This is a genomic window from Luteimonas endophytica (genome assembly GCF_029887875.1).
Classification (GTDB): domain Bacteria; phylum Pseudomonadota; class Gammaproteobacteria; order Xanthomonadales; family Xanthomonadaceae; genus Luteimonas; species Luteimonas endophytica.
Window position 1 is genome coordinate 145,224 of record NZ_JARXRM010000008.1, and the last position, 55,904, is coordinate 201,127.

Genomic DNA, 55,904 nt, shown 5'->3' on the forward strand with positions numbered 1-55,904 from the left:
CAGTTCTCCACCGCACAATTTCAGGCGTATGCGCACACGGTCGCCTGCGTTCAGAGCATGCACGCGGTTGCCGATAGCATGGCTCACTTCGCTTACCACGTTCTGGGGGCCAACCTGGACCCGGCCACTCACATCAAGAAGGAGCGCGACATCACCTGGTCAAAGGTGAGTAAGAAGCTCGCGCAGGGCCCATCAAGGATGGGATGAGCGCATTGCTGGACGATCCGGGCTTTACCTACTTGGCGGCGCTGAGCAACCACACCAAGCACCGCTCCATCATCGAGGTGTCCTACTCGGTTAACTTCGAGTCGGACGCGGTCGAACACGGTCTTCGATTCAACCCCTTCACCTACGACGGGGTGGCCTACCCCGCCAAGTGGGTTCGCCCCACGCTGATCGACGAATACCAGCGGCAGGAAAGGTGGCTCCTGACCATCGGCAATGCAGTGAGCGGCAAGTTCAGGGCCCGACCCTGAGCCAGAGGCTCAGCATGCACGTCCGGGAACCACTGCATGCACTTCGCACCTGCAAGCGCGACCAAACTCCCCGCGGTTCAATCGTGCGGCTGTAACTTCAGGGGCACCGCGCCGAGGGGGCTTCCGACGAACAGGTATCGCCCTTCCCGCTCGCGCAGGAACACGACATAGGATTTCCCGGCCTCGCAACAGTCATTGCGGTGTTCCGAAATCGTGCCATCGACGACTACCTCAATGCGGTCGCTGACCTTGGCGTCGCCTTTCAACACGCCGGCCACGCGGGCGCTGACGCGATAGAACTTGTCGAATTCCTTGCCGTCGTACGGGATTGGCTCGATGGCGTCCACGACAGCGACCAACTCCGCCGCCGCCACCCGTTCCTCCAATGAGAGATTGGGCCGGTCTACGGCGCAGACGTTGCCCGCGAGGGCGACCAGCGCAAGTATCCAGATGGGCGCCGCTGCATAGCCGGCCAAGGCCAGGATCAGGGTGATGGTGAAGCGGGCCATACTTCGCCCGATGGCAACGACACGGTATCCACGAATACACCGATGCCGTGGTCGCACACCCCCAAAGGCACCTGGCGCCCTTGCTCGGCATACCACAGCACCACTTCACCTGCGACCTCAAAACTCGGCTGCACGAACGCACGGCCTTGCACGGAGACCGTCTGCCCGTTCCATGTGCGCAACGCATCCTTGAAACCATCGGGCAACGCCAGCTTCGCGCATGTGCCGTCGACGTCCAGAACCGCAGCGGTGGCCGGCTCGCCCTCATGCAATGCTAGGCGTCCGGTCAAGGCGCAAGATTGCCCTGCTTCGCACAATGACGCTGAACCAGTGCTGCCGGAATGGGCGCAACCGGCCAACATGACCAAGGCAACACCCATGCTGCGGATCAGCACTGGATGGTTGTGCATGAAGACACTCCCGACCCGCCTTGGTTTTGGTTCCAACTGTCGATGGTGCTACGGATTGCGTTGCGCTCGCCGGGCGTGAGGCGTGTCCCATCCAACCCCCGCACGCGAAAGCCCACTTCGGTCCTTTCGATGCCGTAGGCGCCGCGAGGGGAAATGACGTAGGCGGTTCTGTCAGTTGCATCTGCCATGCGCCCATCCTCGGGACCGGGAAGGCCAGATGTGCGGACTGTGTGCGTGTGGCCGCCGCTCTCCTCGGGCCCAAGCGCCCGTAGATTGTAAGAACCCACTTCGCGCACCGACCCATCGCTGCACGACTGGCAGCTTGTCGTCATGGGATTGGACGCGGTGCCATCAGCAGATGCCTTGAAGCCTTGCTCCTGCCCTCTGAAATCCAGTTTTGTGCCATCGGACAGCGAGCCCGACCGCGATGCGGAGCGCACCTGACCATCGACGGTCATCTGCTGGCTCGATGGGCCTGGCTGCGGCGTAGTGCCGGTTTCCGTGCGCGGAGAATCGATGCAGCCGCCCACCCCCTTCGGGCATGCGGCGCGCCCGTCGGGATCAATGAAGCGATATGGATTGTTGTTGCCATACCAATAGCGATTGAAGTTCTGACCATTGTTGGGATTTGCCTGGACGGGGTCAGCCGATACAAAACGTGCCGATGCGATCGGCGCCGCTGCACACAACATCAAGGCCAAAGCGATATGAAAAGTCGTGCGCATCACTGCCCCCTCTGGGTCTTTTCCCGCTCGATGGATCGAAGATACGCCGCTTCCTGCTCCGGTGTCCACGGCGCCCAGCCTAGCCGCTCGGCTTGGTCATACATCGCCAGGTTCGCCTGGCTCAAACGCTGGTAGTCCGCGACCTTGTCGGCCGGAATGTCGGCCGGGTTCGGGTAGCGATTGGCATAGTGCTCTTGGAGCTGCAGGTAGTAGGCGTTACCCTTCCAAATCAGGGCGATGGTGTCCTTGGAATTGGCCGCCAGCACCAGTTCGGCGACCTCCAACAGCGCATCGGCGCTCTTCTGGCGCCCGTAGTGCTCCATCAGCGTAGAAGCGATGACGCCTACCCCTTCGCGAGGCAGCAGCGGGCGCAGGTAGATGTCGTTTTGCAGCGCCAGCGAAGTGATGTGCGTGTCGCGCTCATAGCTGCTATCGAACTTGAAGCCGCCCTGCGTAGCTTCCACATTGACCCAGGCCTGCTGCGTGTCGTCGGCGAACTTCACCATGACGTGGCTGGGCGCCGTCGCCAGCGCGACCGGCAGCCCAAGCCGCTGGCCCAGGATCACCAACAGGATGGGCATGGACACGCAGTTGCCCTTGCGCGTACGCAGGTAAGTTGCAAGGTGCTTGTTCGCCGGCTGACTGCCCAAGGGATCGCTTAGGTCGTAGGAGAACGGCCGGTTGTCGTTCCATGGACCGGGGGTGTAGAGGGTTTTCAGCAAGGCATCGAGGATCCCGCGATCACTGGCGCCAATGGGAAAGTTGTCGCGCACGGCCCGCTCCCATCGATCGATGTCACGACGTACGGCAATCTCGTCCGTCGACGGGTCGATGACACGGTCCACGGCCAGCTTGGCGTCGAGGTAGCTGACGCGCTGGTCGGGAAGTGCGAACTGTGTGCGCAGCGGGGCGAGATTGGCGGCTGCCCAAGACGTGGGTGCGACGACCAGCAGACATAGCCCAATGGCCCGGGTCATCCAGAAATGGCGGATCTTGATCCCCATGCGCTCCTTGCGCCCCTGCCTGCTATGGCAACGATAGCTCAGCCAAATCCCGGGCGCCAGAGGGCGGGAAAATCCATGCTATCCGGTACAGTTTTAGGGAGAAAGCTTGGCACGGCGGCGCCCCACCCCATCAACGCCGCTATGATCTCGGCACCGATCTGGGGCGCGGCGCACATCCATCCCGATGGCGACGATGCCGTGGGCCGGGCCGGACCCGGCTACTTCATCATCCTGTCGATGATCATGCGGCCGCTGCTGATGCTGTTCGGGCTGATCTGCTCTATCGCCGTAGCCAACCCCATCGCGAAACAGCCGGCCCCGGGGCGGGTTTTTCTTGTCCGGCCGGGGCGCCCTTCCCCACCGGCCGGTACTACACCAGCACCAGGTCGTCGCGGTGCACCACGCTGCCGCCGTAGTTGTAGCCGAGGACCGCCTCGATCTCGCGCGAGTGCCTGCGGGCGATGCGGCGGATGTCGGCGGCCGAGTACTGGCTGACCCCGCGCGCGACCGGCTCCTCGCCGTCGTCGTCGCGGCGGCGGATCTCGACCATGTCGCCGCGACGGAAATCGCCCAGCACCGCCAGTACCCCTCCGGGCAGCAGCGAGGCGCCCTTCTGGATCATGGCGTCGGCGGCGCCGGCGTCGACCACGATCGCGCCGGGCTCGGTCGGGGCGTTCTGCAGCCAGTGCTTGCGCGCCGCCATCCGGCTGCGGGCCGGGTGCACGCGGGTGCCTCGCAGGCGGTCCTGGGCCAGCCCTTCGAGCACGTCGGCGCGGGTACCGTTGAACAGCACCGTGACGATGCCGGCACCGGCGGCGCGTTGCGCGGCGTCGAGCTTGGTGCGCATGCCGCCGGTGCCGGCGGCGCTGCCGGCGCCGCCGGCCGCCGCCAGCAGCCCGGCGCTGAAGCGCGCCACCACCTCGACCGGGCACGCCCCGGGGTTGAGCCGTGGATCTGCGTCGTACAGACCGTCGATGTCGGTGGCGATGAACAGCACCTCGGCGTCGACCAGCGCGGCGACGATCGCCGCCAGGGTGTCGTTGTCGCCGAGCTTGAGCTCGTCGACCGAGACCGTGTCGTTCTCGTTGACGATCGGCAGCGCGCGCTGGCGCAGCAGCGCCGCAAGAGTGGCGCGGGCATTGAGATAGCGGCGGCGATTGCGCAGGTCGTCGTGGGTCAGCAGCACCTGCGCGACCGGGCGCTCGAAGAAGCCCTGCCAGAAGCCCATCAATTTTGCCTGCCCCAGCGCCGCCAGCGCCTGACGCTCGGCGATCGGCGCGTCGACGGCGGTGTCGGCGCGAACGATCGCGCGACCGGCCGCGACCGCGCCGGAAGAGACCAGGACCACCTCGCGACCGGCCGCGACGCAGGCCGAGACGAACCCGGCCAGCGCGCGGGCATTGCGCGGCGACAGGCCACCGCCGTCGGCGGCCAGCAGGCTGCTGCCGACCTTGAGCACCGCGCGCCGCCAGGGCGGCAGCAGCTGTTCGCCAAATCCACCGGTCATCGTCTCTGCATCCCGGTTCCATAGAGCGGAGCTTGCTCCGCTGCTGCGCCGGCCCGGGACGGAAAGCAGCCGAGCAAGCTCGGCTCTACGCGGGGTCGCGGTTGCCCGTGGAATCGTGGTTCCCCGTAGAGCGGAGCTTGCTCCGCTGCTGCGCCGGCCCGGGACGGAAAGCGGCCGAGCAAGCCCGGCTCTACGGCGGGTCGTGGTTGCCCGTGGAGCCGTGGTTGTCCGTAGAGCGGAGCTTGCTCCGCTGCGCCCGTCACGCCGGCAGCGCCGCCAGTCGCGCATGCAATGCGTCCAGCCCCAGGTCGGCGCAGGCGCCGGGCGAGACCCGCGCCTGCAGGCTGCCTTCCGGGGTCCTGCCCTCGCCGGCCTGCGCCACGGCTTCCGCGGCGGCGCGGTAGGCGTCGCGGAACGGCACCCCGGCCGCGGCCTGCTCCACCGCCACGTCGGTGGCGTACATGCCGTCGTCGATCGCAGCGCGCATCCGCCGCGGCCGCCATTCGAGATTGGCCAGCAGCGCCGGCAGCAGCTCCAGCGCCGCCAGGCCGCGGCCGAAGCCGTGGAAGATCGCGCCCTTGCTCGCCTGCAGGTCGCGGTGGTAGCCCGACGGCAGCGACAGCAGCTGCTCGATCTCGATCCGTGCCGCGGCCACGCTGGCGTGGGTCGCGCGCATCAGCTCGATCACGTCGGGGTTGCGCTTGTTGGGCATGATCGAGCTGCCGGTGGTGTACTGCGCCGGCAGGTCCACGAAGCCGAACTCTGCGCTGGAGAACAACGACACGTCCCAGGCAAGGCGGCGCAGGTCGAGGGTCGCCGACCCCAGCGCCTCCAGCGCCGCCAGCTCGAACTTGCCGCGCGAGAGCTGCGCATAGACCGGGTTGATCTGCTGCCGGGCGAAGCCGAGCGCGGCGGTGGTGTGGGCGCGGTCGAGCGGCAGGTTGACCCCGTAGCCGGCGGCGGTGCCGAGCGGGTTGGCGTCGAGCAGGGCGCGGGTATCGAGCGCGCGGCGGGCGTCGTCGATGAAGGCCTCGGCCCAGCCGGCCCACCACAGCCCCGCGGAGGACACCACCGCGCGCTGCAGGTGGGTGTATCCGGGCAGCGGCAGCTCCGCCTCGGCGTGGGCGCGCTCGAGGGCGACCCCGGCGATCTCGCGCGCCAGCGCGGCGGTACGCCCCAGCTTCTCCTTCAGCCACAGCCGGGTGGCGACCAGCACCTGGTCGTTGCGGCTGCGCCCGGTGTGGATCTTCTTGCCGGCGTTGCCCAGGCGCTCGACCAGCCAGGCCTCGATCGCGGAGTGGCCGTCCTCGTAGCGCGCGTCGAGCACGAAGCGGCCCGAGGAGAACTCCTCGCCCAGGATCGCCAGTTCGCGCTCCATCGCCCCGAGCTCGTCCTGCGACAGGATGCCGATGCGCGCAAGGCCCTGCGCGTGGGCCCGGCTGGCGGCGATGTCGTGGAGGAAGAACTCGCGGTCGAGCACCACGTCGTCGCCGGCCAGGAACGCCTGGATCTGCGCGTCGACGGCGACGCCGGGCTTCTGCCAGAGGAGGTCGGACATGTCGGGCTCCTGGTTGGATCAAGCGTTCACAGCGGGATGCCGTCGAACTCGCCGAAGCCGAGCGCGAGGTTGAGGTTCTGCATGGCCTGGGTCGCAGCGCCCTTGAGCAGGTTGTCGAGAGTCGCCACCACCACCGCCCTGCGGCCGTCGCCGGACACCGCAACGCCGCCGATCTGGACGCCATGGCGGCCGGCGATGCGGCTGACCCACGGCGGCGCGTCGACCAGCTCGACCAGCGGCTCTCCGGCATAGCGCTCGCGGTAGCGCGCGGCGACCGCGCCGGCTCCGGCCGGCTCGCGCAGGTGCAGGTTGACGGTCATGGTGATGCCGCGGAAGTGCGGCGCCACGTGCGGCATGAACTCGACGTCCGCGCCGAGCTGGCGCGCCGCCTCGCGCTCGTGGATGTGGCCGGCGAGCGCGTAGGGCATCAGGTTGTCGCGCAGCTGCTCCGGGTCGTTGCGGTCCGAGGGGGTGGTGCCGGCGCCGGAATACCCCGAGACCCCGAAGCACTGCACCGGGCCGGCGATGTCCTCCAGCAGCGGCGCGATCGCCAGCTGCATCGCGGTGGCGTAGCAGCCCGGATTGGCGATCCGGCGCTGGCCGGCATAGCGCCCCCGGGTGAGTTCGGGCAGCCCGTAGTACCAGGCGTCGTCGAAGCGATGGTCGGCGGACAGGTCGACGATCACGGGGCTCGCGCCGGCGCGGTCGATCTCCGCCACGAACGGAGCGCCCTTGTCGTTGGGCAGCGCCAGCACCACCGCGTCGACCCCGCGCCCGGCCAAGGCGGAGGGATCCAGCGTCTCGTAGCGCAGCGCCCCGGAGAACCCCGCGACGTGCGCGTCGACGCGCTGGCCGGCCAGCTCGCGCGACGAAACGAACGCGAGTTCGAGTCCCGGGTGCGCCGCCACCAGGCGGATCAGCTCCGCACCGGTATGCCCGCGGGCGCCGACCAGGCCGAGGGTCGCGCGGCCGTTCATGCCGCCCGCCCCGGCTCGAGCAGGGTCGGCGCACGCTGCGCGCAGTGGTTCACGCAGGCCTCGATCCCGGCGAATTCGACGATGCCGTACCAGAACACCTTCCAGCGCTCCTGCCGGTAGCTGCCGTCGGATTCGGAATAGTAGAACTGGTTGACGGCGTTGTGGTGGCGCGAGCGCCAGAACAGGCGCGGGGTCCGCTCGCGCATCACCTGCCACACCGCGCGCCCCAGGCCTTCGCCCTGGGCGTCGTCGAGCACGGCGAACTTGTCCAGATACACGCCGCAGTCCTCGTCGGTCAGCACGATCGCCGCACGGTAGTTTTCGCTGACGTAGGCGCGCAGCAGCCGGGTGCGCTCGAAGTAGTCCGGCGCCAGCGCCCGGCCGAAGCTGGATTCGATCAGGCCGCGCAGCCGCGGCAGGTCGAGCTCGCTCCACGCCGCCGCCTGGAGGACCCGCTCGCCGCGGCGCACCAGGGTGCCCGAGCCGCGATGGGTGAACAGCTCCTTGGCCAGGTCCGCCGGCCGGGTGATGGAGACCGACGACGCCAGCGGCAGGTCGTCGAGCAGGCGCTTGATCTGCTCGATCTTCAGGCGCATGCCGCCGTTGAGCCAGGGCTGCGCCATCAGGTGCTCGTACTCGGTCGACAGGTTGATCGAGTCGATGACCCGGCCGGCGTCGTCGAGCAGGCCGCCGGTACCGGTGAGGAAGATGATCTTGTACGGCTGCAGCATCCGTACCAGCTCGTTGGCGGAGACGTCGGCGTTGACGTTGAGGATCTGCCCGGACGGGGTCTCGCCGAGGCTGGCGATGACCGGGATCGAGCCGGCCTGCAGGCTGGCCTCGATCGGCGCGAGGTTGACCGCCTTCACCTCGCCGACAAGGCCGTAGGTCTCGCGGTCGAGGTACTCGGCCTCGAACACGCCGCCGGTGATCGAGGTCGCGCGCGCATCGGCCTGCTGCAGCGCCTCCACCAGCGCGAGATTGGAGGCCTGGAACACCCGGCGCACGATCGCCAGCGCCTCCGGCGTGGTGACGCGCAGGCCGTCGAGCGTGCGTTTTTCGATGCCCGCCGCGGCCAGCTCCGCGTCCAGCTGCGGGCCGGCGCCGTGCACCACGATCGGGGTCAGTCCGACCTGCTGCAAAAAAGACAGCGAAGAAGTCAGCGCCTCGAGATCGTCGCGCAGCACCGCACCGCCGACCTTGACCACGGCGAAGCGCTTGGCGTCCAGCTGCGAGAAACGCTTGAGGTACTGGCTGATCTCCTTGGCGCTGGCCATGCTGGAGAGCAGCCGGATGATGGTCTGGCGGGTCTGGGTGTGGGCTTGCATCGCCGCGTCTGCCTGGTCCGGGAACGGGTGTGGGGGGGAATGTCGGGAGATGGCGTTTCGCGCGCCGCAAGCGGCGCGCGGCGATCACGCCGGCGCCGGCCGGTCGATGACCCTGGCGACGATGTCGGTGTAGGCCAGCAGCTGGTCCAGGGCCACCCACTCGTCGGCGGTGTGGGCCTGGGCGATGTCGCCGGGGCCGAACACCAGCGCGGTCAGCCCGGCCTGGGAGAACAGCGAGGCCTCGGTCCAGAAGTCCACAGCGTTGCCGACCGGCAGCCCGAGCGCGTCGGCCAGGTCGCGCGCCTGCAGCCTCCGCTCCTCGGCCGCGGCCACCGCGCCGGCCGGCAGCGGTGGGCCGCGGAAGGTTTCCTCGTAGCGCTCCAGCGCGCCGGCCTCGACGAAGCCGCCGAAACGGGTGTGCAGGGCATCGATGTCCTGCGAGGGCAGCGGCCGGAACCCGAATCGCACCTCCGCTTCCGGCGCGATCACGTTGGCCTTGATGCCGCCTTCCACCTTGCCGACGTTGAAGCGCAGCCCGGTCAGCCCGCCGAAGCGCTCGTGCTCCTGCGACTGCACGAAATCCAGCGCCCGTGCGCCCCAGCGCATCGCCTGGTGCAGCGCATTGGCCTGCATCGCGCCGGCGCCGGAGGCGTGCCCGGCGGCGCCGCGGAAACGCAGCAGCGCGGAGGAGATCCCGCGATGAGCCAGCACCGCCTCGCAGCCGGTCGGTTCGGCGACGATCGCCTCGCTGAAGCGGTAGCCGCCCTTGAGGAAGGCCAGCACGCAGCGCGCGTCGTTGGCTTCCTCGTCGCTGGTGAACAGGAACGCCGCGTCGCCCCGGGTCGCCTGGGCGGCCGCCAGCAGGCCGGCTGCGGCGCCCTTGATGTCGCAGGCGCCCAGGCCCACCGCGCGCACGCCGTCGACGCGCAGCTTGAACGGGTCCGCGCTCCAGTGCGGCGAGTCCGGCACCGTGTCCAGGTGCACGTTGAACAGCCGCTGCGGGGTGCCGCGCACCGCCAGCAGCGAGACCGCGCCGGCGCCGTGGTCGCTCAGCTCGACGCGGAAGCCGGGCAGCTGCGCGCGGAGGTACGCGAAGATGCCGCCGCCGTCGATCGCCCGCGGTGGATTGCGCGTATCGAACGCGACCAGGGCTTCGAGGTGTCTGAGGATGGCGTCGAGCATCTTGGGATTCCCGATTCCTACGCCCGATTCCCGGCACCGTTCACCTGCGCCCACAGCGTCGAGCTCATTCCGAACAGCCGGATGAAGCCCTCCGCCTCCTCCACGCCCCAGTCCGCCGACTGCGCATACGTGGCACCCTGCGCGTGCAGCAGGTGCGGCGACGACACCGCCACGGCATCGACGCGGCCGCCGTTGGTTTCCAGCACCACCTCGCCATTGACCATGCGCTGGGTCGAGGCCAGGAAGGCCTCCAGATCGGTCTTGAGCGGGTCGTGATAGAAGCCCTCGTACACCAGCTCGACCCACTGTCGGGCCACCGCCGGCTTGAAGCGGTTCTGCTGCTTGGTCAGCACCGCTTCCTCGAGCGCGCGGTGCGCCGCCAGCAGCGCCGCCAGGCCCGGCGCCTCGTACACGATCCGCCCCTTCAACCCGATGGTGGTGTCGCCGGTGTAGAGGCCGCGGCCGACGCCGTAGCGCGCGAACATGGCGTTGAGCCGCGCCAGCAGCGCGGCACCGTCGAGCGCTTCGCCGTCCAGTTCCACCGCCTCGCCGGCGGCGAAACGCAACCGCGCCCGCAGCGGCTCGGCCGGCCACTCCGCGCGCGGCGCGCACCAGCCGCGCGCTTGCGCGCCGGGCGCCTCCCAGCGGTCGATTTCGCCGCCCGACAGGGTCACCCCGAGCAGGTTCTCGTTGATGGTGTAGGCCTTCTGCTTGGCGCGCACGCCGAAACCGCGCGCCTCCAGGTACTCCTGTTCGTAGGCGCGGGTCTGGGTATGTTCCTTCTGGATCTCCCGGATCGGGGCGACGATGCGGTAGCTTCCGCTGGCCTTCACCGCCAGGTCGAAGCGCACCTGGTCGTTGCCCATGCCGGTGCAGCCGTGGGCCACCGCGTCGGTGCCGAGTTCGCGCGCCCGTGCGAGGGTGGCGTCGACGATCAGGTAGCGGTCCGAGACCAGCAGCGGGTACTGCCCCTGGTAGCCCTCGCCGGCCCAGACGAAGGGCTTGACGAAACCGTCCCAGATCGCCGGCCCGCCGTCGACGGTGGCGTGGCTGGCCACCCCGAGCTCGGCGGCGCGCTGCTCGATGAAGGCGCGCTCCTGCGCATCCACGCCGCCGGTATCGGCGAACACGGTATGCACCCGCCAGCCCTGCTCCTGCAGGTAGGGCACGCAGAAGCTGGTGTCGAGCCCCCCGGAGAACGCAAGGACGATGTCCTGGCCTCCTCCGGGGGCGTGATTGGTGACTGGTGATTGGTGGTTGGTTGAAGCAGGCTGCTGCGGCATCTGGGGGCCTCTCGGAAAGGGGGGCAATACGTCTGCTGAAGGGGTTCGCTCTTGCGAATCACGAATCGCCAATCACGACTGCGCCACCAGCGCAGCCATCACCGCCTTCTGCACGTGCAGCCGGTTCTCGGCCTCGTCGACGGCGATGCAGGCGGGGGAATCCATCACCGCGTCGGTGGCCTTGACGTTGCGCCGCAGCGGCAGACAGTGGCTGAAGACGGCCCCGTCGGTCAGCGCCATCTTGGCCTCGTCGACGATGAAATGGCGATAGCGGTCGCGCATCGGCTTCTCGCGCTCCCAGGCGCCGAAATAGGGCAGCGCGCCCCAGCTCTTGGCGTAGACCGCGTGGGCGCCGGCGTAGGCGCTGTCTATGTCGTGGCTGACCGCGAACGAGCCGCCGCTCTCGGCGACGTTGTCGCGGGCCCAGCCGAGATAGCGCTCGTCGAGCAGGTAGTCCTCGTTCGGGCACAGCAGGGTCACGTCCATGCCCATCCGGGTGGCGATGGTCAGCGCCGAATTGGCCACCGCGGTGTTGAGCGCCTTGGGATGGTAGGTCCAGGTGAGCACGTATTTCCTGCCGCGCAGGTCGTCGCTGCCGAAGTGCTCGCGCAGCGCCAGCGCGTGCGCGAGTTCCTGGCAGGGGTGGGTGATCGTTTCCATGTTGATCACCGGCACCGTCGCGTAGCGGGCGAAGGAGCGCAGCACCCGATCCTCGCGGTCCACCGACCAGTCGGCGAACTTCGGGAACGCGCGCACCCCGATCAGGTCGACGTAGCGCGCCAGCACCCGCGCCACCTCGGCGATGTGCTCCTCGGTCTCGCCCTCCATCACCGTGCCCAGGTCGAACTCGATCGGCCACGCATCCTTGCCCGGCTGCAGCACGATGGCGTGCCCACCGAGCTGGAACGCGCCGAGTTCGAAACTGGTGCGGGTGCGCATCGAGGCGTTGAAGAACACCAGCGCGATGGAACGGCCCTTGAGCTCGTCGCCCAGGCGCCGGCGCTTGAAGCGCGCGGCCTCGGCCAGTACCGCATCGAGTTCCGCGCGGCTCCAGTCCTGGGTGTTGAGGAAGTGCTTCATCGATGGTTCCTGTCGGTCGGCGGGCGCCGGCGGGCGAAAAACCCGGCGCGAAAACGAAAAAACCCAGCGCGAGGCTGGGTCGGTCCTGTGAAACCCGATGCCGCGGGTCCCGGCTACCCAGCTGGCTGGCAGGCTTCCGGTCGGCGCGCGCGCGAGGTCATTCCCGCCGCCATCCGGGCGGAGGTGAGGATCTGGGCGTTGGCGCGGATCTGGGTCATCGCGCGGCATCCTCGCACGAGCGGCGGGCCGCCGCAAGCGCCGGCGCGGCGCTACTCGCCGCTTGCGCTGACCACCGGGGTCACCGAAATCCTCACCCGGACCCGGTTGCCCGGGTCGTAGGGCAGGCGCGAGCGATACTTGACGCCCTTGTGCACGTAGTCGACGTCGTAGCCGATCGGGCGCCGGAACTCGCGCTCGACCGGCACCATCCGGCAATCGCCGCCAGCCGAACGGGCCACTTCCTCGACCTCGTCGGACGGGGTGAGCACGTCGCGCACAGCACCGACCACCCGCGACAGGCCGCGTCGCTCGCGATCCGGCACCGGGCTCTCGGCCGCTTCGGGTTCGCAGCGCTCGACCATGCTGGTCGCGCGCAGCGTCTGGTACACCGGCTCGGCGCTGAGCACCCGGGCGTAGTCGATGCGCACGTTCTCGGGCGGTGGCGGGGGCGGCGCCCGGTCCTGCGGCTCGTCCTGGGCCACGACCGGCGCCGCCACGACGGCGGCGAGCAGCAGGGTGGTCAGGGCGAGGAAGGTGCGCAGCATCGGGATCCCGGCGGCCGAGTTCCCCGAGTGTAGGCCGCGCCCGCGGCGAACGGCTGAATCGCCGCTGTCGTGACCTTCACGCGACCGGTAGAATCCAGGGCCGGCCGGCGACTCTCGACACTCACGGGTCGCCGGCGTCCGCTTCCCTGCCCGCCGATGAGCCTGCGCCTCTTCAACAGCCTGACCCGCCGGGTCGAACCGTTCGCGCCGCTGGACCCGTCCTGTCCGACGATGTACCTGTGCGGGCCCACGGTCTACAACTACGTGCATATCGGCAACGCCCGCGGGCCGGTGGTGTTCGGGGTGCTCGCGGCGCTGCTGCGCCGCCGCTTCGGCGGGCTGCGCTACGCCCGCAACGTCACCGACGTCGACGACAAGATCAACGCCGCGGCCAGGGAGCTGGGGGTGCCGATCTCGGCGATCACCTCCCGCTACGCGGCCGCCTACCGCGACGACATGGCCGCCCTGGGCGTCGAGCCGCCGGACCTCGAGCCCGAGGCGACCGCGCACATCGCCGAGATCGTGGCGATGATCGAACGCCTGGTGGCCGGCGGCCACGCCTACTCGGCCGACGGCCACGTGCTGTTCGCGGTCGCCAGCTTCGAGGGCTACGGGAAGCTGTCGCGGCGCGACACCGAAGAAATGCTGGCCGGCGCGCGGATCGAGATCGCCCCCTACAAGCGCGACCCGGGCGATTTCGTGCTGTGGAAGCCATCCAGCGACGACCTGCCGGGATGGGACTCGCCGTGGGGTCGGGGCCGCCCGGGCTGGCACATCGAATGCTCGGCGATGGCCGCGGCGCACCTGGGGGAAACCATCGACATCCACGCCGGCGGCGTCGACCTGCAGTTTCCGCACCACGAGAACGAGATCGCGCAGAGCGAGTGCGCGCACGGTGGCCGCACCTTCGCCCGGTTCTGGCTGCACAACGGCATGCTGACGCTGTCCGGCGCCAAGATGTCCAAATCGGTGGGCAACATCGAGAAAGTCAACGACCTGTTGCGGAAGCACCCGCCGGAGGCGTTGCGCTACGCCCTGCTGTCGGCGCACTACCGGCAGCCGCTGGACTGGTCGGACGAACTGATCGAATCCAGCACCCGCACCCTGGACAGGCTCTACGGCACGCTGCGCGACAGCGGGCGGTTCGGCGGCCCGGTGGCGGACGCGCGCGCCGGCGGCGTGCGCGCGGGCCATTCGCCCGCGGTGCCGGCGCCGATCGAGGACGCCCTCGACGACGACCTCAATACCCCGAAGGCGCTGGCCGAGCTGGCCGCGATCGCAAGCCGGACCCGCCAGCTGCGCAACGAACTCGCCCATGACCCCCGGGCATCCAGCGAGAGGAGCGATGCACTGACGCGGCTGGCCAGCGAACTGCGCGGCGCCGGTGCCGCGCTGGGCCTGCTGCAGCAGGATCCGGCGGATTGGTTCGGGCGCGGCGCCAGCGATGCCGACGACGCGCGCATCCAGGCACTGATCGACGAACGCGCCGCAGCCAAGCAGAACCGCGACTTCACCCGCGCCGATGCGATCCGCGACGGCCTCGCGGCCGAGGGCGTACTGCTCGAGGACACCCCGGAGGGCGTGCGCTGGAAGCGGGCCTGAGCGTCGCGCGCGCCGCCCCGGATAGCACCGGCGAGACAATGGCCGCGCCCCGCCGCTCGCCGGCTTGAATCGCGACCGGCGCAGACCCACTTCCTGATCGGGCTTCCTTTCTTCCGCGTTGCGGCCGCCCGGCCGCCACCGCGACACCCAGGCGTATCGTGACCCATATCTTCCCGCTCGAACCGACTCCCGAAGCCGCCCAGGCCGCGATCCGCGACGAGTTCGCGTTCTTCGGCGACTGGTCGGAGCGCTACCAGTACCTGATCGACCTCGGCCGCAAGCTGCCGGAGTTCCCGGACGCGTGGAAAGTCGAGGAGAACCGGCTGCTCGGCTGCCAGTCGATGGTCTGGATCGTGCCTTCGGGCGATGCCGACAGGCTCGATTTCGCAGCGGTCAGCGATTCGGCGATCGTGTCCGGGCTCATCTATCTCGCCCTGCGCGTCTACTCCGGGCGCAGCGCCCGCCAGATCCTGGATACGGACGCCGACTACATCGCCGCGATCGGCCTGGCCAAGCACCTCTCGCCGACCCGCAGCAACGGCCTGGCCGCGCTGCTGGCCTACATCCGCGAGCGGGCGCAGCGCGCCCTGCAGTAGCCTGGCGTCTTCCGGGCATCCCCGCACGGCGTCGCGCGTCCCGGGCCCAGCAGGCCCTTCCGGAAACGAAGAACCCGGCCTGAGCCGGGTTCTCGATGCGACCTGCAGGCGCGCGATCAGTCGCCGATCTGCTTCTGCAGGTGCTCCCAGCGCTCCTGCTCGTCGATGGTGCGCTCGGCGGTCAGGCGCGCTTCCAGACGCTCCAGGCCGATCTCCTCGCCCGAATCGACGCTGTAACCGTACTCGCCGGAGTCGACCCGCTTGAGGGTGCTGTCGATCTTGCCGATCAGCTTGCGGTAGCGGTCGCGGGTGCGCAGCTCGAGCGAGTTCTCGGTCTCGCGGGTGGCGCGCTCGGCCTCGTCGCCGACGTCGCGCACCTCTTCCTTGAGATTCTCGATGGTCTGCTTGGATTCCTCCACCAGGTCCGCGCGCCACTTCAGCAGGCGCTGGCGGAAATACTCGAGCTGCAGCGGCCCCATGTACTCCTCGTCCGGCGCCGGGCGGTAGCCTTCGGGCAGGATCGGGCGGCCAGTTTCCGCATCGGTCTTGTATTCGATGCTGCGGTACTGGGTCCTCGGCGCGGGCCTGGCCGGCCGGGCGGTCACCGCCACCGCCACCTTGCCGGCCGGGCGGCTGCGCGCGGGGCTGGCGGGCTGGGCCTTGGCGGACGCGGCGGCTGGCCTGGCCGGCGCGGTCTTCTGCGCCACGCTGGCGGTCTTGGCGACCGGCTTCCTGCGCGCGGATTCGGCGGCGGCCTTGGCCGGCGCCGGAGGCGCGGCCTTGCCGGCGGCCTTCTTCGGTGCGGCGCCGGCGGGCGCCGCCTTCCTGGCCTTGGCCGGGGCCGCCTTCTTCGCCGGCGCCTTCTTTGCCGGGGCTTTCTTCGCAGGCGCCTTCTTCGCAGGCGCCTTCTTCGCCGCGGACGTGGCCTTCTTCGCAGCCGCCGGCGACTTGGCCGCCGTCTTCCGGGCCGGCGCCGGCTTCGGCGCGGTCTTCTTCACCGCCGCCTTCTTCGGCGCGGCCTTCTTCGAGGCTTTCTTTGCGGGTTTCTTCACTGCCACGTCGTAATGTCCTTGCGGTTCCCGTGGAATGGGGAAGCGCGCTGTTATACCCTGCCCTGGCGGCAGCGGCAACCGCGATCGCCGCCTCCCAGCCGTGCACGCCACGTGATCGAACGCCTGCTCATCGCCCTGCTGCGCCTGTACAAGCGATTGCTGAGCCCGCTGCTCGGGCCGCGCTGCCGGTTCGTGCCGACCTGCTCGGAGTACGCCCTGACCGCGATCGCCCGCTACGGCGCCCTGCGCGGCGGCTGGCTGGCGCTGCGCCGGATCGGCCGCTGCCATCCGCTGAACCCCGGCGGCTACGATCCCGTCCCCCCTCCTCCCACGGATACGATCCCATGAACGACACCCTCATCGTCAACGCCCGCCTGGTGAACGAAGGCCGCGAATGGGAAGGAGACCTGCGCATTGCGCAGGGGCGCATCGCCGAGATCGGCGGCGGCCTCGCCGCCGGGGCGCGCGAAACCGTGATCGATGCCGCCGGCCGCCGGCTGCTGCCCGGGATGATCGACGACCAGGTCCACTTCCGCGAGCCGGGACTCGAGTACAAGGCCGACATCGCCAGCGAGTCGGGCGCCGCCGTGGCCGGTGGCCTGACCAGCTTCATGGACATGCCCAACACCAGCCCCCCGACGCTCGACCGCGACGCGCTCGAGAACAAGTACGCGCGCGCCGCCGGTCGCGCGCGCGGCAACTACGGGTTCTACTTCGGCGCGAGCAACGACAATCTGGACAACGTCCGCGCGCTCGATCCGCGCGCGGCACCCGGGGTGAAGGTCTTCATGGGCGCCTCCACCGGCAACATGCTGGTCGACGATCCGGAAGTGCTGGACGGCATCTTCGCCGGCACCCCGGTGCCGATCATCACCCACTGCGAGGACACCCCGATGATCGACGCCGAGTTGGCGCGATACCGGGAACGCTACGGCGACGACATTCCCGCGCGCTGCCATCCGGACATCCGCTCGCGCGAGGCCTGCATCAAGTCGACGCGCCTGGCGTTGTCGCTGGCGCACCGGCACGACACCCGGCTGCACGTGCTGCACATCTCCACCGCCGACGAACTGGCGCTGTTCGAGCGCGGCCCGCTGGTGGCGGCGGACGGCACCCGCAAGCGCATCACCGCCGAGACCTGCATCCATTTCCTGCGTTTCGAGCGCGAGGACTACGAGCGCCTGGGCCATCTGATCAAGTGCAACCCGGCGATCAAGGACGCATCCGACCGCGCCGCGCTGCTGCGGGCGATCGCCGAGGACACCATCGATGTGCTCGCCACCGACCACGCGCCGCACACGCTCGAGGAGAAGCACAACCCCTACGTGCGCGCACCCAGCGGCCTCCCGCTGGTGCAGTACGCGCTGACGGCGGCGCTGGAATGCGTGCACGAGGGGCATTTCGACACCGCCCGGGTGGTGCAGAAGTTCGCCCACGCCCCGGCGCAGCTGTTCGACGTGAAGGAGCGCGGCTTCCTGCGCGAGGGCTACTGGGCGGACCTGGTGCTGGTCGAGGACCGTCCGTTCACCGTCGCCCGCGCCCAGGTGCTGTCGAAATGCGGCTGGTCGCCGTTCGAGGGCACCACCTTCCGCAGTCGCATCGCCTCGACCTGGGTCAATGGCGAACTCGCCTGGGACGGCGACGCGCTGGTCGGCGCACCGCAGGGGCGCCGGTTGGAGTTCGACCGTTGAGACGCCTGGCGGTCCTCGCCTGCGCCGCGATGCTGGGCATCGCCCCGGCGCTCCTGCTGGCGCGGCCCCCTGCGCCGGCGGCGGACCCGCCCGGCGCCGACGAGGATCGGGTCGTGTTCCCGGCCAGCGTGCAGCAGGGCGCGATGGTGATCGGCAAGGTCCCGCCCGGCAGCCGCGTCGACTACGCCGGCCGCAGCCTCCGGGTGACCGGCTACGGCAGCGTGGTGCTGGGCATCGGCCGCGACGCGGCCGGCCCGGTCGAGGTGGCGGTGACGCGGCCGGGCGGCAGCCGGGAGACCGCGCGCATCGCGGTGACCCGGCGCGACTGGCCGGTCGAACCGGTCACGGGGGTGCCGCCGAAGACCGTCGATCCCCCGCCGGCGATCGCCGAGCGGATCCGCCGCGAGCAGGCGCGCGTCGTCCAGGCGCGTACCCGCGACGATGCCCGCGCCGATTTCGCGCAGCGCTTCGCCTGGCCGGTCCAGGGCCGTATCAGCGGGCGCTTCGGCAACCAGCGCGTCTACAACGGCACGCCCGGCTCGGCGCACTCGGGCATGGACATCGCGGCGCCTTCCGGCACCCCGGTCGCGGCGCCGGCGGCAGGCGTGGTCACTTTCGCCGATGCCGACCTGTACCTCACCGGCGGCACGGTGCTGCTCGACCACGGGCACGGGGTCAGCTCCAATTTCCTGCACCTGTCCAGGCTCGACGTCCAGGCCGGCGACCGGGTCGAACAGGGCCAGGTGATCGGCGCGGTCGGCGCGACCGGCCGGGCCACGGGCCCGCACCTGCACTGGGGCATGAACTGGTTCGACGTGCGGATCGACCCGCTGCTGGTGCTGGAGCGGAGCCGGTAGCCTGTCGGACTACCGGACCGGTGGCGCGCCGGCCCCGCCCCACTTTTTCTTCGAAAGCTGCCGACAGGTGCGTGGGCTTCGGAGCCGGCGGCGCCCGGGTCGGGGGAGGCTCGCCGGCGGAGTCGGGCCAGCCATGGCCCGATCCGCTGCCGCAGGCCGGGCCGCGCGGCAGTGCCGCGCAAGCGGCCCGTGCCCCCCTGGCCTGCTGTCCGCCTCCCCCCGCCCGGGCGCCGCGTCGGTGATTCGCTGTCGGATGCCCGGCCTCCCATTCCTCCGAAGCCCATCGACGCGAAAGCGGGAGACGTGCCGGGGGGTGTTGCGCAGAGCAGGCCATGGATGGCCTGCGGCCCTGACTCCGGCCATGGATGGCCGGACGGAAGGGCGGAGCAATAGGCTCACGCCCCGCACAGCAGGCCGAAGGGCTCTACCCCAGGAGCGGCTATTCGCTGTCGCTGCCCCGTGGCGACGGTGACCGATCCCCGCGACGGACGGCCGCTGCCTGTGCGCGGTCAGCCGGAGACCCGGGCCACCGCGTCGTGCGCGTGCAGGCTTTCGAAGTGGGCGACGCGGACATCGAAGCGGGCGATGCGCTCGTCGGCGGCCAGGACCGCGGCGATGCGGCGCGCCGCGTCCTCGCAGAACATCAGGTTCTCGGCGTTGAGCCGGGCGAAGGCCTGCTCGTCCTCGCGCTTGACCGCGGTCTGCACCGGGGTGCCGAGCGCCGCCTCGATGGCGTCTACCAGCCCGGCCAGCGGGAACTCGTCGAAACTGGGCGCGAGCTCGACCCGGACACTGGCGCGACTGCGCTGGGCGTGCGGGGTCCCGGCCAGGCCGCGCTCCGAGGCGAGCCATTCCCCGACCACCGCGGTCGACAGCGGCCGCGCATTGGCGAAATCGGCGACGAAGCGCTCCGCGTTGAGCTGCCGCGACAGCGCCGCCGAGGCCGGGCAGGTGCTGGAGTAGTGGACCGAGAACCCGAACTCCAGACGGAAGTGTCCGTCCGCAAGCGTCGCCTCCAGCTCCACCGGATAGGTCTTCCAGCCGACATGGCCGCTGGCCAGCGCCGGCCTGGGCAGCAGCTGTTGGTAGCGGATGGCCAGGCGCGCCGCGCCCGACAGCCCCCGCTGCGACTCCACCAGGTCCTGGAGCACCCGGCGCAGGCCCGCCGGGGTCAGCGCCTCGCCCGAAAACGCGTCCTGCAGCCGCAGGTACAGGCGCGACATGTGGATGCCGCGGGCGGCCGCGGCGCGCAGGTCCACCGCCACGTCGACCGAGGCCGGCACCTGCAGCACCGCCCCGCCCTCGCCGGGCAGGCGCAGCGGCAGCGAGATGCCCTCCATCCCCACCCAGTCGAGCGGGCGGGCGGCGAACGCGGCGTCATCGGCGACATCGGGCAGCGATGGCGTGGGGCGGGTGCTCAAGGATGGCGACTCGGTGTGGGGAGGACGCCCCTGGCGGGGCCCGCATAGTGTAACGAGCGCGGCGCGGACACCCCCGGAACGCTGCGTCGCGCAACCGCGCGCTCGTTCAGGCGCCGCCGCGCGCCGAACGCCACGCCAGCGGCAACACCCGCCACGCCGGCAGCGGCCGGGGCGCGCGACCGGACGACAGGTCGCGCAGGCGGGCGCGCAGCAGCGCGGCGTGGATGCGGCGCGCGCGCGGTCCGCCGGCCGGATGCGGCCACTGCTGCAGCAGCCACAGCGCTTCGCTGCGCTGTCCCGCGAGCAGGACCCGCTCGCCGGTGAGGCAGCGCGCCAGGGTGGCCGCGGTGGTCTCGCCGTCGGCCGCGTCCTCGCCGTGCGGCAGCCACAGCTCGCATTCGGCGGCGGCGCGGCCCAGCGCCTGCAGCGCCTGCAGGGTGGCGGAGGCGCCGAGTTCGCGGGTGGCCGGCAGCGCGCTCAGGGCACGACCCAGCTCCAGCCACGGTGCCGGGTGCCGCTGCAGGCGCTCGCCGAGCGGGTGGCGGCGCGCACCGCGCGACCAGCCCTGCAGCTCTTCCTGCCACCATGCCAGCTTGGCGAGCCCCGGGGTCGGATCCGGCGCGCCCCAGGCGGCATCGGTCAGCTCCTGGAGGAGCGCGAACCAGGCGGCGACCGGTGCGCGCGCCGGCTCCGGCAGGAACGCCGCGGCGATCTGCCACTCGGGCCAGCGGGAGCGCCACTTGGCAACGAATCCCTCGGCTTGCGATGGGTCCATCTGCGCGACCTGGGACACGGCGGCCGGTCAGGCCGGCCCTGCCGTCGCGGCGGGCGGGTGCGCCTGTCCGGCCGGCCGGGGCCAGCGGCCCGGCCCCACCAGATCCTGCGGCGTCTCGACCATCACGTCGCCCAGCCAGGCCACCGGATCGTCGTCGTGCAGGCGATAGCCCCACAGCGCGACCACTGAAGGCATGCCCGCCGCGCGCGCCGCGGCGATGTCGCGCGCGTCGTCGCCGACGTAGACGCAGCTCGCCGCCGCCACCCCGGCCTGGCGCGCGGCATGCAGCAGCGGCAGCGGGTGCGGCTTGCGCTCGGCCAGGGTGTCGCCGCCGACCAGCACCGCGCAGCGCCGCTCCCAGCCGAGCTGCGGCAGGATGTCGCGGGCCAGGTACTCGGGCTTGTTGGTGACGATGCCCCAGACCGAACCGGCCGACTCCAGCGCCGCCAGCATTCGCTCGACGCCGGGGAACGGCGCACCGTGGCGGCCGAGTTCCCCGCGATAGACATCGAGGAACTCGGGCACCAGCGCGACGATCTCGTCCTCGGCCAGGTCCGGAAACGCCGCCGCCGCCATCGCCCGGGCGCCGCGCGAGACCCGTGGCCGCAGTGCCGCCAGCGGCATCGGCGCGATCCCGCGCGCGGCGCGCATCCGGTTCACCGTGGCCAGCATGTCCGGGGCGCTGTCGAGCAGGGTCCCGTCGAGGTCGAACAGCACCCCCGGCGGATACCCTTCGCGAGCGGTCGCGGCGCTAGCCGCCATGTCCGGCACCCGGCTTGAGCGCGCACGCCAGGTAGTTGACGTCGGTGCGCCGGCTCAGCCGGGCGGCGTTGCGCCAGGGCGCGTAGGCCATGCCGCTGACGTCCTCCAGCGCCAGCCCGGCATCCCGCAGCCAGCGCCGCAGTTCGGACGGTCTGATGAAGTCTCGGTACTGATGGGTGCCCTTCGGCAGCAGCCCGGCGATGTACTCGGCGCCGACGATCGCCAATGCGAACGCGGCCGGGGTGCGGTTGAGGGTCGAGACGAACAGCCGCCCGCCCGGCCGCAGCAGGCGCGCGCAGGCGGCGAGGATCGCGCCGGGATCGGGCACGTGTTCCAGCATCTCCATGCAGGTGACCACGTCGTAGCTTTCCGGCCGCGCCTCCGCCAGCGCCTCGACGGCGGTCTGCTGGTAATCGACTTCGACCCCGGACTCCAGCCGGTGCAGCCTGGCGATGCGGATCAGTTCCGCGGACAGATCGATCCCGGTGACCCGGGCACCGGCCGCCGCCATCGCCTCGCTGAGCAGGCCGCCGCCGCAGCCGACGTCCAGCACCTCGGCGCCGGTCAGCGGCGCCCGCGCGGCCACGTAGGCCAGCCGCACCGGGTTGAGCGCGTGGAGAGGCTTCTGGGGACCGTCGGGGTCCCACCAGCGGCCGGCCAGCGCCCCGAACTTGTCGAGCTCGGCCTGGCGGAAGTTCGGCGCCGGGCCGGGGTGGGATCCATTGCTGGTCATGTCTGATCCTGTGCTCGGGTATGGTTCAGCGGCGGATCGCCGCGATCCGCTCCCGCCACTGCCGCGCGTTCGCGACCACGGCGGCCGCATCCAGATCCACCAGCTCGCGCGCCACCAGCTTCTCACGCCCGGCGATCCAGACATCGCCGACCTGGTGGCGCCCGGTGGCGTAGACCAGCTGCGAAAACACGTGGTGCAGCGGCTGGGTTTCCAGCGGCGAGAGATCGATGCAGGCCAGGTCGGCCTGCTTGCCCGGCTCGATCGAGCCGATCAGGTGGTCGAAGCCGATCGCCCTGGCCCCGCCCAGGGTGGCCGCGCGCAGTGCCGTGGCCGCATCGAACGCGGCGGCGTCGCCCGCCACCGCCTTGGCCAGGATCGCCGCGGTGCGGGTTTCGCCGATCATGTCGAGATCGTTGTTGCTGGCGCAGCCGTCCGTGCCGATCGCCAGGTTCACCCCTGCGCGCTCGAGCGCGCAGGCCGGGCAGAAGCCGGACGCCAGCTTGAGGTTGGACTCCGGGCAGTGCACCACCGACACCCCGCGCTCGGCGCACAGGTGCATCTCGGCGTCAGTCACCTGGGTCATGTGCACCGCGATCAGGCGGTCGTTGACCAGTCCCAGCCGGTCCAGCCGCGCCAGCGGACGCTGGCCGTGCTCGGCCAGGGACTGCTCGACCTCCTGCGCGGTCTCGTGCAGGTGCAGGTGCACCGGCACGTCGAGCTGGTCGGCGAGCATGCGGATGCGCTCGAAGCTGGCGTCGCTGACCGTGTACGGGGCGTGCGGCGCGAATGCGGTATCGATCAGGGCATCGCCCCGCCATTGGTCGTGGACCTCGCCGGCACGGTCGAAGTACTCGTCGTCGGTCTTCGCCCAGGCGGTCGGGAAATCGATCACCGGCAGGCCGATGCGGGCACGGAAGCCGTGGCGCCGGTAGGTCGCGGCCTGGACGTCCGGGAAGAAGTAGTTCTCGTTGACGCAGGTGGTGCCGCCGCGCAGCATCTCGGCGATCGCCAACGTGACGCCGTCGGCGACGAACTCCGGGCCGATCACCGCCGCTTCCACCGGCCAGATGTGCTGCTGCAGCCAGACCTTGAGCGGCAGGTCGTCGGCGACCCCGCGCAACAGCGTCATCGGATTATGGGTATGCGCGTTGACCAGGCCGGGGATCAGCGCGCCGTCCGGCCGCGAGACCACCCGCTGCGGGGCGAACCGCGCGCGCGCCTCGGCGGCCGGCAGCAGCGCGAGGATCACACCATCGCGGATCGCCACGGCGTGGTCCTCCAGCACCGCCCCGTGCGGCTCGACCGGCACCACCCAGCCGGCTTCGATCAACAGGTCGCAGGGCTGGGGGATCGACTCGGTCATTCGCTCTCCTGCTTCGCTTCGGCGCCGTGCCTGGCGCCTGGATCCGGATCCCGGCTGGCGCCGGACGAGGCAACGGCCAGCGCGCATGCTCGCGCATGCGCCCTCGCGTCATTTCACCCGGCTGACGTACTCGCCGGAGCGGGTGTCGACCTTGATCGTCTCTTCCTGGCCGACGAACAGCGGTACCCGGACCACCGCCCCGGTCTCCAGCGTCGCGGGCTTGCCGCCGCCGCCCGAAGTGTCGCCGCGCACGCCGGGGTCGGTCTCGGTGATCTGCAGCTCGACGAAGTTGGGCGGGGTGACCTGGATCGGGGTGCCGTTCCACAGCGTGACCACGCAGGCTTCCTCGCCCTTGAGCCATTTTTCCGCACCGCCCATGCCGGCCTTGTCGGCCTGGACCTGTTCGAAGCTCTCCGGGTTCATGAAGTGCCAGTACTCGCCGTCGCTGTAGAGGTACTGCATGTCGGTATCGACCACGTCCGCAGCCTCCACCGAGTCGGTGGACTTCATGGTGACTTCCTGGACCCGGCCGGAGCGGATCAGGCGGTACTTCACCCGGGTGAAGGCCTGGCCCTTGCCCGGCTTGACGTACTCGGTGTCGGTGATGATCGCGGGCTCCCCATTCACCAGGATCTTCATCCCGTTCTTCACGTCGTTCATGCCGTAGCTGGCCATCGCTGCTCCTGCTGTGCCGCCGCGCGGGCGGATAGAATGTCGGATTCGCGGCCGGCCGGCGCCGGGCGCACTGCAAAACAAGCCCGACATGATACCCGCAGCCCCCATCCCGATGCAGCCGCGGCGCTGGCAGTTGGCCTGGCGCGAAGCGGTGCGCGACCCACGCGAACTGCTGGCGCTGCTCGGGCTGGAGCACGCCGCCCCGGCGATCTCGGACGCCGCCGCCGCGCAGTTCCCGCTGCGGGTACCGCGCGGGTTCGTGGCGCGGATGCGCCGCGGCGACCCGCACGACCCGCTGCTGCGCCAGGTGCTGCCGCTGGACGACGAGCTGCGCCCGGCCCCGGGCTTCGAGCTCGACGCGGTCGGCGACGGCGCCGCCCGGGCCGGCCGCGGGGTGATCCGCAAGTACCGCGGCCGTGCCCTGCTGGTCGCCACCGGCAGCTGCGCGGTGCACTGCCGGTACTGCTTCCGCCGCCACTTCCCGTATGCCGAGCAAACCGCCGCCGCCGCAGGCTGGGACGAGGCGCTGGCAGAGATCCGCGGCGACCGCTCGATCGAGGAGGTGATCCTTTCCGGCGGCGATCCGCTTTCGCTGGCCACCGCCAAGCTGGCCGAACTCACCGATGCCCTGGCGGCGGTGCCGCACGTCCGCCGCCTGCGCCTGCACACCCGCCTGCCGGTGGTACTGCCCGAGCGGGTCGACCAGGACCTCTGCGCCTGGCTGGCCGCCCTGCCCTGGCCGGTGGCGGTGGTGATCCACGCCAACCACGCCAACGAGTTCGACCCGGCGGTCGACGCCGCCCTCGCCGCCCTGCGCGCCGCCGGGGCGGCCCTGCTCAACCAGGCGGTGCTGCTGCGGGGAGTCAACGACTCGGTCGAGGCGCTGGCGCAGCTGGGAGCGCGCGGCTTCGCCGCCGGGGTGCTGCCCTACTACCTGCACCAGCTGGACCGGGTCGCCGGCGCCGCGCATTTCGAGGTGCCCGACGCGCGCGCGCTGGCGCTGCACGCCGCGCTGCGCGAGCGCCTGTCGGGATTCCTGGTGCCCCGGCTGGTCCGGGAGGTGGCCGGGGATGCGTCCAAACGCCCACTTTGACCGGGCCGGCATGGACGCGGCCCGCGCCGCCGTGGCATAACCGTCGCCCACTGGGGAGGACCGCATGTCGAAGAATCCGGACAACGCACTGCGGCTGATGGTGGTCGACGACAGCATGGAGGAGGCCGAGACCATCGTCAGCGGGCTGCGCAATGCCGGCGTGGCGGTCCGGCCGTTGCGCCCGGCCACGCTGGAGGAACTGGGCACCATGCTCGGCGGCCAGACCATCGACCTGGTGCTGGCCGCCGACAAGTCCAGCGTGATTCCGCTGGCCGAGGTGGCTCAGCGGGTCCAGGGCAGCGGCAAGGACATCCCGCTGATCGCCGTCGCCGATACCATCGACGATGCAGCGTTCGCCGCCGCCTACGGCCTGGGCGTGCGCCGGATCGCGCTGCGCAGCAAGCCGCAGCTGCTGCTCAACCTGGTCCGGGACGAGTGGGCCGATCTGGACGCGCGGAGGATGCTGCGGCGGCTCGAGTCGCGGGTCCGCGAGACCGAGCGCCGCTGCGACGCCCTGATCGAATCCTCGCGCGAGCCGATCGCCTACATCCACGAGGGCATGCACATCCGCGCCAACGCGGCCTACCTGGAGATGTTCGGCTACGAATCCTTCGAGGACATCGAGGGGATGTCGCTGCTGGACATGGTGGCGCCGCAGCACCTGGAGGACTTCAAGGCCCTGCTCAAGCGCCTGGGCAAGGGCGAGGCGCCGCCCCCGCGCTACGAACTGCAGGCGCGCGACGTCGAGGGCAACGCGTTTCCGGCGTCGATGGAGTTCACCCCGGCCCAGTACGAGGGCGAGGCCTGCCTGCAGGTGGTGTTCCGCCGCGAGGAAGTGGATCCGGAGCTGGCGCGCCAGGTCGAGGAACTGCGCCAGCGCGACCAGGTGACCGGGCTGCTCAACCGCCCGACCTTCCTGCGCGCGCTGGAGGACGCCGTGACCGAGGCCGCGCAGGGCGACGGCAAGCACGGCCTGCTGCTGCTCGAGCCCGACCACTACCAGCGGTTGCTCAACGAGATCGGCCTCGACTCGGCCGACGACATGCTCGCCGCCATGGCCGAGCGCCTGCGCGGGGTGCTGGAGCCGGGCGTGCTGGCCGCCCGCTACTCCGAACACCGGCTGGCGGTACTGCTGCGCGGCGCCGATCATGCCGCCACCAGCGCGCTGGCCGAGCGCATCCTCGAGGCGTTCTCCTCGCACGTGTTCGCGATCGGCAACCATTCCAGCACCATCACGGTCAGCCTGGGCGGGGTGCAGATCGGCGAGAAGATCGCCAGCGTGGGCCAGGTCCTGGCCAAGGCGGTGGAGGGGGTGCAGTCGTCGCTGGGCACCGGCGGCGCCCGCTACGAGATCTTCGACCCGGCCGCGTCCGACCGCGCCGAGGAGGAGCACGTCAAGGCGTGGGTGGCACGGCTGCGCGACGCGCTCGACAATGACGGTTTCGTGCTGCATTACCACCCGGTGATCAGCCTGCAGGGCGATACCGGCGCGGTCTACGAGGCGCTGCTGCGGCTGGACGCCGGCGAGGGCGAGCTGGTCAAGCCGCTGTCGTTCCTGCAGATCGCCGAGGAGCACGGCCTGCTGTGGGAGATCGACCACCACGTGATCGGCCAGGCCATCGCCCGCATCGGCGAACGCATGCGCGCCGGCAACCCCACCACGCTGCTGGTCAAGGTCAGCCAGGCCTCGCTGCACGACGACAGCCTGGTGCGCTATATCGGCGAACAGCTGGGCCAGCACGGGGTGCCGGGCGAGTACCTGGTGCTGCAGCTGCCCGAAGCCAAGGTGTTCACGCATCTGAAGGCCACCCAGGACTTCGCGGTCGCGCTCGGCAAGTACGACTGCCGGCTGGCGCTGGAACAGTTCGGGGTCGGGCTGGACTCGTTCCAGCTCCTCGCCCACCTGCAGCCGCACCTGCTCAAGCTCGACCGCAGCTTCACCGACGAGCTGGTGCAGAGCCCCGACAACCAGAAGCGCATCCAGGAGATCGCCGGCAAGGCGCGCGAACTGGGCATCCGCACCATCGCCGAACACGTGCAGGACGCGGCCAGCATGTCGATCCTGTTCTCGGCCGGCGTCGATTACGTGCAGGGCAGCTTCCTGGCCGAACCCGGCCCGGAAATGAACTACGACTTCGAATAGAGCCGGGAATCGGAAATCGGGAATCGCTCGGCAGCGTGCCGCCGGCCGCAGCCGGCCGGCGCCACCCAGGCCTGGCCGGATGATGCGCAGGGTTGGCGTATCGCCCGCTCCGGGCAACCGGGCGCCGGCTCGCCTCGGCGTCAGACCGCCACGCCGCGCCGCGTGGCAGCCGCCGGCGGCACATCGCGCAGCGCCGCGATCCGCTCCTCCAGCGGCGGGTGGCTCATCAGCAGCCGGCGCAGGCCGCTGCCGACCCCGCCGCTGATGCCGAAGGCTGCGATCTGCTTGGGCAGGGTGCTGTGCCCATAGGTCTGGGCCAGCCGCTCGAGCGCCGCGATCATCTTGTCGCGCCCGGCCAGCTGCGCGCCCCCGGCATCGGCCCGGAACTCGCGGCGGCGCGAGAACCACATCGCGATCATGCTGGCGAACAGCCCGAAGATCATGTCGAGCGCGAACACCACCGCGTAGTAGCCCAGCCCTGTCGAACTGCGCCCGCCGCTGAGATAGCCGTCGATCACCCGCCCGACCACGCGCGCCAGGAAGATCACGAAGGTGTTGAGCACGCCCTGCAGCAGCGCCATGGTGACCATGTCGCCATTGGCGACGTGCGCCACCTCGTGCGCCAGCACCGCCTCGGCCTCGTCGCGGCTCATCGAGCGCAGCAGGCCGGTGGAGACGGCGACCAGGGCGGCGTTGCGGCGTGCTCCGGTGGCGAATGCATTGATCTCGGGAGCGTCGTACACCGCGACCTCGGGCACCCCGATCCCGGCGTCGCGCGCCTGCCGCTGCACGGTCTCGAGCAGCCAGCGCTCCGCCTCGCCGCGCGGCTGGGTGATGACCTGGGCGCCGGTGAAGCGCTTGGCGGTCCATTTCGACAGCGCCAGCGACACGAACGCGCCGCCGAAACCGAACACCGCCGCGAACACCAGCAGCCCGGCATTGGTGGCCGGGTCGATGCCGAACACCGCCATGACGACGCTGACCAGCGCCAGCACCGCCAGGTTGGTGGCCAGGAACAGTGCGATCCGCTTGAACATGGGGCCTCGATCCTCTCTCGGGGGCGCTTGACGCGCCGCTTCACGGGTGATCGAGTGTGGTCATGCGGCGATGAATTCAAGATCATGACGGCGCCCCACCGCCCCGCCAGCCAGGCGCCGTTCGCATGCCGACCCCCCCTCCTCCCCGACCCGAGCGCGGCCGCTTCGCGCCCTCCCCGACCGGGCCGCTGCATTTCGGCTCGCTGCTGGCGGCGCTGGGCAGTTGGCTGTACGCGCGCCGCGCCGGCGGGCAGTGGCTGGTGCGGATCGAGGACCTCGACCCCCCGCGCGAGGTGCCCGGCGCCGCGGCCGCCCAGCTGCGCACCCTGCACGCCTTCGGGCTGGTGCCGGACGGCGAGGTGCTGTACCAGAGCAGCCGGGGCGAGGCCTACCGGGCGGCGCTCGAGCGGCTGCTGGCGAATGGCGATGCCTTCGTCTGCCACTGCAGCCGCGCCGCGCTGGCCGCGACCGGCGGGATCCACCGGCGCTGCGTGGCGGAGACGCCCCGGCCCGATCCGGCGGTGCGGCTGCGGGTGCGCCCGGCGACCCGGGTCGCCTACCGCGACCTGATCCAGGGCGCGGTCAGCCAGGACCTGGCGGAAGAGGTCGGCGATTTCGTACTGCGGCGTGCCGATGGTTGCTGGGCCTACCAGCTGGCGGTGGTGGTCGACGATGCCGCCCAGGGCATCACCGAGGTGGTCCGCGGCGCCGACCTGCTCGCTTCCACGCCGCGCCAGATCCATCTGCAGCAGCGCCTCGGCCTTTCCTCGCCGCGCTATGCGCATCTCCCGCTGGCGCTCGACGACCACGGCCGCAAGCTCTCCAAGTCGCTCTCGTCACTTCCGGTCGACGAAGCCGATCCACTGCCGGCCCTGCGCGCCGCCTGGGCGATGCTCGGCCAGCCGGCGGCGCCGATCGCCTCCGCCGGATCTCCGTCCGCCCTGCTTTCGGCGGCGCAGCGCGCATTCGATCCGGCGCTCGTTCCGCGCGGCCGGGAGGCATCGCTCGCCGCAACGCACAACGGGAATGTCACCGCCCCCTCATAGAATGCATCGATGGGTCCAGCGACCCGCACGCCAATGATTCCTGGAGGGAAACGGATATGACCGCAACACGTGTGGCATTGGTCACGGGCGGCACCGGCGGCATCGGCACGGCCATCTGCAAGCGCCTGTGCGACGCCGGGCACAAGGTCGCCACCAACTACCGCAACGAGGACAAGGCCAGGCGCTGGCAGGCGGAAATGAAGGCCTCCGGCTACGAGGTGGCGCTGGCCAGAGGCGACGTCTCCTCGCCCGAAGAGGCCGCCGCGATGGTCGAGGAGGTGGTGCGCCGGGCCGGGCCGGTGGACATCCTGGTCAACAACGCCGGCATCACCCGCGACGGCACCTTCCACAAGATGACCGCCGAGCAGTGGCACGCGGTCATCAACACCAACCTCAACTCGGTGTTCAACGTCACCCGCCCGGTGATCGAGGGCATGCGCGAGCGCAAGTGGGGGCGGATCATCCAGATCAGCTCGATCAACGGCCAGAAGGGCCAGTACGGCCAAGCCAACTACGCCGCCTCGAAGGCCGGGATGCACGGCTTCACGATCTCGCTGGCGCAGGAGAACGCCCGCTTCGGCATCACCGTCAACACCATCTCGCCGGGCTACATCGGCACCGAAATGGTGATGGCGGTACCGGAGCCGGTGCGCGAGAAGATCGTCGCGCAGATCCCCACCGGCCGCCTCGGCGCTCCCGAGGAGATCGCCTACGCGGTGGCGTTCTTCCTCCCGGACGACGCCGCCTGGATCACCGGCGCCAATCTTTCGGTCAACGGCGGGCAGTACATGGGCTGGTGAGCCGCCACCCCGGGCACGCCGGTCCTGGCGAGCCGGAACCCGCGCTCCCAGGCGCGGAATATGGCCGCGAAGACCGCGCGACGCCCCGGCGGGCGCGGCGGCGCGGCGCGTCCGCGGAGCGCACGCCGGGGCGGCCGGGCCACCGAGCGAGCATCGGGGGCGACCGACCTGCGTGCCCGGCAGGCGCTCCTCCGAACGCCTCCCCGCAACGCCCTCCGGCAGCGCTCCCCGCAAGCGCTCCCATGCACGCGCGCACCCCGTGAATACGCACCGCACCGCTGTTGCAAGCGCTGCCGGGCTGGGCCATGCTGCGCGGCAACACGGCTAGAGCCACTGCTCCATGAGCGCAACCCGGATCATCAAGAAGTATCCCAACCGGCGTCTCTACGACACCGAGATCTCCAGCTACATCACCATCGAGGACGTTCGCCAGCTGATCGTCGACGGCGAAACCTTCGAGGTCCGCGACGCCAAGAGCGGCGACGACCTGACCCGCCAGGTGCTGCTGCAGATCATCGCCGAGCACGAACAGGATGGGCAGCCGATGCTCTCCACCCAGCTGCTCAGCCAGATCATCCGCTTCTACGGCGATTCCCTGCAGGGCTTCATGGGCACCTACCTGGAGCGCTCCATGCAGACCTTCCTCGAGCAGCAACAGCAGTTCCGCCAGCAGATGGGCGGCCTGCTCGACCAGACCCCCTGGTCGATGATGAACAAGCTGACCGAACGCAATCTCGAGCTCTGGCAGGAGTTCCAGCGCAATCTCACCGGCAGCGTCGGCCAGAAACCCTCCGGCGAGCGCGGCCCGCCCGGCGACAAGCGCGGGCGCTGAGGGGCATGCCTGCAGGAAAGCGCACCGCCGTCGTCACCGGCGGCATCGGCGGTCTCGGCACCGCGATCTGCATCTCCCTGGCCCGGGCCGGGCGCCGCGTCGTCGCCGCCGATCTGGGCGGCCATCCCGAACGTCTGGAGCGCTTCGAGCAGGAAGTCGACGGTCTCGACGTCGGCTTCGCCGCCCTGGACGTCACCGACCTCGATGCCTGCGGCGCGCTGGTCCGCGATGTCGAGGCGAACCACGGTTCGCTCGACATCCTGGTCAACGCCGCCGGCATCACCCGCGACGTCACCCTGCGCAAGATGGACCGCCTGCAGTGGGACGCGGTGCTGGACATCAACCTGGGCGGCGTCTTCAACATGTGCCGGCATGCCGTCGACGGCATGGCCGCGCGCGGGTTCGGCCGGGTGGTCAACATCAGTTCGGTCAACGGCCAGACCGGACAGTTCGGCCAGACCAATTATTCGGCCGCCAAGGCCGGCATGCACGGCTTCACCATGGCGCTGGCACGCGAAGTGGCGCGCAAGGGCGTCACCGTCAACTCGGTCTCCCCGGGCTACTGCGAGACCGCCCTGGTCACGGCGATGCCGCAGCAGATCCGCGACGGCATCGTCGCCCAGGTCCCGGTGGGCCGGCTCGGCCGCCCCGAGGAGATCGCCCGCGCCGTCGAGTTCCTGGCCGCCGACGAGGCCGGCTTCGTCACCGGCGCCAACCTGCCCGTCAACGGCGGGCTGTTCATGAGCTTCTAGAGACCGTCCTCGGGGCAGAAGCGCTCGCGATACTCCAGCGCCTTCGGCATCAGCGCCTGCAGGTTCTGGATGCGGGTGCCGGGATTGGGATGGGTGGAGGCGAATTCCGGCTGCCCCTGGCCGCCCGCGGCCGCGCCCATCCGCTCCCACAGCGGCACCGCCTGGTTCGGATCGAAGCAGGCCGCCGCGGCCAGCATCAGCCCAACCTCGTCGGCCTCGGTCTCGTGCTTGCGCGCATACGGCAGCAGATAGCCGTAGCCCATCGCCGCCATCACCATCTGCTGCTGCTGCGCGTCCATCCCGCTGAGCGCGCCCGCCATCTGCCCCATCTGCCCCAGCTTCTGCTGGGCCATCCGCTGCGCGCCATGGCGCAGCAGCGCGTGGGCGATCTCGTGCCCCATCACCACCGCCATGGCATCGGCGGTCTGCGCCACCGGCACCAGCCCGGTGTAGACCGCCATCTTCCCGCCCGGCAGGCAGAACGCGTTGGCCTGGTCGGAATCGATCACGTTCACTTCCCACTCGAAGCCTTCCGAGAAGCGGGTCGGCGCCAGCCCGTGCTCGGCGGCGAGCGCGGCCTCGACCTCGTCGACCCGGTCGATCAGCCGCGCCGCGATCGCCTGCACCTGTCGCGACACCTCGGCATCGCGCGGGAGCGGCCGTTCCTGCGAGAGGATCTCCTGGTAGGCCTGCACGCCCAGCGCCATTTCGTCCTCGGCCGAGAGGCTGCGGTCGATCAGCACGCTCTCGCCGGTCACCGGGTCGACGCTCTGGTTGGAAAACCAGTACCAGGCGCCGTAGCCCGCGAACAGCAGCAGCACCCAGAGCCGCAGGCCGCCACCGCGTCGCCGCCGTCCGGCCGGCCGGCCCCGCGGGTGCTGTCTGCTCATGTCGGTCTCCTGGAGAGGCGGCCGGAGCATCGCCCCGCCCGCGCGATGGTCGCGTCAAGGCTGTTCAAAGCTCGCGCATCACCCGAAAGCCGATCCGCGCGTTGGTGGTGTCGCGCGCCGCCGGCGCCCGCCACGCAGAGCGGATCTGCTCCGGCGCACTGGCCCACGAGCCGCCGCGGATCACGTGGGTCCTGCATCCCGGGTTGATCCAGGGCGACGCGTCGCGCGGCGCGCGGCGGTAGCTGGCGTGCCAGCAGTCGGCGACCCATTCGCTGACGTTGCCCGCCAGGTCGTGCACGCCCCAGCGGTTGGCGGCGAAGCTGCCCACCGGGGCGGGCCCCCAGTGGCCGTCGCCATAGCCTTCGAACGCGTTGCTCCAGCTGCGCCCACCGGCCGAGCGGTCCAGCCCGCCCGTGAAGTTTCCGGCGCCCGCCGGCGGCACGCCCTCGCCCCAGGGATAGGGGGTCGTGGTCCCCGTCCGCAGCGCGTACTCGAACTCGGCCTCGCTCGGCAGGCGATAGCGGCGGCCGCTCTCCTTGGCCAGCCACTGCGCGTACGCCTCCGCGTCGAGCGCGCTGACGTGCAGCACCGGCATGTCGTCGCTGGCCGGGGCGCCGAGGAAGTCGGAGCGCCAGTCCACCCCGCTGCGGCGAACGAAATTGCCGCTGCGCTCGTCGTACACCATCGAAAAGCCGCGCCGCACCGCCCGCGTCTGGTAGCCGGTGGCGTTGACGAAGCGGCGGAACTCCCCGACCGTGACCTCGTGCACCGAGATCGCGAAGCCGCGATCGAAGCGGATGTTGCGCTGGGGCCGTTCGCTGTCCCCCGAGCCCCGCTCTCCCTCCGGCGCCCCCATGGTGAACGCGCCGTGCGGCATCACCGCCATGCGCGGGCCGCGCGCGCCGCTCTCGAGCGCGTCGGTGAACTGCTGCCCGGGGCGGAACAGGCCGTAGTGCACCGCCAGGCTGATGCGCTCGCGCAGCTCCGCTGCGGCCGGATCCCCGGGGTGGGCGATCAGCAGCAGCTCGGCAAGGATCGCGCGGGCCTTGGCGATGCCGTCGAACTCGCCCAGCGCGGCGATCCCCCGGTCGCGCAGCCGCGCCACCCGCACGGCCCGCAGCCGGGCGATGCGCTCGCGCGCATCGGGCACGGTCGCGCTCTCGGGCCGGAGTTCGCCGGCATGCGCCAGCCACTGCGCGGCGGCGTCGAACTCGCCGGCCTCCGCCACCCGTTCGGCACGGCGGATCAGGCCGCTTTCCACCGCCGCCAGGTTCTGCATCGCCCGCGGCTGCCCGGGTTCGAGTTCGAGCGCCTCGCGCAGCGGCTGCAGCGCGCCGCCGCCGGATTCGCCGTAGCGCTCCTCGTCGATCGCGGCCTCGGCCGCACGGTTGAGCTCCCACAACCGGTCGGCGCGGTCGACCCGCTGCAGGTACTCCTGCACCGGCGCGCTTTCCGGCCAGACGGCACGCGCCACGGCGGCGACCCGGCGCGCCTCGCGCAGCGCCACGAAGTCCTGGTCGCTGTGCTCCAGCGCCGCGGCGCCATCGGCGAGCAGCCGCTCGCGCGCGCGCTCCAGCCCCTTGGCCGCGGCGCCGTCGTCGGGGTCGCGCTCGAGCAGCGCCAGGTAGATCGGGATGGCGGCCTCGGCGTCGTCGTACAGATGGCCCTGTTCGAGGGCCTCGGCCGCCTGCCCGCGCACCTCCTCCAGGTCGTCGCCCTCTTCCAGCGGCACCTCGGGCCGCCGCCAGGTCAGGGTGGAGGCGATGCTGTCGTCGCCGCTGACCGTCACGCTGCCGCTGCGCTGGCGTTCGGCCGGCGCCGCCGCCTCTTCCGCGGCCTCGCCGCCTTCCCGCGCGCAACCGGCCGCCAGCGTCAACAGCAACAGGGCGGCTAGGGGAAGCGAACGCAAGCGGGAATCCTTCATTGCGGGGGAGGAGCGACAGGGTAGCGCGACGGTAGGCCCGGGGGCCGCAGTGCGTCAATCGCGCCCACCGCCGCGATCGCCTGCCGGCGACCTGCTAGGCTGCTGCGCCATGCACAGCCAAGAACCGCAGTGGATCGCCGACCCCGAACGCCTCGCCGAGCGCCTGTCCACGCGCCCGGAGCGGGTCGGCCTGGACACGGAATTCATCCGCGAACGCACCTACTGGCCGCAGCTGGCGCTGGTGCAGGTGGCGATCGACGATGCGATCCTGCTGGTCGATCCGCTGGCCCCCGGCATCGCCGAGGTGCTGCGCTCGCTGCTCACAGATTCGGCGACCCTCAAGGTGATGCACAGCGCCGGCGAGGACCTGATCGCCTTCGGTCGCGCCTGTGGCGCGGTCCCTGCTCCGCTGTTCGACACCCAGGTGGCGAACGCGCTGAGCGGGGGCGCCGCCGGCATCGGCTACCAGCGGCTGGTGCAGGAGCTGACCGGGGTGGAGCTGGCGAAGGGCGAGACCCGCTCCGACTGGCTGCGCCGGCCGCTGTCCGAGGCGCAGCTAGACTACGCCGCCGACGACGTGCGCCACCTGTTCGCCCTGCACGATACGCTGGCGCAGCGGCTCGACGCGCTCGGCCGCCGCGCCTGGTTCGAGGAGGACTGCGCGCGCCTGCTGACCGTGGCCGCAGACGAGCCGGAACCCTGGCCGCACCTCGCCGTGCGCGCCAGTCTGTACCTGGACGAACCCGGCCGCCACCGCCTGCTGCGCCTGCTGCGCTGGCGCGACCGCTGGGCACGCGAGCGCGACCGCCCGCGCAGCTGGGTGCTGGACAACGAACTGGCGGCGCTGATCGCGCGCGATCCGCCGGCCGACCAGGCCGGCCTGCAGCGCGTCCTGGATGGCCACCCGAAGGCCTCCCGCAAGCTGGCCGAACCGATGTGGCAGGCACTGGAGACCCCGCTGCCGGACGAGGGGCTGGCGCCCGAGCCGGTCGAGGAGGTCGATCGCAAGCGGCTGCGCGCACTGCAGGAGGCGGTATCCGCCCGCAGCGCCGAACTCGATCTGCCGGACGGCGTGCTCGCCTCGCGGCGCTGGCTGGAGCGGCTGCTGCAGCAGGGCGACTGGCCGCCGGCGCTGTCCGGCTGGCGCCGCGCGCAGCTGGAGCCGGTGCTGGGGCCGCTGCTGGCCGGGTGAGACAAGGCCGCCAGGAAGCCGGGTTGGCGGGCGCGCAGACCATGTCGGCTTCGCGTGCACGGCACGCGCCTACGGTGGATGGCCCCTCTGGCGGGGCCGCATCGGCGCCCGTATAATCCGCGCCTCGTGGGGCGGTAGCTCAGCTGGGAGAGCGTCGCGTTCGCAATGCGAAGGTCGGGAGTTCGATCCTCCTCCGCTCCACCACTTTCACGCCGGAACGGCGCATCGCATCGCGATGCGCCGTTTTCGTTGCGGTGCGGGCTTGGCCCCTTCGATGGCCGCTCGCCCGGCCTGCACGGGCCCCTTCCCGCCCCACTTTGGGAAAACCCGGCGCGCCGTGCGAAAATGCCCGGCTCGGCCCCGTAGCTCAGCTGGATAGAGCGTCCCCCTCCTAAGGGGAAGGTCGCACGTTCGAATCGTGCCGGGGTCGCCAGTACGACCGACAGGATGGGCGGCGGCCCCACCGCCACGCCGTGGCGGACCGGAGCCGCCCCTCCGTCCGGGCACCGGGTCCTGCCCGTGCGCCCATCCGCAGTCCCAGCCATTCATGTCCCACAGGAGTTCCTGATGCCCCATCCCGTCCTCACCGCCCTCGGCCTCGGCAACACCGAGTCCGGCACCTATCTCGGCAATGGCGAATGGTCCAGCGACGCCTCCGCCGGCGTGCTCGAGCCGGTCAACCCCACCGATGGCGAGGTGCTGGCGCAGGTGCGGGGGACCTCCACCGGCGACTACGAGACCGTGATCGCGCGCGCCCAGGAGGCATTCCAGCAGTGGCGCCGCACCCCCGCCCCGCGCCGCGGCGAGGCGGTCCGGCTGTGCGCCGACGCCCTGCGCCGCAACAAGGACGCGCTGGGCTCGCTGGTCGCGCTGGAGATGGGCAAGTCCAAGCCCGAGGGCGACGGCGAGGTGCAGGAGATGATCGACATCGGCGAGTTCGCCGTCGGCCTGTCGCGCCAGCTCTACGGCCTGACCATGCACTCCGAGCGCCCCGGCCACCGCATGTACGAGCAGTGGCACCCGGTGGGCCTGGTCGGCATCATCAGCGCGTTCAACTTCCCGGTCGCGGTATGGGCCTGGAACGCGTTCGTGGCGGCGGCGTGCGGCGACATCTGCATCTGGAAGCCCTCGCCGAAGACCCCGCTGTCGGCGATCGCCTCGATGAAGATCTGCAACGAAGCGCTGAAGGAAGGCGGGTTCCCGGACATCTTCTTCCTGATCAACGATGCCGGCACGGAACTGGCGCAGAGCTTCGTCGACGACCGCCGCATCCCGCTGATCAGCTTCACCGGCTCGACCAAGGTCGGCCGCCAGGTCGGCGAGCGCGTCGCCCGGCGGATGGGCCGCTCGCTGCTGGAGCTGGGCGGCAACAACGCCATCATCGTCGACCAGACCGCGGACCTGAAGCTGGCGATCCCGGCGATCGTGTTCGGCGCGGTCGGCACCTGCGGCCAGCGCTGCACCTCGACCCGGCGCCTGTTCGTGCACGCGTCGATCTACGACAGCGTGGTCGAGAAGCTCGTCGCCGGCTATCGCCAGGTCGAGCAGCGGATCGGCGACCCCACCGATCCCGCCAACCTGATGGGGCCGCTGAACAGCGCCGACGCGGTGCGCGCCTACCTCGCCACCATCGAGAAGGCCAAGGCCGCCGGCGGCACCGTCGCCTCGGGCGGCCGCGCCCTGGACGACCGCAAGGGCCACTTCGTGCTGCCGACGATCGTCACCGGCCTGTCGAACGACGCCGAGGTGGTGCAGACCGAGACCTTCGCGCCAATCCTGTACGTGATGAAGTTCGAGGACCTGGACGAGGCGATCGCGATGCAGAACGACGTTCCGCAGGGCCTGTCCTCGGCGATCTTCACCACCGACCTGCGCGCCTCCGAGCGCTTCCTGTCGGCCTGGGGCTCGGACTGCGGCATCGCCAACGTCAACATCGGCACCTCCGGCGCCGAGATCGGCGGCGCCTTCGGCGGCGAGAAGGAGACCGGCGGCGGCCGCGAATCGGGCTCCGACGCATGGAAGGCGTACATGCGCCGCCAGACCAATACCATCAACTGGTCGGACGCGATGCCGCTGGCGCAGGGCATCAAGTTCGACCTCTGACCCGCGCGCGGCGACGCGCGCGAACCGCAGGGACGCATGCCGCGGCCGAACGGCGCGGCGCCGGATGCCGGCCGGGTCGATGACCCGGCCGGCCCGCACCGCACGAAGAACGAGCAGGAGCGCAGGGCCATGAACGTCCCGACCCGTCAGACCAGCCCGCTGGCGATCGTCAGCCTGATCGCCGGCATCCTCGGCATCCTCCCGTTCCCGCTCATCGCCAGCCTGGTGGCCGTGATCACCGGGCACCTGGCCCGCGGCCAGATCCGGCGCCAGCCGGAGCGCTACGACGGCGACGGGCTGGCATTGGCCGGGCTGATCCTGGGCTACGCGATGATCCTGCTGTCGGTGCTGCTCATGGGCGTGTTCGTGCTGCTGTTCGGCGGCCTGGTCTGGCTGGGGCTGCAGGGCTGACATGTACGGCGTCGCCCGCTCGCTGCTGTTCCGCCTGCAGCCGGAGCGCGCGCACGCACTGGGCCTGGCCGGGCTCGAGGCGGCCTGGCGCTGCGGCCTCCGCCCGATGCTGGCCGAACGCCGTCGCGAGTTCCCGGTGTCGCTGCTGGGCCTCACCTTTCCCAACCCGGTCGGGCTGGCGGCCGGGCTGGACAAGAACGGCGCCCACGTCGACGCGCTGTTCGGGCTCGGCTTCGGTTTCGTCGAGGTCGGCACGGTCACCCCGCGGCCGCAGCCGGGCAACCCGAAGCCGCGGATGTTCCGCCTGCCCGGCCACCGCGCGATCATCAACCGGCTCGGCTTCAACAACGAGGGGGTCGATGCGCTGGTCGCCAACGTCGCCCGCGCGCGCCATCGCAGCGGGCCGCTGGGCATCAACATCGGCCGCAACCGCGACACCCCCAACGAATCCGCGGAGCGCGACTACCTGCACTGCATGGAGCGGGTCTACCCGCTCGCCGACTACCTGACCGTCAACATCTCCTCGCCCAACACCGCCGGACTGCGCGAACTGCAGGAGGAACAGGCCCTGCGCCGCCTGGTCGGCGCCCTGCGCGAGGCCCAGGAGCGACTGGGCGCGCGGCACGGCAAGCGGGTGCCGATGCTGGTGAAGGTCTCGCCCGACCTCAGCGACGAGGACGTCGAGGCCGCCGCGCGGGTGCTGTCGGACCTGCGGGTGGACGGGGTGATCGCCACCAACACCACGGTCTCGCGCCTGGCGGTGCAGGCGCATCCGCTGGCGCGGGAGACCGGCGGGCTGTCGGGCGCGCCGCTGATGGACAAGTCCACCGCGGTGCTGCGCATGCTGCGCACGCGCCTGCCGCCCTCGATTCCGCTGGTCGGGGTCGGCGGGATCCTGTCCGGCGCCGAGGCGGTGAAGAAGATGGCCGCCGGCGCCAGCCTGGTGCAGGTCTACACCGGCCTGATCTACCGCGGCCCGGCGCTGATCGGCGAGTGCGTCGACGCGATCCGCCGCCGCAAGGAAGCCCCGAGCCGCGGCACCCTGCCCCCGGAATGAGCCGCGCATGAGCGAACCCTGGCGGCTGGTCGAGCGCGCCCCCCTGCGGGCGCGCAACACCTTCGGCGTGCCGGCCACCGCCGACCTGCTGCTCGAGGTGCGCGATGCCGCCGCGCTGCCGGAGCTGTTCGGCAACGCGATGCTGCGCGACGGCCCGGTGCTGGTGCTCGGCGGCGGCAGCAACCTGCTGTTCGCCGGCGATCCGCCGGGCGTGGTGCTGGCGCTCGGCGGCCAGGGCATCGCCATCGTCGAGGACCACGTCGACGGCGCGCTGGTACGCGCCGAGGCCGGCGTCGACTGGCATGCGCTGGTGCTGTGGACGCTCGGCCACGGCCTGTCCGGGCTCGAGAACCTGGCGCTGATCCCTGGCACGGTGGGCGCGGCGCCGATCCAGAACATCGGCGCCTACGGCGTCGAGGTCGGGGAATGCATCGACGCCGTGGAGGCCTTCGAACGCGGCACCCGCGAGCGGCGGCTGATCGCGCGCGACGCGTGCGGGTTCGGCTACCGCGACAGCCGCTTCAAGCGCGAACCCGAGCGCTACGTGGTCACCGCGGTGCGGTTCCGGCTGCAGCGCGCGGCGGCCTCCAGGCTGGGCTACGCCGGGCTCGCCGAAGAGCTCGCCGCGATGGGCATCGACGACCCGCGGCCGTCGCAGGTGGCCGAGGCGGTCTGTCGCCTGCGCCGCCGCAAGCTGCCCGACCCGGCCCTGACCGGCAACGCCGGCAGCTTCTTCAAGAACCCGGTGGTGGCCGAGGCGACCGCGCGGGAGCTGCACGCGGCGCATCCGGGCCTGCCGGTCTTTCCGGTTCCCGCCGAGGACGAACGCAAGCTCTCGGCCGCCTGGCTGATCGACGCCTGTGGCTGGAAGGGCCGCCGCGAGGGCGATGCCGGCGTCTCGGAACGGCATGCGCTGGTGCTGGTCAACCACGGCGCGGCCAGCGGCGCCGACCTGCTGGCGCTCGCCAGGCGCGTGGCCGCCTCGGTGCAGGAGCGCTTCGGCGTCGCGCTGGAGCCGGAGCCGCGGATCGTCGGTGCGACGTGGTGACCGCGCTCCACTGCCGTACGTCTACGCCCCGTAGAGCGGAGCTTGCTCCGCTGCTCCCCCACCGGAGCCCAAGCAGCGCGGCCGAGCAAGCTCGGCGCTACGCCACGTGCCGAAGCCGAACCCTCGGCCGTTCGACCGCCTGACGCTCTCGCCTGCATGCCGCCCTCTCAACATACCCGCGCCGCGCTGCTGATGCTGGGCAGCACCCTGCTGTTCGCGCTGATGGTGATCGCGATCCGGCTGGCCTCGGAAAGCCTGCACACTTTCGAGATCGCGTTCTTCCGCAACTTCTTCGGGCTGCTCGCCGCGCTGCCGCTGCTGCTGCGCGCCGGGCGTGGGCCTGCGTTCCTGAAGACCGCGCAGCTGCCGCGCTACTTCGTGCGCTGCCTGATCGGCATCGGCTCGATGTTCTGCGGCTTCTGGGCGATCGGCAACCTGCCGCTGGCGCAGGCGGTGTCGCTGTCGTACTCCACGCCGATCTTCGTGACCATCGCCGCGGTGGTGTTCCTGCGCGAGCAGGTGCGGGCACGGCGCTGGACCGCGGTAGGGCTCGGCTTCCTCGGCGTGCTGGTGATCCTGCGCCCCGGCAGCGGCGAATTCACCCCGGGGATGCTGGTGGCGGTGGCCGCGGCGATGCTCAGCGGGCTGGTCGCGATCCAGATCAAGGAGCTCTCGCGCACCGAGCCGGCCGACCGCATCGTGATCTGGACCACGCTGTTCTGGGTGCCGATGTCGCTGCTGCCGGCGCTGGCGGTGTGGGAGTGGCCGCAGGGGATCGTCTGGCTGTGGGTGGTCGCCGCCGGCATCCTCGGCACCGGCGGGCACATGCTGTGGACCCGCGCGCTGCAGCTGGGCGAGGTCTCGGCGCTGACCCCGATCAGCTTCATGCAGCTGCCGGTGGTGGCGCTTTTCGGCTGGGTCCTGTTCGGCCAGACGGTGGACGCCTGGACCATTGCCGGCGCCTCGATCATCTTCGCCGCCAACGCCTACATCGCCCACCGCGAGGCGCAACTGTCGCGGCGCGCCTCCACCAGCGCGCCGGTCGAGGCGGCCAAGCCGGGGGAGTGACGCATAGCGAGCCACCCACCTCCATCATCTGAGCGAACCAGCGCCGGCCAGCGAAGGCCGGTCGCGATGCCGCGGCCGGCCAGCGCCCTCAGGACTCCGGGAAGATGAGTCTGATCAATGCACTGAGGCCATTGGGAGTGAAGTCGTACTCCACGGCCGGGTAGCAGCAATCTCCGGACGACCCACCGCCCCCTCCACCGCTGCCACCGCCGCCACTACCACCGCCGCCATCCTGCGCATATGCAGGCGGGGCCAGCACGGCGAAACCTAGTGTCAGTACGATTCCGTAGATACGGGACTTCATTCAACCGCTCCTTAGTTTGAAGTTAGCGACCACGCCGACGGCGATGTCTTGGGAAGCGCACCTCATCTTTGCGGAGTCGTCGCTCCCTCCCTGATCAACCGGGCGACACGAGTCTCCTCGGCTGCCAGCTGTGAGGAGTCCTGCGCCAGCAGAGGATCGATGTGGCGTGCGCGCACCCTTGCCGCCTCGCCGTGCCGCCCTGCGGCTTCCAGGGCGCCGACCAGCGCCCACGCAACCTCGGCCGTCGCACTGTCGTCGTCGCCATTCTGATCTATGCTGGCCTGCAGCAGGTCCTGGTAGGCCGAAACCGCCGCTGCAGCATGGCCTCGCTCCATCAGGATCTCTGCCTGCGCATGCAGCGCCGTCCGCAGAAGTTGCTCGCGCATGCCAAGTATCTCCCGGGCTGCCGGGAGGACCGCAGACAGGACTTCGAACGCCTCTTCCGGGCGGCCGGCGCTGCGCAGGGTGCCCGCATGCCGGAGCCGGACGCCGAGGGTGTCCGGGTGCTGCGGCCCAAGCACCTCCATCCGCAACGCGATCACCTCCTCTTCCATAGGCAGCGCGAGGTCGAAGTTGCCCATGCGCGCATGGAGCGACGCCAGGTACCAGCGCGTCCTGAGAGTCTGTGGGTGCCGTGCGCCGAGGACGCGGGTGCGCGCCTCGAGCACGGCCTCCAGCTCGGGCAGGGCTTCGTCGTACTGCCCCAGCTCCATGAGGTCCGAAGCCAGGTTGGAACGGTTGCTGAGCGTCATGGGATGCTCGTTGCCGAGACGCCGCCGGTTGACGCTGGAGAGTCGTCTGTTGAGCATCGCCGCTTCTTCCAGGCTGCCGCTCTCCGCATAGACCGCAGCCAGGTTGCCGGCCGCCTTGAGCGTGGCGTCGGCCTCGAATCCCTCTTCCGCCTCGTGCAAGGCGAACAACCGCTCGAAGCACTCCTTCGCGCGATCGAAATCGCGGGTGCGGGCATAGCTGATGCAGAGATTGTTGAGCACCTGGAGCGCTACCTGGCCCTCTCCCGCGCCCCGCCCCTCAAGTGCATCGTACAACTGCTGCTGCATGCGCCGCGCCTCGTCGAGGTCGCCCTGGCTTCCGATCGCTTCGCTCAGCGCGAGTTGCAGAAGGACGCGTTCCTCGTCCGCCGCATCCTGACCGGCAGCATCTGCGAGCGCAGCCTCCAGGATCCGGCGCGCTTCCTCCGGCCGCGCGGAGCGGATCAGCGCGGTGGCCTGACGCTGCCGGGCCTGCAAGGTGCGCGGATGATCCGCCCCGAAGGTACGGGTACGAGAATCGGCGACCTGGCCGTAGGCGCGAGCCGCTTCTTCATACAGGCCGAGCTCATGACGCACCCGCGCAACCGACTCGCGCAGCTCGGTGGCGAGCGCAGGCTCGGCAACGAATTCGCGCCCAATGGCCGATTCAGCGGCAACGAGGATGTGACGGTCAATGAGCCGCCGCGCGGTGTCGGCGGTGCTGGCCGACGCCAGCGCCTCGTCGAGCGCATCAATGCTCTGTGGAGCAGCCTCGGCGATCTGGCCGCGCAGATCCTCGGATAAGCCGATGCCCATTGCCTGGATGTCGATTCCCTGCAGCATCGCCTGCTGGAACGCGACGACCTTTTCCAGCTCGGCGCTGCGTTCCTGCGCTACCGCGCGCTGCTCGCGCGCCTGCATCAAGCCAGTCAACGAAAGCGCCAGTCCCGCCAATATCGCAACGGCCATGGCTGCGCCGGCGGCAAAGGCGACCCGGTGCCGGCGAACGAACCGACCCCAGACGTATCCGCGCCGCGCGGGCACCGCAGCCAGCGGACGGCCATCGAGCGAGCGGCGCAGGTCTTCCGCGAGCCCGGCGGCGGAGGCGTAGCGCAGGGCGCGGTCATCGGCCGCCGCCTTCGTCACCACCCAGTCCAGCTCCTCGCGCAACGACCGCAGCAGCCGCGCGCCGCTGGTGCCGCGTTCCGCGGCCGCGCGTTCGACCTCGGCCCTGCCGAGCGCGGCCAGCCGGGCCGACGGCCGCAACATCGCACCGTCGGCGCCGGCCTGCGGGCGGCAGCCGGTCAGCAGCACGTGCAGCAGCACGCCGAGCGAGTAGATGTCGCTGCGGGTGTCGACCGAGGCCGGGTCCGTGGCCTGCTCCGGGCTCATGTAGGCCGGGGTGCCCGCGCGGTCCTCCGAACCGCTGCCATAGCCGATCGATCCGGGCGAGCCCAGCGTGGCGATCCCGAAGTCGATGATCTTGGGCAGCGCGCGGCCGTCGATCCCGGCGACCAGCACGTTGGCCGGCTTGATGTCGCGATGGATCACGCCCTTCTGGTGCGCGTGCTGCACGCCCTCGCAGATCCGCACCAACAGCTCTATGCGCGCGCGCAGCGGCAGCCGCGCCTGGCGGCAGTAGGCGTCCACCGGGGCGCCGTCGATCAGCTCCATCGCCGAATAGGGATGGCCGTCGGCGGTGCCGGCGTCGTAGATCTGCGCGATCGCCGGGTGGCTCATCTGCGCCAGCAGCTGGCGCTCGACCTCGAAGCGCGCGCGCTGCACGGCGTCGAGCTCGCGGTGCCTCATCAGCTTCAGCGCGACCTGGCGCCGCACCGGCTCGAGCTGCTCGGCCAGGTAGACTTCGCCCATCCCGCCGCGGCCGAGCAGCGAGACCAGGCGGTAGTGGCCGACGCGCGCACCGGGCGCGTAGGCGCCGGCCTCGACCTCAGGCCGCGCCGGAAGCGCCAGCGTCTGCTGGGTCTCCCCGACGTTGTCCGACTCCCCCATCGCCCGCGCCCCCTGTCCTGTCGCGGGCAGATGGTAGCCGATCGCGATGCTTCCCTCGCGCGGGCGACGCGTTTACCGGCGGTGGTGGCTTCGCTATGCTTGCCCGTCCTGGCCCGGGCCGGCTCCGCCGGGTGCGATCGCGTTTCCGGCGCGCGGCACCGGCGCATCGCGCGTACGCCGCGCCGCGCCGGGTCGGATGGGACCGACCGCGATCGCGCCACTCTGGGGACCTGCGCCTTCCATGAACGCCGTTGCCGAACCCGCATGGACCTGGGCGCGCGCAGCGTTGGCGGCGTGTCGGCCCCTGCCGGCGCGCCGGGTACCGGGGCACCGGAAGTGAGCGACCCGTCGACCGCGCCGTCGATGCCGCGGCTGCGGCTGCTCGGCATGGGCCGGCTGGTCGATCCGGACGGACGCGACCTGTCGCTCCAGTACCGCAAGGGCTGGGCGCTGCTCGGCTACCTCGCGGTGGAACGCGACCGCCGTCACGCGCGCGAGCAGCTCGCCGCGCTGTTCTGGCCGGAACTCGGCGCCGCGGCCGCGCGCACCAACCTGCGCCAGGTGCTGGCGGACCTGCAGGAGACGTTCCGCCGGCTCGGCCTCGAGGGGCTGATCGCGGCCGACCGCGACACCATCGGCCTGCTGCCCGGCCGCCGTTCGCGGGTGCTGTTCGACATCGACCTGCTCGACCCGCTGATCGTGCCCGAGGACGATGCGGTCGAGGCCCTGGCCGGGCCGTCCTGGCACCACGCCGGCATGCTGCTCGAAAGCGTGCGGATGGACGGCTGCAGCGAGTTCGAGGATTGGCTGCAGTACACCCGCCAGCATTTCTTCCGGCGCGAGGTGCGCCTGATGGAACGGCTGCGCGCGCGCTACCGCGCCGAGCGACGGCACGCGGAGGCCGCCGACATCGCCCACCGCCTGGTCCGCATCGACGGCTGGAACGAGGCGCACCACCGCGCCCTGATGGAGATCCTCGCCGCGGACGGCGCCCGCCATCACGCACTGCAGGTGTACGCCGAACTCGAGCGCAACCTGCGCCGCAGCCTGGACTGCGAGCCTGATCCGCTGACCCGCGCGCTGCGCGAGGAGATCGCCGGCGCCGCGCGCGCGGCCGGCAGCCCGGCCTGAGCGCCGCGGCGCGCGTGCCGTCCGCCGCGCGCTACGGGACTGCATAGAGCCCGGCCGCATCGGCGCCCTTGGCGTTTTCCAGCACCAGCGGCGCCAATGCCGCGGAATTGTCGATCGGCCCGTCGATGTCGTCGTACAGTTCCCTGGCCTCGTCCAGGGCGATCGCCGAGGTCACCACGAACGCGATCGCCGCCGCCTCGGTCGCCGCGGCGGCCGCCACCGCGGCGGCCGCGAGCCCGACCCGGTAGGAGATCGCGCCGGTGCTGGCCAGGCTCTCGGCCGCTGCGTCGAGCACGCCGGCGGCCGCCGAGACGATCTGCGCGGCGCCGGCCACCGCCGCGGCGTCGGCGGAGATCTGCGCGGCGATCGCCAGCTGCCGGGCCACCTCCAGCTGGCGCTTGTAGTCGCGCAGCGCCTTGAGGTGCACCTCCGCGGCCGCGGCGGCGTTGAAGTGCGCGTAGGCCGCCGGCCCGAGGTTGTCGCCGCAGCGCATCCGCGTCCACAGCTGGTCGGTGCCGACCGCCAGCACCTGGTCGTGGTAGTCGGCGCTGCCCGGGCGCCGCGGCGAGGCGAACGCGAGCGAACCGCCGCGGTGGATCGGCGCCAGGCCCTCCGGCACCGTCGGCGCGGCCAGCGCGTAGGCGACGTTCTGGGCGATCGCGTCCGGCTGGTCCTCGCGGCGGGTGTGGACGAACCCCGGGTCGGCGGGCAGGCGCATCGCCTCGCGCAGGGCGTGGCAGAGGTCGAGGCCGTTGCGCGTGCCGAGCGGAAGACCCGCGGCGCTATCGCCGTCGACCTGGAGCGGGCGCGGCCGGTCGCTGAGCACCGCCAGGTCGGCGTCGCGCTCGGGATCGGCATCGGCGCGGCGCAGCACCCCGTAGCGGATCCTGCCGGCGCGCCGGTCCGGCAGGCCCAGCGCCGCGTACGGCAGCCAGCCCACGCTCGCGGCGCAGCTCTCGGCCCCACCGTCGTCGGCGGCCGGGCACGGCAGGCGCCCGTTGACCATGGCATAGGCGAGCAGTGCATCGTCGGCGCGCACCATCAGCTCGCGTCCGGCGACGTTGCGCTGCTCCACCGCGGCCACCCCGACCCAGCGCGCCAGCAGGATCCCGGCCACCCCGAGGATCACCACCGCCACCGCCAGCTCGACCAGCGAGAAGCCCCGCTGCCGCACGCCCATGCGCTGCCCCATGCCCTGCCCCCTGCTCATGCGCCCAGCCCCGCGGCATCCAGCTCGCGCAGCCGTTCGCGCGCCTGCTGCTCCAGCGCCTGCATGCGCTGCAGGTTGGCCTGCGCGGCCAGCTCGTTGGCGCGTGCCGTCTCCACCGCCTCGACCGCATCCGCCTGGTCGGCCACCGCCAGGGTCAGGTTGGCGATCGCGGTGGCCATCTGCGCCACCGCCACGACCTGCTCGGCCACGCCGATCGCGATCGCGACGGCGTCCGGCGGCCAGCCGGCGGCGATCTGCAGGATCGAGATCACCTCGCTGACCACGCCGAAGGCGACCTCGAACGAGCCCGAGGCCACCGCGACGTCGGCGTTGAGCTTGTTCAGTTCGGCGGTGCGGATGTCGAAGGTGCGGAACTCGAGGTAGCGCTCGGCGACCCGGCGGATGTCGTACGCGGCCATCGCCGCGCGCGCGCCGCCCTGCACCCGCGCCACGCGGTCCGGGCAGGCCAGCCGCGCGGCCAGTTCGCCCAGGCCCAGCGCGGCCACCGGCGGCCGCCCCGACACCGCGGCCTCCGACCCGGGCAACGCGAACTGCGGCGCCGCCATGCGTTCGTGGCCGGCGCCGCCGGCGTGCGCCAGCGCGAACGCCGCCGGCACCCCCAGCCCCGCCATCGGCGCGGCGGCCGCCTGCTCCGCGGCGAGGCTGGCGCAGAAGTCGAGGCCGTTGACCGGCGCCGGCGCCGGCGTGGCCGCGGGCGGGTGTTCGGGCTGGAAACGATTGCCGGGCGAGGCCGCCGCCAGCGGCTGCGGCAACCGGTAGTGCACGCGCCGGCCCGGCGGCAGGCCGAGCGCGCGGGTCGGCAGCCAGCCGACGATCGCGCCGGGATCCTCGATGCCGTCGCCGTCGGCGTCCGCGTTGGGCAGGCGCAGGTGCGCGCGGGCGTGGCCGACCAGGGCTTCCTCGGCCTGCAGCAGATCGCGCTGCATCGCGTCGGCGGCGCTCACCTGGCGCCCCAGCGGCAGCACCTGCACCAGCGCCACCGACAGCAGCGCCATCACCAGCAGCACCACCGCCAGTTCGACGAGAGACCAGCCTGCCTGGCGATGCGCGCTCATGGCGCGTCCTCCGGCGCGACCGGCCCGACCGCACCGCGCCAGTCGGCGGCCCGCAGGATGTCTTCCGCGTTCTCCCAGCGATCGACGCCCGGCACCGGGGTGCCCGGCGGCGCGCCGGCGATGGCGCGCAGGTCGATGCACTGCTGCGCGGCGGTATCGAACCGTTCCTGCAGTTCGGCCAGCTCCTCGCGCTTGCGCTCCAGCGCCGCGTTCTGGGCGACGAACTGGCGCGCATGCCAGCCATAGGGGCGGCGCGGATCCCAGTCCGGCTGGTCGAGGATGTGCAGGACACGGCAATAGGGGGAATAGGCGCCGATGTCCGGATCGTCGGCGACCGGGCACGGGCTCAGGTTGTAGCGCACCACGTACACGTCGTGCAGGTTGCCGAGCCGCTGTCGCTGCTGGTCGCGCTCGGCGCGCGCCTGGTCGCGGGCCGCGACCGCATCCTGCCACTCCTGGTGCATGGTGGCGATGCACTTGACCGCGGGGTTGCCGCACTCGCGCAGGTCGGCCAAGCCCTTGCGGTAGGAATCGCAGCGGTACTGGTCCACGGTCGACTGGATGTCGGCGCAGGCCTGCGGGATCAGCACGGTCTCCATGTGCAGCGCGCTGGCGACCGCGTCGTCGTGGACGCGCTTGGCCGCCTCGGCCGTCTCCACGCCCTGTTCGTAGGCCAGGCGCAGGTCCTCGTAGCGGCGGATCGCCTGCAGGTTCTCCTGCAGCCGGGTATTGAGCAGGGCCGCGGCGCCGGCCTGGTCCGGATCCGAAGGGTCGACCCCGTGGCGGGCGTACTCGATCTTCGCCGAAGGATCGGCGGCCCAGTCGTCCAGCACCGCCTGGTGGATGGCGACTCGCGTCTCCAGCACCGCGACCTCCGCCTGCACCGGCACCAGCTGCTGCTCCAGCCCGTCCTGCCAGACGAACTGTCCGGGCACGGGCTGATGGTTGCCGTCCAGCACCGGCACCATGCCGCCGTGCGCCGAGGTGCAGACGGTGTCGGCGAGCTCGCCGTAGTCGGCCTGGCTGCCGCCCCCGACCTCCCCGGTCGCCATCTGGTAGGCCACGGTCGTGGCCGCCAGCGCCCCGCTGGTCACCGCCAGGGCCGCGGCATTGGCGGCGATCGCGGCGCCGGAGGTCGCCACCGCCGCCACCGCCAGCCCCACCGCGGTGCTGTAGACCGGGATCAGCGCGCACTGCGCCCAGGGCGGCAGCGCGCAGGCCGCGATCGCCGCCGACAGCTGCGCGGAGGCGGTGGCCAGGGTGCTGATCGAATTGCTCAGGTTGGCGCTGGCCAGCGCCACCGCGGACACCGCGAACACCTCGTTGACGATCGCGAACGCCAGCGACACCTCGGCGTTGGCGCGATTGAATTCCTGGAACTCCTCCACCGTTTCGGCCACCGTCACCGATCCCGACAGCAGATCGACCGACGCCAGCGCGACATTGTCCGGCGCGTCCGGACGGGCGAAGCGGCAACCGAGGGCGTGGCCGAGCTCGCGCAGGTCGCGGACCCGGACGCGGTCGTCGTAGTCGGCGTCTCCCCGGCGCCAGGGCGCCTCCATCACCACCGAATCGGAGGCGTTGCGGTCGTCGAGCCTGCCGGCCACGCCGGCGTCGGGCCCGGCCGCGGCGATGCCGTAGGCGACGTTCATCGGGGTGCCGCCGCGGTCGAGCACGTGCGCGGCGGATGCATCCACCCCGACGCCCTGGGCATCGGCCAGCATCCTGCAGAAGTCGAGCCCGTTGACGGCGTCGAAGTCGCGCGCGTCGCCGGCCAGGTCGACCGGGCTGTAGCGATTCTGGGCCACCGCCAGGTCCGGCGCGGCACCGCCGCCGCGGTAGGCCATGTAGCGCATCGGCCCGATTCCACGTCCGTTGCCGGCGGCGCCGGCCAGCGAGCGCAGCGGCAGCCAGCCCTTGGCATTGCCGGCGGCGCAGTTCTCCGCGCCGTGCACCTCGTCGGCCGGACATGGCAGCCGCGCGTTGGCCGCGGCGAAGGCCATCACCGCCTCGTCGGCCCAGGCCAGCGCCTGCTCCTGGGTGGTGGCCTGCCGCGCAGGCTTCGGCGCATGCAGCAGCACCGCGGCGGCCGCCAGCGCCGCGCCGATCGCCAGCACCACCAGCAGCGCCTGCAGCAGGCCGGCGCCGCGCTGGCGCCGCGGCGACGCGCCCGCGCGCGCCTTCACTGGGTCATCCTCAGGTAGCCCTCCAGGACCACGATCTGGCCGCCGACATCGGGGTCGTCGTCCGGATCGTCGCTGTCGTAGGTGAGGGTCTCGTCGCTGCTCCAGGTGCGCGCCGCCGGATCGGCCGGGGTGGCGACGGCGTTGTGCCGCCCGCGCTCGCGCAGCCGTCCGAACAGCGCGTCGACGGCGCCATCGACGCGGTTGTCGAGGAAGGTCGCCAGTTCCGGGGTCAGGCCGGACAGGTACATGACGTTGCGCGGCCTTTGCACGTGGCTGCCGGCGCTGGTGGGCGACGGCTCGGACCAGTCGTCGAGCGCGACGAAGCAGACCTGCAGCTCCTGCGGGTTGCCGCCGCTGTCGCGGTAGACGTAGCGGGTCTCCAGGCCCTCGCCGCGCCCCTGAGGCAGGCTCACCCCGCGCTCGAGCATCGCCAGCCGCAGTTCGTCGCCGCACAGCGCGGCGGCCGGGAAGTCTCCGGGGATCGGCCCGGTGCCGAGCACCCTGCCCTGCGGATCGGCCAGGCTGTCGCCGGGCACCGCGCCGACCTGCGCCACGTAGCGCTCGTAGGCCAGCAGCCAGCCCTGCACGAACTCGCTGGCGATGCGCTCGGCGACCGCGCCGCGATAGACGTCGCGGCCGACGCTGACCGCACCGATGATCAGCGCGATCACTACCAGCACCACCGACAGTTCCACCAGGGTGAAGCCGGCCGCCGGGGGCCAAGGGCGGCCGGCGCGCCGGCACGATCGGGCTTGGATCTGCATGGGTGGCTCCTCTCAGAACTGCGGCGACGACATCGCCTGCTGCACCAGGTCGTAGACCGGCAGCAGCAGCGCCACGATCAGCAGCACGAACATGCCGCCGGCCAGCATCACCACCACCGGCTTGATGATCTCGGACAGGTTGGCGATCAGCCGCTGCAGGCGCAGGCTGTACTCCTCCGACAGGCGCAGGAACTGCGAGTCGAGGGTGCCGGTTTCCTCGCCCACGCCGATCATCCGCACCATCATCGGCGGGAAGCCGCCGACCTGGCGCATCGCCGAGGACACCCGGTCGCCGCGCTGGAGCACCTGGCGGATGGCGATGATGCGGTCGCGGTAGTACTCGTCTCGCATCGCCCGCTCCATCACCTGCAGGCTCGAGACCATGTCCACGCCGGCGCGCACCAGCAGCGCCATGTGCTCGGTGAAGAACGCCAGGCCCGAGGAGAACATGATGGTCTTCGAGATCGGCAGGCGGTGCAGCAGGTGGTGCACCGCGCGGCGGAAGCTGCGGCTGTAGCGCCAGGTCACCCACAGCAGGAACGCCGCCACGACCATCCCGACGAGGATGTAGGCCACGTTGCCGATCAGCCATTCCGACAGCGCCATCACCGCGATCGTCAGCGGCGGCAGCTTGGCGTTCATCTGCTTGAAGAGTTCCGACAGGTTCGGGATCACGTAGTAGATCCAGAACCCGCCGGCGGCGAAGATCGCCGAGAACACGAACGCCGGGTAGATCAGCGCCTGGCGGGTGTCGGCGGTCATCCGGGTGATCCGCTCGATATGGTCGGCCGCCTCCATCAGCATCGAGTCCATGGTGCCGGTCTCGTCGCCGATCATGATCAGGTTGCGCACGGTCTCGGGAAACGCGTCCGGGAAGCGCGCGAAGGCGTCGCTCAGGGTGGCACCGGCGTCGAGCTCCTCGAGCAGCCGCCGCGCCAGGCGCGCGGCGTTGGAAATGCGCCCGGTGCCGACCTCGTTGGCCACCGCGCGCAGCGCCTCCATCACCGGGATCCCGCTGCTGGTCATCACCGCCAGGTCGCGCAGCATGCCCGACAGCTCGGCCGGGCGGATGCTAGGCCGCACCAGGTGCGAGATCGTGCGCTGCGCCTCGGCCAGGAAGCCCGGCAGCCGATACAGCTTCAGCACCACCGCGTCGAAGTTCTTCTCCAGCCACACCCGCGCCGAGCTGTCGTGCTCGACCGAGAGCTGGGCGATGCCGGCCTTGACCCGTCCGGTGGAGAGCAGCAGGCGGTAGTAGTAGACGTTCATGCCGCCGGCCCGACCCCGGCGACGCGCTGGATCTCCTCGCAGGTGGTCTGGCCGGCGGTCACCCTGCGCCGGGCCACTTCCTCGATGCCGCGGAAACCCGAGGCGTGGGCCAGCGTGCGGATGCCCTCGCGGCCGATGTCGTCGGCGATGCCGTTGGCCAGCGCCTCGTCCAGCAACAGCACGTCGTAGACCGGCAGCCGCCCGTAGTAGCCGCTGCCGCGGCAGCGTTCGCAGCCGGGCGCGCGCTTGCCGCAGCTGCCCGGCGGCAGCCCCAGCCATTGCAGCTCGGCTTCGGTGAACGGCGCCTCCGCGGTGCAGAACGGACAGTTCTGGCGGACAAGGCGCTGGTTCACCACCGCCAGCAGGTTGTCGGCGATCACCTGCGCCTCCAGCCCGAGCGGGCGCAGCCGCGGCACCACGCCGAACACGCTGGTCACGTGCAGCGTGGAGAGCACCAGGTGACCGGTGGCGGCGGCCTCGATGCCGGCCTGGGCGGTCTCGGCGTCGCGCATCTCGCCGAGCAGGATCACGTCCGGGTCGTGGCGCAGGAAGTGGCGCAGCGCTGTGCCGAACTCGTAGCCGGCGCGGCGGTTGACCTCGGTCTGGGCGGCGCCCGGTACGCCGTACTCGATCGGGTCCTCGACCGTGAGCACGTTGCGCTCGATCAGCGACTGCATCCGCAGCGCCGCGTGCAGGGTCGAGCTCTTGCCCGAACCGGTCGGCCCGGTGATCAGCACCAGCCCGGCCGGCTTGGCGAACAGCCGCTCCAGCACCGCGACATCCTCGTCGAAGAATCCGAGCTCGCGCAGCCCGACCATCTCGCTGTGCTCCGGCAGCAGCCGCATCACCATGCGTTCGCCGACGTCGGTGATCAGGGTCGACACGCGCACCATCAGCGACGAGTCCAGTACCACCGTGCGGAAGCTGCCGTCCTGCGGACGGCGCTGCTCGGAGATGTCCATCTCCGCGGCCAGCTTGACGAAGCCGAGCAGCCGCGACAGCGACGAGGGCATCGCGAACATCGGCCGCAGCACGCCGTCGACGCGGAACAGCACGTGCAGGCTGCCGGCGGCCGGGGCGATGTGGATGTCGGTGGTGCGCTCGCGGACCGCGTAGTGCAGCAGGTAGTCGAGCAGCTTCTCGGGGCTGTAGGCGTGGTCGGTATCGGTGCCGAGGCGGCGGATCTCGCGTTCGAGCAGGGTCTCGACCGGGTTCTGCGCGAAGTAGTAGGTATGGCGGATCAGCCGCGCGACCTTGCCGTATTCGCCCTGCAGGAAGCGGCAGCGCAGGCCGCAGCGCTGCAGCACCAGCTGCGCCACGGTGGCGGTGTCGGCGTCCCCCAGCAATACCTCGAGGGTGTCGTCGATCCGGCGCAGCGGCAGGAACTGCCGCAGCAGGCAGAGTTCGCGGTTGAACAGCGCCAGCACCTGCGGCTCGGGGTCGGCCAGGGTCTCGACCTGGACGAAGTCGATGCCCTGCAGCTCGGCCTGGGTGCTGACGATGTCGGACTCGTTGGCCAGCCCGTGCTTGATCAGCAGGCGGCCGAAGCTCTGCTGTTCGACCTGGTTCTTCTGCCGGGCGTAGAGCAGCTGCGCGGCATCGAGCAGCCCGCGCTCGTTGAGCAGCTCGCCCAGCCGGGCACTGTCCTTGGCCGCCGGGGCCGCGGACGGGCGCGGCGGATTGCGGGGATCAACTGTCGCCATGGTGGTCCTGTAAGGCCGGGCCCGCCGCCGCGCGGGCGGTCGCGAGCGTGTCGATGAACAGCAGCGTGGCGGCGTCCGGCAGGCCGGTCGCCTCCAGCCCGTTGCGCGCCTGGAACCCGCGGATCGCGGCACGCAGGCGCGGCCCGTAGAGCCCGTCGATGGCGGCCGGGTACAGTCCCTCGGCCGCCAGCGCGCCCTGCACCCGGCGCACGTTACGGGCCGAATCCGGACCCATGAAGAACCGCTCCGGCGACAGCTCGCCGCGCCAGGCGACGCGCCAGGCGGTGCCTTCGCGGGCCAGGCAGGTGTCGGCGCGGCCGTCCAGGCGCGCGGCCCAGGCGCGATCCACCCGGGCCAGCTGGACCCCGCCGGCGCCGGCCGCGGCCAGCGCGTCGATGCAGGCGTTCCAGCCGCGGCCGTGCGCGGGCGCCGCGGCGGCCACGGCCGGCGGTGCGGGTGCGGGTGCGCGCGCGGCGCCCGCTGCCTCGACCACGGCGCCAGCCGCCGGAAGGCTCCCCGCCGGACCGTTGGCCGGGCCTGTCGGCGCACCCGCCTGGAAAGCCGCGGCGGCGGCGATCGCCGCGGCCGCGAAGCCGCCCAGCGCCGCGCTGGCCAGCAGCCGTGGCCGGCGGGCCCGGCCCTCGCCGAGCTGAGCGCCGGATTCGGCGGTTGCGGCGCGCACCAGCGCGGCGTCGATGGTGCCGCCGCCCGCGGCCACCAGGCCATACAGGCAGCGGTCGAGGATCAGGTGGATGCGCCGCGGATTGCCGCGGCTGGCGCGCAGCAGCGCGCGCAACCCCGGCGCGGACAGCTGGATGCGTCCGGCGGCACCGGCCACGGCGAGGCGGAAGCCGACGTAATCGCGCACCTGGGCCGCATCCATCGCCGATAGCCGCACATGCTTGACGATGCGCGTGGTCAGCTGGCGGATCGCCGGCGCCGCCAGGCTGGCCGCCAGTTCCGGTTGGCCGGACAGGACGATCTGCAGCAGCTTCTCCTGCCCGGTCTCGAGATTGGTGAGCAGGCGCAGCAGCTCGAGGCTCTCGAGCGACAGGTTCTGGGCGTCGTCGATCACCAGCACGCACAGCCGGCCCTGCGCGCGGCGCTCCACCAGGAAGGCGGTGAGCAGTTCGAGGCCGGCGGCCGTGCCGGCGCCGGCCGCCAGGCCGAAATCGGCCAGGATCGCGGCCAGCAGCTCCTCCCCCTGCAGGAAGGTGTTGAGCACCAGTGCCGCGTCGGCGCCGTCCTCCTCCAGCAGCGCCAGCAGCCGGCGCAGGAAAGTGGTCTTGCCCAGCCCGACCTCGCCGGTGAGCAGCACGATGCCGGCGCGCGTGCGCAGACAGTGAGCGGTCTCCGCCAGTTCCCGCTCCAGCAGCGGGGTATGGAAATAGGCGGACGCGTCGGGCGTCGGCGGAAACGGGATCCGCGTCAGGCCGAGCCGCTGCAGGCAGGCGCCGAGGGCTGGGTTCATCGCGCCATCGCCTCCAGCTCGGCGATCGCGCCGCGCACCTGCGGCGAGCCGGGGTGGCGGCCGGACAGGCGGGTGAGGCGGCCGCGCGCGCGATCGAGCTCGCCGCGTCCGGCTTCGAAGCGGGCGACGTTGACGGCGGCGTTGGCGTCGTCGGGCACCCGCTCGAGGATGCGCCGGTAGCCACGCTCGGCCTCCTCCGCGTCGCCGCGTAGCCAGGCCACCCAGGCGCGCATCCGCAACAGGGTCAGGCTGTCCTCGTGCAGCTGACCCGCCAGCGCGCCCAGCTGCAGTTCCGCCGCGGCGAC

Annotated in this window: 51 protein-coding genes and 2 tRNA genes (2 of these 53 cut by a window edge); 22 read left to right on the forward strand and 31 right to left on the reverse strand. The window is 71.5% G+C overall.

Going from position 1 to position 55,904, the window contains the following annotated elements; genetic code table 11:
• Both QFW77_RS00905 and QFW77_RS00910 read left to right on the forward strand, forming a co-directional pair.
• Nucleotides 1-207 carry the 3' portion of a hypothetical protein gene (locus tag QFW77_RS00905; protein WP_280572263.1) on the forward strand. The gene continues 78 nt to the left of window position 1, outside the view, so the window shows 207 of its 285 coding nt (coding positions 79-285); its start codon lies beyond the left edge, outside the window; it ends in the stop codon at nt 205-207.
• The gene (locus QFW77_RS00910) at nt 204-476 is read left to right on the forward strand and encodes a hypothetical protein (RefSeq protein ID WP_280572265.1); all 273 of its coding nucleotides are present in this window, start codon (nt 204-206) and stop codon (nt 474-476) included. The genes QFW77_RS00905 and QFW77_RS00910 overlap by 4 nt, the downstream gene beginning before the upstream one ends.
• 77 nt (nt 477-553) lie before the next feature.
• On the opposite strand, the gene QFW77_RS00915 is transcribed toward QFW77_RS00910, so the two are convergent.
• The 12 genes from QFW77_RS00915 to QFW77_RS00970 all read right to left on the reverse strand — a co-directional run bounded on the left by QFW77_RS00915 (nt 554) and on the right by QFW77_RS00970 (nt 12,803).
• Nucleotides 554-985: a hypothetical protein gene (locus QFW77_RS00915; protein WP_280572266.1), complete on the reverse strand. Its 432-nt coding sequence runs from the start codon at nt 983-985 to the stop codon at nt 554-556.
• Complete coding sequence (locus tag QFW77_RS00920; RefSeq protein ID WP_280572267.1) at nt 961-1,395, reverse strand: hypothetical protein; 435 nt, start codon at nt 1,393-1,395, stop codon at nt 961-963. The genes QFW77_RS00915 and QFW77_RS00920 overlap by 25 nt, the downstream gene beginning before the upstream one ends.
• Nucleotides 1,374-2,120, reverse strand: a complete 747-nt coding sequence (locus QFW77_RS00925; protein WP_280572268.1) for an RHS repeat-associated core domain-containing protein — start codon at nt 2,118-2,120, stop codon at nt 1,374-1,376. Before QFW77_RS00925 ends, QFW77_RS00920 begins: the two co-directional genes overlap by 22 nt.
• Nucleotides 2,120-3,124, reverse strand: a complete 1,005-nt coding sequence (locus QFW77_RS00930; protein ID WP_280572269.1) for a transglutaminase family protein — start codon at nt 3,122-3,124, stop codon at nt 2,120-2,122. Before QFW77_RS00930 ends, QFW77_RS00925 begins: the two co-directional genes overlap by 1 nt.
• Before the next feature lie 370 nt (nt 3,125-3,494).
• A complete protein-coding gene (proB, locus tag QFW77_RS00935) occupies nt 3,495-4,631 on the reverse strand; it encodes a glutamate 5-kinase (protein ID WP_280572270.1) in 1,137 nt (378 codons plus the stop codon).
• 259 nt (nt 4,632-4,890) lie between these two features.
• The gene (gene argH, locus QFW77_RS00940) at nt 4,891-6,189 is read right to left on the reverse strand and encodes an argininosuccinate lyase (RefSeq protein ID WP_280572271.1); all 1,299 of its coding nucleotides are present in this window, start codon (nt 6,187-6,189) and stop codon (nt 4,891-4,893) included.
• Nucleotides 6,190-6,215: 26 nt separating this feature from the next.
• Nucleotides 6,216-7,166, reverse strand: a complete 951-nt coding sequence (gene argC / locus QFW77_RS00945) for an N-acetyl-gamma-glutamyl-phosphate reductase (protein WP_280572272.1) — start codon at nt 7,164-7,166, stop codon at nt 6,216-6,218.
• Nucleotides 7,163-8,494: an acetylglutamate kinase gene (locus QFW77_RS00950; protein WP_280572274.1), complete on the reverse strand. Its 1,332-nt coding sequence runs from the start codon at nt 8,492-8,494 to the stop codon at nt 7,163-7,165. The genes argC and QFW77_RS00950 overlap by 4 nt, the downstream gene beginning before the upstream one ends.
• Nucleotides 8,495-8,578: 84 nt before the next feature.
• Nucleotides 8,579-9,676 carry an acetylornithine deacetylase gene (locus QFW77_RS00955; protein ID WP_280572275.1) on the reverse strand — a complete coding sequence of 366 codons (1,098 nt, stop codon included), beginning with the start codon at nt 9,674-9,676 and terminating at the stop codon, nt 8,579-8,581.
• A gap of 17 nt (nt 9,677-9,693) precedes the next feature.
• Entirely contained in the window at nt 9,694-10,959 is a 1,266-nt protein-coding gene (locus tag QFW77_RS00960; protein WP_280572276.1) for an argininosuccinate synthase, read from the reverse strand.
• A gap of 72 nt (nt 10,960-11,031) precedes the next feature.
• On the reverse strand, nt 11,032-12,039 hold the full coding sequence (locus QFW77_RS00965; RefSeq protein WP_280572277.1) for an N-acetylornithine carbamoyltransferase: 1,008 nt from the start codon (nt 12,037-12,039) through the stop codon (nt 11,032-11,034).
• A gap of 269 nt (nt 12,040-12,308) precedes the next feature.
• Entirely contained in the window at nt 12,309-12,803 is a 495-nt protein-coding gene (locus QFW77_RS00970; protein ID WP_280572278.1) for a hypothetical protein, read from the reverse strand.
• 156 nt (nt 12,804-12,959) lie between these two features.
• Between QFW77_RS00970 and cysS the strand changes: the two genes are divergently transcribed.
• Entirely contained in the window at nt 12,960-14,405 is a 1,446-nt protein-coding gene (gene cysS / locus QFW77_RS00975) for a cysteine--tRNA ligase (protein WP_280572279.1), read from the forward strand.
• Between the two features lie 155 nt (nt 14,406-14,560).
• A complete protein-coding gene (locus tag QFW77_RS00980; protein ID WP_280572396.1) occupies nt 14,561-15,001 on the forward strand; it encodes a SufE family protein in 441 nt (146 codons plus the stop codon).
• A 116-nt stretch (nt 15,002-15,117) separates the two neighbouring features.
• Here the strand turns inward: QFW77_RS00980 and dksA are convergent, their stop codons facing one another.
• A complete protein-coding gene (gene dksA / locus QFW77_RS00985; protein ID WP_280572281.1) occupies nt 15,118-16,164 on the reverse strand; it encodes an RNA polymerase-binding protein DksA in 1,047 nt (348 codons plus the stop codon).
• Here dksA and yidD point away from each other — a divergent pair, their 5' ends adjacent.
• Genes yidD through QFW77_RS01000 form a run of 3 tightly spaced genes read left to right on the forward strand, consistent with a single transcriptional unit; the run spans nt 16,165 to nt 18,601 of the window.
• Entirely contained in the window at nt 16,165-16,401 is a 237-nt protein-coding gene (gene yidD, locus QFW77_RS00990) for a membrane protein insertion efficiency factor YidD (protein ID WP_280572283.1), read from the forward strand.
• Nucleotides 16,398-17,744 (forward strand): dihydroorotase, encoded by a 1,347-nt coding sequence (locus tag QFW77_RS00995; protein ID WP_280572284.1) that lies wholly within the window; start codon nt 16,398-16,400, stop codon nt 17,742-17,744. Before yidD ends, QFW77_RS00995 begins: the two co-directional genes overlap by 4 nt.
• Nucleotides 17,745-17,773: 29 nt before the next feature.
• Nucleotides 17,774-18,601, forward strand: coding sequence for a M23 family metallopeptidase (locus tag QFW77_RS01000; RefSeq protein WP_280572397.1), 828 nt, complete (start codon nt 17,774-17,776; stop codon nt 18,599-18,601).
• A gap of 509 nt (nt 18,602-19,110) precedes the next feature.
• Here the strand turns inward: QFW77_RS01000 and folE2 are convergent.
• The 6 genes from folE2 to efp form a co-directional block, all read right to left on the reverse strand.
• Complete coding sequence (gene folE2 / locus QFW77_RS01005) at nt 19,111-20,022, reverse strand: GTP cyclohydrolase FolE2 (RefSeq protein WP_280572285.1); 912 nt, start codon at nt 20,020-20,022, stop codon at nt 19,111-19,113.
• A 106-nt stretch (nt 20,023-20,128) separates the two neighbouring features.
• Nucleotides 20,129-20,797 (reverse strand): squalene/phytoene synthase family protein, encoded by a 669-nt coding sequence (locus QFW77_RS01010; RefSeq protein ID WP_280572286.1) that lies wholly within the window; start codon nt 20,795-20,797, stop codon nt 20,129-20,131.
• 27 nt (nt 20,798-20,824) lie between these two features.
• Nucleotides 20,825-21,559, reverse strand: coding sequence for a phosphoglycolate phosphatase (locus QFW77_RS01015; protein ID WP_280572287.1), 735 nt, complete (start codon nt 21,557-21,559; stop codon nt 20,825-20,827).
• The gene (gene ubiG / locus QFW77_RS01020; protein WP_280572288.1) at nt 21,549-22,292 is read right to left on the reverse strand and encodes a bifunctional 2-polyprenyl-6-hydroxyphenol methylase/3-demethylubiquinol 3-O-methyltransferase UbiG; all 744 of its coding nucleotides are present in this window, start codon (nt 22,290-22,292) and stop codon (nt 21,549-21,551) included. Before ubiG ends, QFW77_RS01015 begins: the two co-directional genes overlap by 11 nt.
• A 25-nt stretch (nt 22,293-22,317) precedes the next feature.
• Nucleotides 22,318-23,655: a TRZ/ATZ family hydrolase gene (locus QFW77_RS01025; RefSeq protein ID WP_280572289.1), complete on the reverse strand. Its 1,338-nt coding sequence runs from the start codon at nt 23,653-23,655 to the stop codon at nt 22,318-22,320.
• Nucleotides 23,656-23,763: 108 nt separating this feature from the next.
• The gene (gene efp, locus QFW77_RS01030; RefSeq protein ID WP_280572290.1) at nt 23,764-24,330 is read right to left on the reverse strand and encodes an elongation factor P; all 567 of its coding nucleotides are present in this window, start codon (nt 24,328-24,330) and stop codon (nt 23,764-23,766) included.
• 88 nt (nt 24,331-24,418) lie between these two features.
• On the opposite strand from efp, the gene epmB reads away from it, so the two are divergent.
• Together epmB and QFW77_RS01040 are read left to right on the forward strand one after the other, a co-directional pair.
• Nucleotides 24,419-25,423: an EF-P beta-lysylation protein EpmB gene (gene epmB, locus QFW77_RS01035; protein WP_280572291.1), complete on the forward strand. Its 1,005-nt coding sequence runs from the start codon at nt 24,419-24,421 to the stop codon at nt 25,421-25,423.
• 64 nt (nt 25,424-25,487) lie between these two features.
• Nucleotides 25,488-27,566 (forward strand): EAL domain-containing response regulator, encoded by a 2,079-nt coding sequence (locus QFW77_RS01040; RefSeq protein WP_280572292.1) that lies wholly within the window; start codon nt 25,488-25,490, stop codon nt 27,564-27,566.
• A gap of 140 nt (nt 27,567-27,706) precedes the next feature.
• Here QFW77_RS01040 and htpX read toward each other — a convergent pair whose 3' ends face one another.
• Entirely contained in the window at nt 27,707-28,603 is an 897-nt protein-coding gene (gene htpX / locus QFW77_RS01045; protein ID WP_280572293.1) for a protease HtpX, read from the reverse strand.
• Nucleotides 28,604-28,728: 125 nt separating this feature from the next.
• On the opposite strand from htpX, the gene gluQRS reads away from it, so the two are divergent.
• The 4 genes from gluQRS to phbB all read left to right on the forward strand — a co-directional run bounded on the left by gluQRS (nt 28,729) and on the right by phbB (nt 32,033).
• Nucleotides 28,729-29,649, forward strand: a complete 921-nt coding sequence (gene gluQRS / locus QFW77_RS01050; RefSeq protein ID WP_280572294.1) for a tRNA glutamyl-Q(34) synthetase GluQRS — start codon at nt 28,729-28,731, stop codon at nt 29,647-29,649.
• 56 nt (nt 29,650-29,705) lie between these two features.
• Complete coding sequence (locus tag QFW77_RS01055) at nt 29,706-30,449, forward strand: beta-ketoacyl-ACP reductase (RefSeq protein WP_280572295.1); 744 nt, start codon at nt 29,706-29,708, stop codon at nt 30,447-30,449.
• A gap of 340 nt (nt 30,450-30,789) precedes the next feature.
• Nucleotides 30,790-31,281, forward strand: coding sequence for a polyhydroxyalkanoate synthesis repressor PhaR (gene phaR, locus QFW77_RS01060; protein WP_280572296.1), 492 nt, complete (start codon nt 30,790-30,792; stop codon nt 31,279-31,281).
• A 5-nt stretch (nt 31,282-31,286) separates the two neighbouring features.
• A complete protein-coding gene (gene phbB, locus QFW77_RS01065) occupies nt 31,287-32,033 on the forward strand; it encodes an acetoacetyl-CoA reductase (RefSeq protein ID WP_280572297.1) in 747 nt (248 codons plus the stop codon).
• Here the strand turns inward: phbB and QFW77_RS01070 are convergent.
• Together QFW77_RS01070 and QFW77_RS01075 are read right to left on the reverse strand one after the other, a co-directional pair.
• Nucleotides 32,030-32,923: a M48 family metallopeptidase gene (locus tag QFW77_RS01070; protein ID WP_280572298.1), complete on the reverse strand. Its 894-nt coding sequence runs from the start codon at nt 32,921-32,923 to the stop codon at nt 32,030-32,032. The genes phbB and QFW77_RS01070 overlap by 4 nt on opposite strands.
• A gap of 64 nt (nt 32,924-32,987) precedes the next feature.
• Nucleotides 32,988-34,832: an SUMF1/EgtB/PvdO family nonheme iron enzyme gene (locus QFW77_RS01075; protein WP_280572299.1), complete on the reverse strand. Its 1,845-nt coding sequence runs from the start codon at nt 34,830-34,832 to the stop codon at nt 32,988-32,990.
• 124 nt (nt 34,833-34,956) lie between these two features.
• Between QFW77_RS01075 and rnd the strand changes: the two genes are divergently transcribed.
• From rnd to QFW77_RS01115, 8 genes are all read left to right on the forward strand, one after another.
• Nucleotides 34,957-36,039, forward strand: coding sequence for a ribonuclease D (gene rnd / locus QFW77_RS01080; RefSeq protein ID WP_280572300.1), 1,083 nt, complete (start codon nt 34,957-34,959; stop codon nt 36,037-36,039).
• 128 nt (nt 36,040-36,167) lie between these two features.
• A tRNA-Ala gene (locus QFW77_RS01085) sits at nt 36,168-36,243 on the forward strand.
• 152 nt (nt 36,244-36,395) lie between these two features.
• Nucleotides 36,396-36,472: transfer RNA gene (locus QFW77_RS01090), tRNA-Arg, on the forward strand.
• A 134-nt stretch (nt 36,473-36,606) separates the two neighbouring features.
• The gene (amaB, locus tag QFW77_RS01095) at nt 36,607-38,142 is read left to right on the forward strand and encodes an L-piperidine-6-carboxylate dehydrogenase (RefSeq protein WP_280572301.1); all 1,536 of its coding nucleotides are present in this window, start codon (nt 36,607-36,609) and stop codon (nt 38,140-38,142) included.
• A 129-nt stretch (nt 38,143-38,271) separates the two neighbouring features.
• Nucleotides 38,272-38,553 (forward strand): DUF4190 domain-containing protein, encoded by a 282-nt coding sequence (locus tag QFW77_RS01100; protein ID WP_280572302.1) that lies wholly within the window; start codon nt 38,272-38,274, stop codon nt 38,551-38,553.
• A gap of 1 nt (nt 38,554) precedes the next feature.
• Nucleotides 38,555-39,610 (forward strand): quinone-dependent dihydroorotate dehydrogenase, encoded by a 1,056-nt coding sequence (locus tag QFW77_RS01105; protein WP_280572303.1) that lies wholly within the window; start codon nt 38,555-38,557, stop codon nt 39,608-39,610.
• A 7-nt stretch (nt 39,611-39,617) separates the two neighbouring features.
• Nucleotides 39,618-40,658, forward strand: a complete 1,041-nt coding sequence (gene murB / locus QFW77_RS01110) for a UDP-N-acetylmuramate dehydrogenase (protein ID WP_280572304.1) — start codon at nt 39,618-39,620, stop codon at nt 40,656-40,658.
• A 156-nt stretch (nt 40,659-40,814) separates the two neighbouring features.
• Nucleotides 40,815-41,726: a DMT family transporter gene (locus QFW77_RS01115; protein WP_280572305.1), complete on the forward strand. Its 912-nt coding sequence runs from the start codon at nt 40,815-40,817 to the stop codon at nt 41,724-41,726.
• Between the two features lie 366 nt (nt 41,727-42,092).
• Here QFW77_RS01115 and QFW77_RS01120 read toward each other — a convergent pair whose 3' ends face one another.
• Complete coding sequence (locus QFW77_RS01120) at nt 42,093-44,789, reverse strand: serine/threonine-protein kinase (RefSeq protein ID WP_280572306.1); 2,697 nt, start codon at nt 44,787-44,789, stop codon at nt 42,093-42,095.
• A 264-nt stretch (nt 44,790-45,053) separates the two neighbouring features.
• Here QFW77_RS01120 and QFW77_RS01125 point away from each other — a divergent pair, with 264 nt between their 5' ends.
• The gene (locus tag QFW77_RS01125) at nt 45,054-45,920 is read left to right on the forward strand and encodes an AfsR/SARP family transcriptional regulator (protein ID WP_280572307.1); all 867 of its coding nucleotides are present in this window, start codon (nt 45,054-45,056) and stop codon (nt 45,918-45,920) included.
• Nucleotides 45,921-45,951: 31 nt separating this feature from the next.
• Here the strand turns inward: QFW77_RS01125 and QFW77_RS01130 are convergent, their stop codons facing one another.
• The 8 genes in view from QFW77_RS01130 to QFW77_RS01165 are tightly spaced (at most 12 nt apart) and all read right to left on the reverse strand, a layout consistent with a single transcriptional unit that may run on beyond the window.
• Nucleotides 45,952-47,130, reverse strand: coding sequence for a type II secretion system protein (locus QFW77_RS01130; RefSeq protein WP_280572308.1), 1,179 nt, complete (start codon nt 47,128-47,130; stop codon nt 45,952-45,954).
• On the reverse strand, nt 47,127-48,206 hold the full coding sequence (locus tag QFW77_RS01135; protein WP_280572309.1) for a hypothetical protein: 1,080 nt from the start codon (nt 48,204-48,206) through the stop codon (nt 47,127-47,129). The genes QFW77_RS01130 and QFW77_RS01135 overlap by 4 nt, the downstream gene beginning before the upstream one ends.
• A complete protein-coding gene (locus QFW77_RS01140; protein WP_280572310.1) occupies nt 48,203-50,392 on the reverse strand; it encodes a hypothetical protein in 2,190 nt (729 codons plus the stop codon). Before QFW77_RS01140 ends, QFW77_RS01135 begins: the two co-directional genes overlap by 4 nt.
• Nucleotides 50,389-51,156 (reverse strand): prepilin-type N-terminal cleavage/methylation domain-containing protein, encoded by a 768-nt coding sequence (locus QFW77_RS01145; RefSeq protein WP_280572311.1) that lies wholly within the window; start codon nt 51,154-51,156, stop codon nt 50,389-50,391. Before QFW77_RS01145 ends, QFW77_RS01140 begins: the two co-directional genes overlap by 4 nt.
• A gap of 12 nt (nt 51,157-51,168) precedes the next feature.
• Entirely contained in the window at nt 51,169-52,425 is a 1,257-nt protein-coding gene (locus QFW77_RS01150) for a type II secretion system F family protein (RefSeq protein WP_280572312.1), read from the reverse strand.
• The gene (locus QFW77_RS01155) at nt 52,422-54,128 is read right to left on the reverse strand and encodes a GspE/PulE family protein (protein WP_280572313.1); all 1,707 of its coding nucleotides are present in this window, start codon (nt 54,126-54,128) and stop codon (nt 52,422-52,424) included. Before QFW77_RS01155 ends, QFW77_RS01150 begins: the two co-directional genes overlap by 4 nt.
• Nucleotides 54,115-55,599, reverse strand: a complete 1,485-nt coding sequence (locus tag QFW77_RS01160) for an ExeA family protein (protein WP_280572314.1) — start codon at nt 55,597-55,599, stop codon at nt 54,115-54,117. The genes QFW77_RS01155 and QFW77_RS01160 overlap by 14 nt, the downstream gene beginning before the upstream one ends.
• Nucleotides 55,596-55,904: the 3' end of a tetratricopeptide repeat protein gene (locus QFW77_RS01165; protein ID WP_280572316.1), read on the reverse strand. It continues 624 nt past the right edge of the window; 309 of the gene's 933 nt are visible here — the last part of the coding sequence; its start codon lies beyond the right edge, outside the window — the gene reads right to left on this strand; it ends in the stop codon at nt 55,596-55,598. The genes QFW77_RS01160 and QFW77_RS01165 overlap by 4 nt, the downstream gene beginning before the upstream one ends.

Excerpts from the sequence above, each read along its gene's own strand:
- rnd (WP_280572300.1), top strand. The coding sequence starts at position 34,957 with ATGCACAGCCAAGAACCGCAGTGGATCGCCGACCCCGAACGCCTCGCC.
- proB (WP_280572270.1), bottom strand. The coding sequence starts at position 4,631 with ATGACCGGTGGATTTGGCGAACAGCTGCTGCCGCCCTGGCGGCGCGCG.
- QFW77_RS01120 (WP_280572306.1), bottom strand. The coding sequence starts at position 44,789 with ATGGGGGAGTCGGACAACGTCGGGGAGACCCAGCAGACGCTGGCGCTT.
- QFW77_RS01010 (WP_280572286.1), bottom strand. The coding sequence starts at position 20,797 with ATGGACCCATCGCAAGCCGAGGGATTCGTTGCCAAGTGGCGCTCCCGC.
- QFW77_RS00995 (WP_280572284.1), top strand. The coding sequence starts at position 16,398 with ATGAACGACACCCTCATCGTCAACGCCCGCCTGGTGAACGAAGGCCGC.
- QFW77_RS01135 (WP_280572309.1), bottom strand. The coding sequence starts at position 48,206 with ATGAGCGCGCATCGCCAGGCAGGCTGGTCTCTCGTCGAACTGGCGGTG.
- efp (WP_280572290.1), bottom strand. The coding sequence starts at position 24,330 with ATGGCCAGCTACGGCATGAACGACGTGAAGAACGGGATGAAGATCCTG.
- QFW77_RS01150 (WP_280572312.1), bottom strand. The coding sequence starts at position 52,425 with ATGAACGTCTACTACTACCGCCTGCTGCTCTCCACCGGACGGGTCAAG.
- phbB (WP_280572297.1), top strand. The coding sequence starts at position 31,287 with ATGCCTGCAGGAAAGCGCACCGCCGTCGTCACCGGCGGCATCGGCGGT.
- QFW77_RS00910 (WP_280572265.1), top strand. The coding sequence starts at position 204 with ATGAGCGCATTGCTGGACGATCCGGGCTTTACCTACTTGGCGGCGCTG.
- QFW77_RS00920 (WP_280572267.1), bottom strand. The coding sequence starts at position 1,395 with ATGCACAACCATCCAGTGCTGATCCGCAGCATGGGTGTTGCCTTGGTC.
- argH (WP_280572271.1), bottom strand. The coding sequence starts at position 6,189 with ATGTCCGACCTCCTCTGGCAGAAGCCCGGCGTCGCCGTCGACGCGCAG.
- phaR (WP_280572296.1), top strand. The coding sequence starts at position 30,790 with ATGAGCGCAACCCGGATCATCAAGAAGTATCCCAACCGGCGTCTCTAC.
- QFW77_RS01115 (WP_280572305.1), top strand. The coding sequence starts at position 40,815 with ATGCCGCCCTCTCAACATACCCGCGCCGCGCTGCTGATGCTGGGCAGC.
- QFW77_RS01000 (WP_280572397.1), top strand. The coding sequence starts at position 17,774 with ATGCTGGGCATCGCCCCGGCGCTCCTGCTGGCGCGGCCCCCTGCGCCG.
- amaB (WP_280572301.1), top strand. The coding sequence starts at position 36,607 with ATGCCCCATCCCGTCCTCACCGCCCTCGGCCTCGGCAACACCGAGTCC.
- epmB (WP_280572291.1), top strand. The coding sequence starts at position 24,419 with ATGATACCCGCAGCCCCCATCCCGATGCAGCCGCGGCGCTGGCAGTTG.
- gluQRS (WP_280572294.1), top strand. The coding sequence starts at position 28,729 with ATGCCGACCCCCCCTCCTCCCCGACCCGAGCGCGGCCGCTTCGCGCCC.
- QFW77_RS01040 (WP_280572292.1), top strand. The coding sequence starts at position 25,488 with ATGTCGAAGAATCCGGACAACGCACTGCGGCTGATGGTGGTCGACGAC.
- QFW77_RS01145 (WP_280572311.1), bottom strand. The coding sequence starts at position 51,156 with ATGCAGATCCAAGCCCGATCGTGCCGGCGCGCCGGCCGCCCTTGGCCC.
- QFW77_RS00915 (WP_280572266.1), bottom strand. The coding sequence starts at position 985 with ATGGCCCGCTTCACCATCACCCTGATCCTGGCCTTGGCCGGCTATGCA.
- QFW77_RS01125 (WP_280572307.1), top strand. The coding sequence starts at position 45,054 with ATGGACCTGGGCGCGCGCAGCGTTGGCGGCGTGTCGGCCCCTGCCGGC.
- QFW77_RS00970 (WP_280572278.1), bottom strand. The coding sequence starts at position 12,803 with ATGCTGCGCACCTTCCTCGCCCTGACCACCCTGCTGCTCGCCGCCGTC.
- cysS (WP_280572279.1), top strand. The coding sequence starts at position 12,960 with ATGAGCCTGCGCCTCTTCAACAGCCTGACCCGCCGGGTCGAACCGTTC.
- QFW77_RS01105 (WP_280572303.1), top strand. The coding sequence starts at position 38,555 with ATGTACGGCGTCGCCCGCTCGCTGCTGTTCCGCCTGCAGCCGGAGCGC.
- QFW77_RS01025 (WP_280572289.1), bottom strand. The coding sequence starts at position 23,655 with ATGACCGAGTCGATCCCCCAGCCCTGCGACCTGTTGATCGAAGCCGGC.
- QFW77_RS00930 (WP_280572269.1), bottom strand. The coding sequence starts at position 3,124 with ATGGGGATCAAGATCCGCCATTTCTGGATGACCCGGGCCATTGGGCTA.
- QFW77_RS01130 (WP_280572308.1), bottom strand. The coding sequence starts at position 47,130 with ATGAGCAGGGGGCAGGGCATGGGGCAGCGCATGGGCGTGCGGCAGCGG.
- QFW77_RS00955 (WP_280572275.1), bottom strand. The coding sequence starts at position 9,676 with ATGCTCGACGCCATCCTCAGACACCTCGAAGCCCTGGTCGCGTTCGAT.
- ubiG (WP_280572288.1), bottom strand. The coding sequence starts at position 22,292 with ATGACCAGCAATGGATCCCACCCCGGCCCGGCGCCGAACTTCCGCCAG.
- QFW77_RS01100 (WP_280572302.1), top strand. The coding sequence starts at position 38,272 with ATGAACGTCCCGACCCGTCAGACCAGCCCGCTGGCGATCGTCAGCCTG.
- QFW77_RS01055 (WP_280572295.1), top strand. The coding sequence starts at position 29,706 with ATGACCGCAACACGTGTGGCATTGGTCACGGGCGGCACCGGCGGCATC.
- htpX (WP_280572293.1), bottom strand. The coding sequence starts at position 28,603 with ATGTTCAAGCGGATCGCACTGTTCCTGGCCACCAACCTGGCGGTGCTG.
- QFW77_RS01070 (WP_280572298.1), bottom strand. The coding sequence starts at position 32,923 with ATGAGCAGACAGCACCCGCGGGGCCGGCCGGCCGGACGGCGGCGACGC.
- QFW77_RS01155 (WP_280572313.1), bottom strand. The coding sequence starts at position 54,128 with ATGGCGACAGTTGATCCCCGCAATCCGCCGCGCCCGTCCGCGGCCCCG.
- QFW77_RS00960 (WP_280572276.1), bottom strand. The coding sequence starts at position 10,959 with ATGCCGCAGCAGCCTGCTTCAACCAACCACCAATCACCAGTCACCAAT.
- QFW77_RS00925 (WP_280572268.1), bottom strand. The coding sequence starts at position 2,120 with ATGCGCACGACTTTTCATATCGCTTTGGCCTTGATGTTGTGTGCAGCG.
- argC (WP_280572272.1), bottom strand. The coding sequence starts at position 7,166 with ATGAACGGCCGCGCGACCCTCGGCCTGGTCGGCGCCCGCGGGCATACC.
- QFW77_RS00950 (WP_280572274.1), bottom strand. The coding sequence starts at position 8,494 with ATGCAAGCCCACACCCAGACCCGCCAGACCATCATCCGGCTGCTCTCC.
- QFW77_RS01015 (WP_280572287.1), bottom strand. The coding sequence starts at position 21,559 with ATGGCGGCTAGCGCCGCGACCGCTCGCGAAGGGTATCCGCCGGGGGTG.
- QFW77_RS01160 (WP_280572314.1), bottom strand. The coding sequence starts at position 55,599 with ATGAACCCAGCCCTCGGCGCCTGCCTGCAGCGGCTCGGCCTGACGCGG.
- murB (WP_280572304.1), top strand. The coding sequence starts at position 39,618 with ATGAGCGAACCCTGGCGGCTGGTCGAGCGCGCCCCCCTGCGGGCGCGC.
- QFW77_RS00965 (WP_280572277.1), bottom strand. The coding sequence starts at position 12,039 with ATGAAGCACTTCCTCAACACCCAGGACTGGAGCCGCGCGGAACTCGAT.